General features: G+C 63.2%; 57 protein-coding genes (2 of these 57 running past the window's edge). 44 read left to right on the top strand and 13 right to left on the bottom strand.

Going from position 1 to position 55,962, the window contains the following annotated elements; all coding sequences use genetic code 11:
- On the top strand, positions 1-124 hold the final stretch of the coding sequence (locus AWB80_RS28980; protein ID WP_061178114.1) for an MFS transporter. Its footprint begins 1,226 nt before the window's first position; 124 of the gene's 1,350 nt are visible here — the last part of the coding sequence; the start codon falls outside the window, past its left edge; its stop codon occupies positions 122-124.
- 51 nt (positions 125-175) lie between these two features.
- On the opposite strand, the gene AWB80_RS28975 is transcribed toward AWB80_RS28980, so the two are convergent.
- Positions 176-928 carry a FadR/GntR family transcriptional regulator gene (locus AWB80_RS28975; protein WP_061178113.1) on the bottom strand — a complete coding sequence of 251 codons (753 nt, stop codon included), beginning with the start codon at positions 926-928 and terminating at the stop codon, positions 176-178.
- A 140-nt stretch (positions 929-1,068) separates the two neighbouring features.
- On the opposite strand from AWB80_RS28975, the gene AWB80_RS28970 reads away from it, so the two are divergent.
- The 6 genes from AWB80_RS28970 to poxB all read left to right on the top strand — a co-directional run bounded on the left by AWB80_RS28970 (position 1,069) and on the right by poxB (position 6,930).
- Entirely contained in the window at positions 1,069-1,914 is an 846-nt protein-coding gene (locus AWB80_RS28970) for an NAD-dependent epimerase/dehydratase family protein (protein WP_061178112.1), read from the top strand.
- A 103-nt stretch (positions 1,915-2,017) separates the two neighbouring features.
- On the top strand, positions 2,018-2,764 hold the full coding sequence (locus tag AWB80_RS28965) for an amino acid ABC transporter permease (protein WP_061178111.1): 747 nt from the start codon (positions 2,018-2,020) through the stop codon (positions 2,762-2,764).
- Entirely contained in the window at positions 2,761-3,414 is a 654-nt protein-coding gene (locus tag AWB80_RS28960; RefSeq protein WP_061178110.1) for an amino acid ABC transporter permease, read from the top strand. Before AWB80_RS28965 ends, AWB80_RS28960 begins: the two co-directional genes overlap by 4 nt.
- On the top strand, positions 3,398-4,126 hold the full coding sequence (locus tag AWB80_RS28955) for an amino acid ABC transporter ATP-binding protein (protein WP_061178109.1): 729 nt from the start codon (positions 3,398-3,400) through the stop codon (positions 4,124-4,126). Before AWB80_RS28960 ends, AWB80_RS28955 begins: the two co-directional genes overlap by 17 nt.
- Before the next feature lie 60 nt (positions 4,127-4,186).
- Positions 4,187-4,984: a transporter substrate-binding domain-containing protein gene (locus tag AWB80_RS28950; protein ID WP_061178108.1), complete on the top strand. Its 798-nt coding sequence runs from the start codon at positions 4,187-4,189 to the stop codon at positions 4,982-4,984.
- Between the two features lie 224 nt (positions 4,985-5,208).
- Positions 5,209-6,930: a ubiquinone-dependent pyruvate dehydrogenase gene (poxB, locus tag AWB80_RS28945; protein ID WP_061178107.1), complete on the top strand. Its 1,722-nt coding sequence runs from the start codon at positions 5,209-5,211 to the stop codon at positions 6,928-6,930.
- Between the two features lie 19 nt (positions 6,931-6,949).
- Here the strand turns inward: poxB and AWB80_RS28940 are convergent, their stop codons facing one another.
- Together AWB80_RS28940 and AWB80_RS28935 are read right to left on the bottom strand one after the other, a co-directional pair.
- Positions 6,950-7,465, bottom strand: coding sequence for an SRPBCC family protein (locus AWB80_RS28940; protein ID WP_061178106.1), 516 nt, complete (start codon positions 7,463-7,465; stop codon positions 6,950-6,952).
- A complete protein-coding gene (locus tag AWB80_RS28935) occupies positions 7,452-7,808 on the bottom strand; it encodes an ArsR/SmtB family transcription factor (protein ID WP_061178131.1) in 357 nt (118 codons plus the stop codon). The genes AWB80_RS28940 and AWB80_RS28935 overlap by 14 nt, the downstream gene beginning before the upstream one ends.
- Positions 7,809-7,915: 107 nt before the next feature.
- Between AWB80_RS28935 and AWB80_RS28930 the strand changes: the two genes are divergently transcribed.
- Complete coding sequence (locus AWB80_RS28930) at positions 7,916-8,764, top strand: alpha/beta fold hydrolase (protein WP_061178105.1); 849 nt, start codon at positions 7,916-7,918, stop codon at positions 8,762-8,764.
- Positions 8,765-8,770: 6 nt separating this feature from the next.
- Here the strand turns inward: AWB80_RS28930 and AWB80_RS28925 are convergent, their stop codons facing one another.
- On the bottom strand, positions 8,771-9,565 hold the full coding sequence (locus AWB80_RS28925; RefSeq protein WP_061178104.1) for a DUF899 domain-containing protein: 795 nt from the start codon (positions 9,563-9,565) through the stop codon (positions 8,771-8,773).
- A gap of 87 nt (positions 9,566-9,652) precedes the next feature.
- Positions 9,653-10,162: a DUF6622 family protein gene (locus AWB80_RS28920; protein WP_061178130.1), complete on the bottom strand. Its 510-nt coding sequence runs from the start codon at positions 10,160-10,162 to the stop codon at positions 9,653-9,655.
- Between the two features lie 258 nt (positions 10,163-10,420).
- Here AWB80_RS28920 and panS point away from each other — a divergent pair, with 258 nt between their 5' ends.
- Complete coding sequence (gene panS, locus AWB80_RS28915; RefSeq protein WP_061178129.1) at positions 10,421-11,380, top strand: ketopantoate/pantoate/pantothenate transporter PanS; 960 nt, start codon at positions 10,421-10,423, stop codon at positions 11,378-11,380.
- 41 nt (positions 11,381-11,421) lie between these two features.
- On the opposite strand, the gene AWB80_RS28910 is transcribed toward panS, so the two are convergent.
- Positions 11,422-11,997, bottom strand: a complete 576-nt coding sequence (locus AWB80_RS28910; RefSeq protein ID WP_061178103.1) for a thioredoxin family protein — start codon at positions 11,995-11,997, stop codon at positions 11,422-11,424.
- Between the two features lie 200 nt (positions 11,998-12,197).
- On the opposite strand from AWB80_RS28910, the gene AWB80_RS28905 reads away from it, so the two are divergent.
- The 12 genes from AWB80_RS28905 (at position 12,198) to AWB80_RS28850 (ending at position 26,703) form a co-directional block, all read left to right on the top strand.
- Positions 12,198-13,940, top strand: coding sequence for a cytochrome c biogenesis protein DipZ (locus AWB80_RS28905; RefSeq protein WP_061178102.1), 1,743 nt, complete (start codon positions 12,198-12,200; stop codon positions 13,938-13,940).
- A gap of 384 nt (positions 13,941-14,324) precedes the next feature.
- The gene (locus AWB80_RS28900; protein ID WP_061178101.1) at positions 14,325-15,611 is read left to right on the top strand and encodes a quaternary amine ABC transporter ATP-binding protein; all 1,287 of its coding nucleotides are present in this window, start codon (positions 14,325-14,327) and stop codon (positions 15,609-15,611) included.
- On the top strand, positions 15,608-16,498 hold the full coding sequence (locus tag AWB80_RS28895) for an ABC transporter permease (protein WP_061178100.1): 891 nt from the start codon (positions 15,608-15,610) through the stop codon (positions 16,496-16,498). The genes AWB80_RS28900 and AWB80_RS28895 overlap by 4 nt, the downstream gene beginning before the upstream one ends.
- Positions 16,499-16,554: 56 nt before the next feature.
- Positions 16,555-17,436, top strand: a complete 882-nt coding sequence (locus AWB80_RS28890) for a glycine betaine ABC transporter substrate-binding protein (protein WP_061178099.1) — start codon at positions 16,555-16,557, stop codon at positions 17,434-17,436.
- A 33-nt stretch (positions 17,437-17,469) separates the two neighbouring features.
- The gene (glyA, locus tag AWB80_RS28885; protein ID WP_061178098.1) at positions 17,470-18,765 is read left to right on the top strand and encodes a serine hydroxymethyltransferase; all 1,296 of its coding nucleotides are present in this window, start codon (positions 17,470-17,472) and stop codon (positions 18,763-18,765) included.
- Between the two features lie 48 nt (positions 18,766-18,813).
- Positions 18,814-19,701, top strand: a complete 888-nt coding sequence (locus AWB80_RS28880; protein WP_061178097.1) for a dihydrodipicolinate synthase family protein — start codon at positions 18,814-18,816, stop codon at positions 19,699-19,701.
- 7 nt (positions 19,702-19,708) lie between these two features.
- Positions 19,709-21,040: an NAD(P)/FAD-dependent oxidoreductase gene (locus AWB80_RS28875; protein ID WP_061178096.1), complete on the top strand. Its 1,332-nt coding sequence runs from the start codon at positions 19,709-19,711 to the stop codon at positions 21,038-21,040.
- A 17-nt stretch (positions 21,041-21,057) separates the two neighbouring features.
- The gene (locus tag AWB80_RS28870) at positions 21,058-22,551 is read left to right on the top strand and encodes an aldehyde dehydrogenase (RefSeq protein ID WP_061178095.1); all 1,494 of its coding nucleotides are present in this window, start codon (positions 21,058-21,060) and stop codon (positions 22,549-22,551) included.
- 17 nt (positions 22,552-22,568) lie between these two features.
- A complete protein-coding gene (locus tag AWB80_RS28865) occupies positions 22,569-23,339 on the top strand; it encodes a pyrroline-5-carboxylate reductase (RefSeq protein WP_061178094.1) in 771 nt (256 codons plus the stop codon).
- Between the two features lie 54 nt (positions 23,340-23,393).
- Positions 23,394-24,395: a LysR family transcriptional regulator gene (locus AWB80_RS28860; protein ID WP_061178128.1), complete on the top strand. Its 1,002-nt coding sequence runs from the start codon at positions 23,394-23,396 to the stop codon at positions 24,393-24,395.
- A 7-nt stretch (positions 24,396-24,402) separates the two neighbouring features.
- Positions 24,403-25,329 (top strand): LysR substrate-binding domain-containing protein, encoded by a 927-nt coding sequence (locus AWB80_RS28855; RefSeq protein WP_061178093.1) that lies wholly within the window; start codon positions 24,403-24,405, stop codon positions 25,327-25,329.
- A 117-nt stretch (positions 25,330-25,446) separates the two neighbouring features.
- Positions 25,447-26,703, top strand: coding sequence for an aromatic ring-hydroxylating oxygenase subunit alpha (locus AWB80_RS28850; RefSeq protein WP_061178092.1), 1,257 nt, complete (start codon positions 25,447-25,449; stop codon positions 26,701-26,703).
- 15 nt (positions 26,704-26,718) lie between these two features.
- Here the strand turns inward: AWB80_RS28850 and AWB80_RS28845 are convergent, their stop codons facing one another.
- Complete coding sequence (locus AWB80_RS28845; protein WP_061178091.1) at positions 26,719-27,420, bottom strand: GntR family transcriptional regulator; 702 nt, start codon at positions 27,418-27,420, stop codon at positions 26,719-26,721.
- Between the two features lie 166 nt (positions 27,421-27,586).
- Between AWB80_RS28845 and AWB80_RS28840 the strand changes: the two genes are divergently transcribed.
- The 5 genes from AWB80_RS28840 to AWB80_RS28820 all read left to right on the top strand — a co-directional run bounded on the left by AWB80_RS28840 (position 27,587) and on the right by AWB80_RS28820 (position 31,474).
- Positions 27,587-28,861, top strand: a complete 1,275-nt coding sequence (locus tag AWB80_RS28840; protein WP_061178090.1) for a glucarate dehydratase family protein — start codon at positions 27,587-27,589, stop codon at positions 28,859-28,861.
- Positions 28,862-28,902: 41 nt separating this feature from the next.
- Positions 28,903-30,219, top strand: a complete 1,317-nt coding sequence (locus AWB80_RS28835; RefSeq protein WP_061178089.1) for an MFS transporter — start codon at positions 28,903-28,905, stop codon at positions 30,217-30,219.
- Between the two features lie 52 nt (positions 30,220-30,271).
- Complete coding sequence (locus tag AWB80_RS28830; RefSeq protein ID WP_061178088.1) at positions 30,272-30,670, top strand: DUF3597 domain-containing protein; 399 nt, start codon at positions 30,272-30,274, stop codon at positions 30,668-30,670.
- Positions 30,671-30,803: 133 nt separating this feature from the next.
- The gene (locus tag AWB80_RS28825; protein WP_061178087.1) at positions 30,804-31,178 is read left to right on the top strand and encodes a phage holin family protein; all 375 of its coding nucleotides are present in this window, start codon (positions 30,804-30,806) and stop codon (positions 31,176-31,178) included.
- On the top strand, positions 31,175-31,474 hold the full coding sequence (locus AWB80_RS28820) for a hypothetical protein (protein WP_061178086.1): 300 nt from the start codon (positions 31,175-31,177) through the stop codon (positions 31,472-31,474). The genes AWB80_RS28825 and AWB80_RS28820 overlap by 4 nt, the downstream gene beginning before the upstream one ends.
- 217 nt (positions 31,475-31,691) lie before the next feature.
- Here the strand turns inward: AWB80_RS28820 and AWB80_RS28815 are convergent, their stop codons facing one another.
- The 3 genes from AWB80_RS28815 to AWB80_RS28805 form a co-directional block, all read right to left on the bottom strand.
- Positions 31,692-32,234, bottom strand: coding sequence for a hemerythrin domain-containing protein (locus AWB80_RS28815; protein ID WP_061178127.1), 543 nt, complete (start codon positions 32,232-32,234; stop codon positions 31,692-31,694).
- 63 nt (positions 32,235-32,297) lie between these two features.
- Positions 32,298-33,056 (bottom strand): alpha/beta hydrolase family protein, encoded by a 759-nt coding sequence (locus AWB80_RS28810; protein WP_061178084.1) that lies wholly within the window; start codon positions 33,054-33,056, stop codon positions 32,298-32,300.
- On the bottom strand, positions 33,057-34,172 hold the full coding sequence (locus AWB80_RS28805) for a DUF3182 family protein (RefSeq protein WP_061178126.1): 1,116 nt from the start codon (positions 34,170-34,172) through the stop codon (positions 33,057-33,059).
- A 220-nt stretch (positions 34,173-34,392) separates the two neighbouring features.
- On the opposite strand from AWB80_RS28805, the gene deoC reads away from it, so the two are divergent.
- The 8 genes from deoC (at position 34,393) to AWB80_RS28765 (ending at position 44,020) form a co-directional block, all read left to right on the top strand.
- Positions 34,393-35,397, top strand: coding sequence for a deoxyribose-phosphate aldolase (gene deoC, locus AWB80_RS28800; protein ID WP_061178125.1), 1,005 nt, complete (start codon positions 34,393-34,395; stop codon positions 35,395-35,397).
- Between the two features lie 26 nt (positions 35,398-35,423).
- The gene (locus AWB80_RS28795; RefSeq protein WP_061178083.1) at positions 35,424-37,814 is read left to right on the top strand and encodes an aldehyde dehydrogenase family protein; all 2,391 of its coding nucleotides are present in this window, start codon (positions 35,424-35,426) and stop codon (positions 37,812-37,814) included.
- A gap of 61 nt (positions 37,815-37,875) precedes the next feature.
- Complete coding sequence (locus tag AWB80_RS28790; RefSeq protein ID WP_061178082.1) at positions 37,876-38,358, top strand: RbsD/FucU family protein; 483 nt, start codon at positions 37,876-37,878, stop codon at positions 38,356-38,358.
- Positions 38,355-39,287 carry a ribokinase gene (gene rbsK, locus AWB80_RS28785; protein ID WP_061178081.1) on the top strand — a complete coding sequence of 311 codons (933 nt, stop codon included), beginning with the start codon at positions 38,355-38,357 and terminating at the stop codon, positions 39,285-39,287. Before AWB80_RS28790 ends, rbsK begins: the two co-directional genes overlap by 4 nt.
- Positions 39,284-40,327, top strand: coding sequence for an ABC transporter permease (locus tag AWB80_RS28780; RefSeq protein WP_061178080.1), 1,044 nt, complete (start codon positions 39,284-39,286; stop codon positions 40,325-40,327). The genes rbsK and AWB80_RS28780 overlap by 4 nt, the downstream gene beginning before the upstream one ends.
- A 47-nt stretch (positions 40,328-40,374) precedes the next feature.
- Complete coding sequence (locus AWB80_RS28775; RefSeq protein ID WP_061178079.1) at positions 40,375-41,379, top strand: substrate-binding domain-containing protein; 1,005 nt, start codon at positions 40,375-40,377, stop codon at positions 41,377-41,379.
- A 53-nt stretch (positions 41,380-41,432) separates the two neighbouring features.
- On the top strand, positions 41,433-42,962 hold the full coding sequence (locus AWB80_RS28770) for a sugar ABC transporter ATP-binding protein (RefSeq protein ID WP_061178078.1): 1,530 nt from the start codon (positions 41,433-41,435) through the stop codon (positions 42,960-42,962).
- Entirely contained in the window at positions 42,959-44,020 is a 1,062-nt protein-coding gene (locus tag AWB80_RS28765) for an ABC transporter permease (RefSeq protein WP_061178077.1), read from the top strand. The genes AWB80_RS28770 and AWB80_RS28765 overlap by 4 nt, the downstream gene beginning before the upstream one ends.
- 77 nt (positions 44,021-44,097) lie before the next feature.
- Here AWB80_RS28765 and AWB80_RS28760 read toward each other — a convergent pair whose 3' ends face one another.
- Entirely contained in the window at positions 44,098-44,820 is a 723-nt protein-coding gene (locus AWB80_RS28760) for a DeoR/GlpR family DNA-binding transcription regulator (protein ID WP_061178076.1), read from the bottom strand.
- A gap of 144 nt (positions 44,821-44,964) precedes the next feature.
- Entirely contained in the window at positions 44,965-45,645 is a 681-nt protein-coding gene (locus tag AWB80_RS28755; protein WP_061178075.1) for a dihydrofolate reductase family protein, read from the bottom strand.
- 101 nt (positions 45,646-45,746) lie between these two features.
- Here AWB80_RS28755 and AWB80_RS28750 point away from each other — a divergent pair, with 101 nt between their 5' ends.
- The 4 genes from AWB80_RS28750 (at position 45,747) to AWB80_RS28735 (ending at position 48,433) form a co-directional block, all read left to right on the top strand.
- Positions 45,747-45,995, top strand: coding sequence for a hypothetical protein (locus tag AWB80_RS28750; RefSeq protein ID WP_061178074.1), 249 nt, complete (start codon positions 45,747-45,749; stop codon positions 45,993-45,995).
- Positions 45,996-46,251: 256 nt separating this feature from the next.
- Entirely contained in the window at positions 46,252-46,539 is a 288-nt protein-coding gene (locus tag AWB80_RS28745) for a DUF3649 domain-containing protein (RefSeq protein ID WP_061178073.1), read from the top strand.
- Between the two features lie 53 nt (positions 46,540-46,592).
- Positions 46,593-48,170, top strand: coding sequence for a PepSY-associated TM helix domain-containing protein (locus AWB80_RS28740; protein WP_244206774.1), 1,578 nt, complete (start codon positions 46,593-46,595; stop codon positions 48,168-48,170).
- Positions 48,167-48,433, top strand: a complete 267-nt coding sequence (locus tag AWB80_RS28735) for a DUF3325 domain-containing protein (RefSeq protein WP_061178071.1) — start codon at positions 48,167-48,169, stop codon at positions 48,431-48,433. Before AWB80_RS28740 ends, AWB80_RS28735 begins: the two co-directional genes overlap by 4 nt.
- 3 nt (positions 48,434-48,436) lie before the next feature.
- Here AWB80_RS28735 and AWB80_RS28730 read toward each other — a convergent pair whose 3' ends face one another.
- Entirely contained in the window at positions 48,437-49,339 is a 903-nt protein-coding gene (locus AWB80_RS28730) for a DMT family transporter (RefSeq protein ID WP_061178124.1), read from the bottom strand.
- A 168-nt stretch (positions 49,340-49,507) separates the two neighbouring features.
- On the opposite strand from AWB80_RS28730, the gene AWB80_RS28725 reads away from it, so the two are divergent.
- The 6 genes in view from AWB80_RS28725 to AWB80_RS28700 are tightly spaced (at most 20 nt apart) and all read left to right on the top strand, a layout consistent with a single transcriptional unit that may run on beyond the window.
- A complete protein-coding gene (locus AWB80_RS28725; RefSeq protein ID WP_061178070.1) occupies positions 49,508-49,813 on the top strand; it encodes a non-heme iron oxygenase ferredoxin subunit in 306 nt (101 codons plus the stop codon).
- A gap of 13 nt (positions 49,814-49,826) precedes the next feature.
- The gene (locus tag AWB80_RS28720; protein WP_061178069.1) at positions 49,827-51,071 is read left to right on the top strand and encodes an NAD(P)/FAD-dependent oxidoreductase; all 1,245 of its coding nucleotides are present in this window, start codon (positions 49,827-49,829) and stop codon (positions 51,069-51,071) included.
- Positions 51,058-52,350: an aromatic ring-hydroxylating dioxygenase subunit alpha gene (locus tag AWB80_RS28715; protein ID WP_061178068.1), complete on the top strand. Its 1,293-nt coding sequence runs from the start codon at positions 51,058-51,060 to the stop codon at positions 52,348-52,350. The genes AWB80_RS28720 and AWB80_RS28715 overlap by 14 nt, the downstream gene beginning before the upstream one ends.
- Complete coding sequence (locus tag AWB80_RS28710) at positions 52,351-52,860, top strand: aromatic-ring-hydroxylating dioxygenase subunit beta (RefSeq protein ID WP_061178067.1); 510 nt, start codon at positions 52,351-52,353, stop codon at positions 52,858-52,860.
- Positions 52,861-52,880: 20 nt separating this feature from the next.
- Positions 52,881-55,286: a xanthine dehydrogenase family protein molybdopterin-binding subunit gene (locus AWB80_RS28705; RefSeq protein WP_061178066.1), complete on the top strand. Its 2,406-nt coding sequence runs from the start codon at positions 52,881-52,883 to the stop codon at positions 55,284-55,286.
- Positions 55,283-55,962: the 5' portion of an FAD binding domain-containing protein gene (locus AWB80_RS28700; protein ID WP_061178065.1), read on the top strand. The gene runs 157 nt beyond the window's last position; only the first 680 of its 837 coding nucleotides appear in the window; the start codon lies at positions 55,283-55,285; its stop codon lies beyond the right edge, outside the window. Before AWB80_RS28705 ends, AWB80_RS28700 begins: the two co-directional genes overlap by 4 nt.

Here is a 55,962-nt window from a genome sequence, read left to right as displayed (position 1 = left end):
CCTTGCGGGGGCAGGCATGGTCGGTGTAGCGGCGGTGCTGCTGCTGCATCACGATTCGTCGATGGAGACGATTGCGGGCACGCATGATGCCGATGGCGGCGAGGTGGAGATGGCGGCTCGTTGAAGCCTTCGTATCCGTGGCAGGGACTGTCGATAAACGGTTCTTGCCACGCATTCATTCGGAAGCAGCCTGCGCCCGCCGCAACCTCTCCCGGCTATTGATCAAATGCAAACGCATCGCGGTGCGTGCCGAATCGGCATCGCCGCGTTCGATCGCATCCGCGATCTGCTCGTGCTCGCGATTCACGCGCATCAGATACTCCGCGTATTGATCGCGTGGAATCGGCGTCGCGGTGATACGCGTGCGTGGAATCATGCGCGCGCCGAGATGCTCCATGATCTCGACGAAATATCGGTTACCCGTCGCGTGCGCGATCTCCATGTGAAAACGCAGATCGGGCGATACCGTATCCGTTGCATGGCCGACGCTCTGCGCGAAATCGGTCAGCGCCGAACGCATCGTCGAAAGACGGGCGGCGTCGCAACGCATGGCGGCGAGTCCCGCGCTTTCGGTTTCGAGGCTGATGCGCAATTCGAGAATCGCCAGCGCATCGATAGAGCCCGCGACATCGGCGGGATCGAGCTGCAAGAGCGGCGACGTTCCCGCCTCGCACACGAAGGTGCCGATGCCATGCCGCGTCTCCACGAGTCCCGCTGCCTGCAATCGCGATAGCGCCTCGCGCACCACGGTGCGGCTCACGCCGAAGCGCTGCACCATTTCCGCTTCGGTCGCGAGACGGCTGCCGGCCTTCAATTCCTCGGTATCGATTTGCGAGCGCAATGCATCCACCAGTTGCGCGGTAAGGCTGCGTCGCGCGCCAGCAAAAGCCGTGGATGCATCAGCGGGAAGATCGGGCGATAGCGTCACGGCGTTCTCGTTGGAAGGGGTTTTACACACATTGACAAATCGGTCGGTAAATGATGATATGCGTCATGCAGTGATATGACAACGTACAAGAAGATGCGTGCAGGGTAATCCCTAGCCGATCTCGCTGGAGACACAACTCGATGGAACAACAAAACGGCACGCTATCAACGTGCGACTTCGCGCAATTCGACCGCTTGCTGCTGACCGGCGCCGCGGGCGGAATCGGTCAGGCGATCCGGCATCGCGTCGCTGAATTCGCGCGGCGCGTGCGCATTTCCGACCTGCCTGGCGTACTGAGCGGCGACGCCGCCCCTCACGAAGAAGTCGTCGCGTGCGATCTGTCCGACCGGCAGGCCGTCGATGCGCTCGCGAAGGATTGCGACGCGATCATCCACCTCGGCGGCGTATCGGTGGAGCGACCGTTCGAGGAGATTCTCGAAGCGAACATCAAGGGCGTATTCAATCTCTACGAAGCGGCGCGCAGGCAAGGCGTGAAGCGCATCGTGTTCGCGAGTTCGAATCACGTCACGGGTTTCTATCGGCAGGACGAACGAATCGATGCCACCGCGCGCAAGCGTCCCGATGGCTACTACGGCCTGTCCAAATCGTTCGGCGAAGACATGGCGCAGATGTACTTCGACCGTTACGGCATCGAGACCGTGAGCATCCGCATCGGCTCGGTGTTTCCGGAGCCGAAGGACCGCCGCATGATGGCGAGCTGGATGAGCTACGACGATTTCCACGATCTGCTGCGCCGCAGCCTGTTCACGCCGGATGTCGGACACACTATCGTTTTCGGTATGTCCGCGAATGCGCACACATGGTGGGACAACCGCTGCGCCGCGCATCTCGGCTTCGTGCCGCACGACTCGTCCGAGCCGTTCCGCGCAAAGATCGAGGCGACGCCGCCGCCCGCGCCCACCGATCCGGTGGCCGTATTGCAAGGCGGCACGTTCACGACGACAGGCCCGTTCGACCCGGTTTAATGCATGCAACATGCAGTATCACGGCATTCATGGTATGTCGTCATACATCCAGTTTTGGTCACGTTGAAAGACGCGACCAGACCTCACAGGGACATTCGCCGTCATGTTTTCTCTTGATTTCTCGCCGCTATGGCCGTACTGGCCGACGTTCCTGCTAGGCGCATGGCTCACGCTCAAGATGACCTGCGTGGCCGTGTTCTTCGGGCTGATCCTCGGGATGCTGGTCGCGTTCGCCAAGCGCGCGAAGTTGCCGGTGCTCACGCGCATCTGCATCATCTACATCGAGGCGGTGCGTAACACGCCGTTCCTCGTGCAGATCTTTCTGTTGTACTTCGGTCTCGCGAGCATAGGCTTGCGCATGCCGACCTTCGCGGCCGCCGCGCTTGCGATGACGATCAACATCGGCGCCTACGCAGCCGAGATCATTCGCGCGGGGCTTGAATCCGTGCCGCGTGGACAGATCGAAGCCGCTGAGTGTCTCGGGTTGCCGAAGTGGCGCATCGGCTGGCATGTGATGCTGCAGCCTTCGATCGAAAAGGTGTATCCCGCATTGACGAGCCAGTTTCTGCTGATGATGCAGGCCTCGGCGATCGCCTCGCAGATTTCGGCGGAGGAGCTCACGGCGGTCGCCAACACCGTGCAGTCCGATACGTTTCGTTCGCTCGAAACCTACATCGTGGTCGCGGTGCTGTATCTCGTGCTGTCGCTGATCATCAAGCTCATTGCGTGGGCCGTGGGCGAGCATCTCTTCAAGCGCCGCCGCGCGATTCGTCTCGCCGCGAAGCGTGCGGGCAAGACGCCGCCCGATCCGCAGCGCATCGATACCGTCATTCCGGGAGGTGCGGCATGAGCGGCGGATTCACGTCGGCGCACCTGATCTATCTGGTGCAATCGATCGGCTGGACGCTGGTGCTTTCCGTGCTCGCGTTCGCGCTCGGCGGCATCGGCGGCTTTTGCGTGATGCTCGCGCGCATTTCGCCGCGCGTGTGGCTCTCGCGCGCCGCGCTTGTCTATATCGAGGCAATTCAGGGCATTCCGCTGCTGATCCTGCTTTTCATCGTGTACTTCGGATTGTCGGTGTACGGCTATCAGGTGCCCGCGCTCGTCGCGGCCGGTCTCGCGCTGATGGTGTATTCGAGCGCCTATCTCGGCGACATCTGGCGCGGCTGTATCGAAGCGATGCCGAAGCCGCAATGGGAAGCGTCGGAGTGCCTGTCGCTCACGCGCTGGCAGACCTTGCGCCTCGTGATCATCCCGCAGGCGATGCGTCTCGCATTGCCGCCGACGGTCGGCTTTCTCGTGCAGCTCATCAAGATGACGTCGCTCGCTTCGGTGATCGGTTTCGTCGAACTGACCCGCGCGGGGCAAATCATCAACAACTCGATCTTCCAGCCGTTCCTCATCTTCGGACTGGTCGGCGCTTTCTATTTCGTACTGTGCTATCCGCTTTCGCGCTGGAGCCAATCGATGGAGAACAAGCTCAATGTCAGCAATCGTTAAGGTCGGCGATATTCACAAAAGCTTCGGCTCGAATCACGTGCTCAAGGGCGTGTCCTTCGAGATCGAGAAGGGCGAAATGATCGCCGTGATCGGCGCGAGCGGTTCGGGCAAGAGCACGGCTTTACGATGCATCGATCGTCTGGAAACCATCGACCAGGGCGAGATCGAAGTGTGCGGCATTCGCGTCGACGATCCGAAGGTCGATCTGCATCTGTTGCGCCGCGAAGTGGGCATCGTGTTTCAAAGCTATAACCTCTTTCCGCATCTGACGGTGGAGGAGAACATCATGCTCGCGCTGCGTCACGTGAAGAAGATGTCGCGCGACGAAGCGCGACGCATCGCGATGAACGTGCTGGAGCAGGTCGGTCTCGGACAGAAAGCCGACGCCTATCCCGAACAGTTGTCGGGCGGACAGCAGCAGCGCGTGGCGATTGCGCGCTCACTGGCGATGTCGCCGAAGGTCATGCTGTTCGACGAAGTGACCTCGGCGCTCGACCCGCAACTGACGGGCGAAGTGCTGCGGGTGATGGAAGACCTCGCGGCCGACGGCATGACGATGCTGCTCGTCACACACGAGATGGCCTTCGCGAAGCGCGTGGCCGACCGCATCATCTACATGCATCAGGGCAAGGTATGGGAAGTGGGAGACGGCAGCATGCTCGACGCACCCCGCACACCCGAATTGCGCGCATTCCTCGATAACGGACTGTGATACCCCGGCATCGATTCAAAGCAACATCAACATCAACATCGATAACGACGGAGACTCGACTTGAAAGCGAAGACAATCATTGCACGCGCGGCACTCGCAACCCTGATGATGGCAGGCGCAATCCACAGCGCGATGGCCGATGAACTCGACGACATCAAGAAAGCAGGCGTCGTGCGCGTCGCGATCGCGATCGGCACGCCGCTCTTCAGCTATGCGGACCAGAACCTGAAGCCGGCGGGCTCGGACGTCGATACCGCCACCGCGCTCGCGAAGGATCTCGGCGTGAAGCTCGAACTCGTGCAGATCACCAATGCCGCGCGCATTCCGACGCTGCAGGCAAAGCGCGCGGACCTCGTGATTTCCTCGCTGTCGGTTACGCCCGAGCGCGCCAAAGTGGTGGATTTCTCGAACCCGTATGCGGTGATCTCGATCATCGTCGGCGGCGTGAAGTCGGCCAGCGTGAAGAGTTACGCGGACCTCGACGGCAAGACCATCGGCCTCACGCGCGCGACAGTGAACGACACGCTCACGACCCAACAGGCGAAGGGTGCGCAAATCCAGCGCTACGAGGACGACGCGACGCTCATCACGTCGATGGTCACGGGTCAGGTCGACATTTTTTCGAGCACGCCTTCGAACCTGAAGGAAATGCAGGACCGCGCGCCGCAACGCAACATCGAGATGAAGTTCGAGCAGAAGACCTTCGATCTCGGCATCGCGATGAACAAGGATCAGCCGCGCCTGAAGGAATGGGTGAACAACTGGGTCGGCACGAACATGAAAAGCGGCAATCTGAACACGATCTACAAGAAGTATCACGGGCGTGATTTGCCGGACAGCGTGCGCAAGGGCGCGTGATTTCGCCAGGAACAAGGTATTAAAAATGCCTCGCGCGCATGGCGCAACGCCATGCGCGGAACCGGCCGCTCAGCGGGGTTCAAGACAGCCCGCATTGCTCCGGCGTACACTTCCCCCTGCATTTTGAATCCTGCATGCATTGAGCCATCACGGGGGCGCGCCGCTGTGCTCTATCGCGCGCGATCCGTCATTCATTGGACTGCCTCTTCATCACAGGAAGCATCATGGCCAAGAGTACGAATGCCGACTATCTCGCGAAAACACTTGCCGCAGCGGGCGTGGAACGTATCTGGGGCGTCACGGGCGACAGCCTGAACGGGCTCGCATTCAGTCTCGAGCGCGTCGGCTCGATCCGCTGGATGCATACGCGCCACGAAGAAGCCGCCGCCTTCGCGGCCGGCGCGGACGCCGCCGCGACAGGCAAGCTCGCCGTGTGCGCGGGCAGTTGCGGGCCGGGCAATCTCCACCTGATCAACGGCCTCTACGATTGCCATCGCAATCACCAGCCGGTGCTCGCGATTGCCGCGCACATTCCATCGACGGAGATCGGGCTCGGCTACTTCCAGGAAACGCATCCGCAGGAATTGTTCAGGGAGTGCAGTCACTTCGTGGAACTGGTGACGAATGCATCGCAGTTCCCGCGCGTGCTGGAACGCGCGATGCGCGCGGCGATCGATCAGCGCGGCGTCGCGGTGATCGTGCTGCCGGGCGACATCGCATTGAGCGAGGGCCCGAGCGAGCCGCCGCGCTGGACGGCGAGCGCTCCGGGCGCGATCGTGCCGTCGGATGGCAATCTCGAAAGGCTCGCGGCGCTCCTGAACGGCTGCGAAGCGGTGACGATCATGTGCGGCAGCGGCGTGGCAGGCTCGCACGACGAAGTGGTAGCGCTCGCCGATACGCTCGGCGCGCCGGTCGTGCATGCGCTACGTGGCAAGCAGTTCATCGAATACGACAATCCGTTCGATGTCGGCATGACCGGTTTGATCGGCTTCAGTTCGGGCTATCACGCGATGATGTCCTGCGACACGCTGCTACTTCTCGGCTGCGATTTTCCGTATCGCCCGTTCTATCCGCCGCAGGCGAAGATCGTGCAGATCGACTGGCGCGGCTCGCAACTGGGCCGCCGCGCGCCGCTGGAGATGGGGCTCGTCGGCACCATCAAGGAGACGCTGACGGCGCTCCTGCCAAAGCTTCAACGCAAGGACGAACGCCGTTTCCTCGAGAACGCGCTCAAGCACTATGCCACCGCGCGCAAGGATCTCGACGACCTCGCGACGCCGTCCGCGCCGGGCCGTCCGATTCATCCGCAATACCTGACGAAGCTCGTCGATGAAATCGCGGCGGACGACGCGATCTTCACCGTGGACGTCGGCACGCCGACGCTCTGGGCCGCCCGCTATCTGACGATGAACGGCAAGCGCCAGTTGCACGGTTCGTTCAATCACGGTTCGATGGCCAATGCGATGCCGCAGGCGCTCGGCGCGCAGGCCGCGCAACCGCAACGGCAAGTGGTGTCGCTATCCGGCGACGGCGGGTTGTCGATGATGCTCGGCGATCTTCTCTCCCCCGTGCAGCTCGACTTGCCGATCAAGGTCGTCGTGTTCAACAACAGCCTGCTCGGCTTCGTGTCGATGGAGCTGAAGGCGGGCGGCTATCTCGACACCAATGTCGATCTGAGCAAGACCGACTTCTCGCAAATCGCGAAGGGCGCGGGCATCTGGTCGGTGCGCGTGGAAGAATCCGAGCAGCTTGAGAACGCGCTGCGCGAAGCGTTCGCGCACAAGGGGCCGGCGGTCGTGGATGTCGTCACGTCCAAGCACGAACTCGCGATGCCGCCGACCATCGAGCTGTCGCAAGCGAAGGGCTTCAGCCTCTACATGTTGCGCGCGATTCTGAGCGGGCGCGGCGATGAAATCGTCGAGCTTGCGCGCACGAACCTGCGCTGAGGCGAGGCAGCGCGGCCCTTCACGGGCCGCGCAGGAAGTCGGCGAGCTGATCGAGCGTGCCGCCATATCCTTGTTCGAGCGATGGCCGCAAGTCATCGAAATAGCGCTGTTCTTCCGCACTCGCGCCAAAAGGCGTGGCGCGCAGCGCGACCAGGGTTTTACCGTCCTGATCGCTGAACGTCACGAAATTCTCGATCTCCAGCGGACATACCTCGCTGAACGGCGCGCGCGCGATGCCGCAGTTTTCGTTCGCGAACGAGTTCAGCCACACGATGCGCTCACGCTCCACGATCTCGCGATAGTTGAAGCGGCCATACATTGCGGGTGCGCCGGCGAACTGCATCGCGTAATGAAAGAAGCCGCCGGGACGGAACTCGAAGCGACGTAGTTCCAGCGTGCAGCCTTTCGGACCCCACCAGCGCGAGATCTGATCCGCCTCGCTCCAGGCTTGCCAGACGCGTTCTCGCGGCGCATCGAATACGCGGTTCATCTCGAAGGCCACGCTGGCGGCGGCCGTGTCGTTACTTTGCGGCATGTTTTTTTCCTTTAGGCGTTATCTTTGCGGTGGTCTTCAGAAACGCGTCGAGCCGGTCGAAGCTCGCTTCCCACAGCGACCGATACGCGTCGACCCAATTCGCGACTTCGCTGAGCGCAGCAGGTTCGAGCCGACAGGGACGCGTCTGCGCGGCGCGCGAGCGCGAGATCAGGCCTGCGCGCTCCAACACCTTGAGATGCTTGGAGATGGACGGTTGTGTCATCTCGAACGGCTCGGCGAGTTCGTTCACGGTGGCTTCGCCGCTCGCGAGCCGCGCGACGATGGCACGTCGCGTGGGATCGGCGAGCGCCGCGAATACCTGATTCAAGTCGTCTTCACGCATGCGATTCGATGGCCGATCGGTTATATAGCTAATGAAGAATATAAGAGAGCGCGGCGCGATGGTCAAGTGCGGCGTATCCTCATCATTCGCCATTCAAGGGATACGCCATGAGTGAAACGAAACATGCATTGCCGCTCGATCACGATTTCGATTTCGAAGGTCAACCGGTGCGCTTCGGCGTGATCGGCGAAGGCGCGCCGCTCGTGCTGGTGCACGGAACGCCATTTTCATCGCAGGTATGGCGGCGCATCGCACCGGTCGTCGCGCGGTCGAGGCGCGTGCATTACTTCGATCTGCTGGGCTACGGAGAATCGGCCATGCGCGAGGGACAGGACGTGTCGCTCGGCGTGCAGAATCGCCTGCTCGCGGCGCTGATCGGCCACTGGAGCCGCGACTGGAACGGCGCGCCGCCCGACGTGCTCGCACATGACTTCGGCGGCGCGACATCGCTCAGGGCGGCGCTGCTGAACGGCTGCGCCTATCGTTCGCTGATGCTCGTCGATCCGGTCGCCGTCGCGCCCTGGGGTTCGCCGTTCGTGCGTCATGTGCGACAGCACGAAGCCGCGTTCGCGGGCGTGCCGCCATACATGCATCAGGCGATGCTCGATGCGTATCTGCAAGGCGCGGCGCATCGGCGCCTGGCGGAAGACACGCTGCGCATCTACACGCGGCCGTGGACGGGCGAGCAGGGGCAGGCGGCGTTCTATCGGCAGATCGCGCAGATGGATCAGCGTTATACAGATGAGGTGCAATCGCGCTACGGCGAACTGACGTGTCCCGTGTCGATTCTCTGGGGCGAGGATGACGAATGGATACCGGTCGAACGCGGCGTCGAACTGGCGTCGCTGATTCCGGGCGCGCGCTTCACGCGTGTGCCCGGATCGGGGCATCTGATGCAGGAGGACGCGCCCGAAGCGATCGTCGGCGAATGGCTGACGTTCATGCATCAGCGATGACCGGCCTCACAATTTCTTTTTCGCGCTTTCTTCCCGGAACGCCGCTTCGCCGGCGGTGGAGATCTCGACCCATTTCTTGTCGGGCGGCGCGTCGGCCACGTAGCTGTCGTGCCAGTTCCACCATTTGTACGTGGGCGTCTGCGGATAGCCTTCAGGCGAGTCTTCCCAAAGCTCCTGCCGGCCGAGCGGCGTGATGTCGAGATAGTTCCACGTATTGCCCATCTGCTCGTCGCCGCGATTGTTGAGGAAGTATGTGCGGAACACGCGGTCGCCGTCGCGGAAGAACACGTTCGTGCCGTGCCATTCGTCCACGCCGAAGTCGGTATCGAAGCTGTCCGTCAGCGTGAACCACGGAATGTCCCATCCCATGCGCGCCTTCAGACGGGCGAGGTCCTCCTGCGGCCCGCGCGATACGAACACGAGCGTCGTGTCGCGCGCGTTGAGGTGCGCGACATGCGCGACCTGATCGGCGACCATCGAGCAGCCACGGCATGCATGCTCGGGCCAGCCGAACACGCCGGGTTCGTAGAACGCGCGATAGACGATCAGTTGACGCCTGCCGTCGAAGAGGTCGAGCAAGCCGATCTTGCCGTCAGGGCCTTCGAATTGATAGTCCGTCTTCACGGCCATCCACGGCATGCGGCGGCGCTCGGCGGCGAGCGCGTCGCGTGCGCGGCTGTGAGCCTTTTCCTTCACGAGCAACGCATCGCGCGCCGCTTCCCATTCGTCTTTCGATACGACTGCCGGTGTACGCATTTCACTCTGCGCGCCCGTCGTTCCCTTTTCGTCTGATGCTGTCATGGCCTTCAACCTCCGCGTTGTTTGCCGTGAATCAGTCTGCACCTGAAAATGGACCGACGGGAGTAACAAGTGTGACGGCATTCCGGTTCACGCCCAGGACGCACGCAGCGTGTGCAGCGTCTTCCACCAGGTGAAGAAGCGTCCGGCGAACATGCCCGCGACGATGCCGGACACGGCCGCATCGATTGTCACGTACATTGCGAGCGCCGACAGATTCGTCACCGTCGCCAGCTCGAAGCCGAGCCAGAACTTCGCGATGAACGTGGCGGCGATCAGCACCAGCGGCAGGAACGAGCCCGGCAGCATCACGGTGCGCGCGATCGGATCGACGATGAAGCGTGTGCGGGTCGCCGTATAGACGCCGCCCGCGATGCCCGCGCCCATCCCGATGATCCATGCGGCAACCGCGTCCCAGCCTGCGAGCGGCGCCGAAACCAGGTGTGCAATGCCCATGCCCGCGAAAATCAGCGGGATGATCGCGAGTTTCGACAACGGCGTGGTGCTGGCCTGCGTCGCCTTGAATCCGCGATAGGCCAGAAACGCGAGCAGCAGCCAGACCCAGCTCGGCGTGCCTTGGATGATGGCGATCGGCGTCATGATCATCTCCTTCGAATCGGTTGTTTGACGCGCATGATGCCGCCGCAAAGTTAGCTGCGAATGAGTCGCGAAGCCGGGCAGAAGTTAAGCGATTCCAGAATACCAGCCGCGCGCCGGGTAAAATGCCGCGCCTGCCCGCCATTTGGCCGAACGCGTGCGTGACCCGCGCGCGCCGGCATCGCGGACCGGCATGCGCCCCACGAAGGCATGTTTTCGCTGAAACACACGACACGCTACGACTTTCGAGGATCGCCTTTCATGCTTGCCCGCATCACCCGCCTGTTCCCGCTCTGGGCCGTGCTGGTTTCCATCGCCGCCTACGCCGCGCCTTCATCCGTGACAGGCATCGCGCCGCACGTCACGACGCTTCTGACGATCATCATGCTGTCGATGGGCGTCACGCTTTCCATCGACGACTTCAGGCGTGTCTTCACGCGCCCCGCGCCCGTGGTCGCGGGCATCGTCCTGCATTACCTCGTGATGCCGCTCGCCGCATGGGTCATCGCGAAGGCGTTGCGCATGCCGCCCGATCTGACCGCCGGCATGGTGCTCGTCGGCAGCGTCGCGAGCGGCACGGCGTCGAACGTGATGATCTATCTCGCGCGCGGCGACGTCGCGTTGTCCGTGACGATCAGTGCGCTGTCGACGCTCGTCGGCGTGTTCGCGACGCCGCTGCTCACGCGTCTTTATGTCGATGCGTCGATCGTCGTCGACGTGCACGGCATGCTGATGAGCATCGTGCAGATCGTCGCGCTGCCGATCGTCATCGGCCTGGTCGTGAATCATCTGTTCGGCAAGCTCGTGCGCAAGATCGAATGGGCGCTGCCGCTCGTGTCGATGGTGTCGATCCTGCTGATCATCGCGGCAGTGGTCGGCGGCACGCAGAAGAGCATCGCATCGGTGGGCCTAGTCGTTGCGGTGGGCGTGGTGCTGCATAACGGCATCGGGCTGCTGGGCGGCTATTGGGGCGGCCGTCTGCTCGGCTTCGATGAAGCCGTCTGCCGCACGCTCGCGATCGAAGTCGGCATGCAGAACTCGGGGCTCGCGGCGACGCTCGGCAAGCTGTATTTCACGCCGATAGCAGCGTTGCCCGGCGCGCTGTTCTCGGTCTGGCACAACCTGTCGGGATCGATGCTCGCGGGCTATTGGGCGGGTCGCCCGGCGAAGGGCTCGACACGCGATACGGACGCGCAAGGCGTCATCGCGCGGCAGGGATAAATCGCAAAGCAAAGCGCGCCACTCGTGGCGCGCTTCTCAATTCAGCCCTGTTTCCCGCTCAATCCGAGCAGCCCGCGAATCACTTCTTCGGTCTGCGCATATTGCCCTTCGCCGAAGTGCGTGTAGACGATCTTGCCGTTCTGATCGATCAGATAGAGCGCGGGCCAATACTGGTTGTTGTACGCGTTCCACGTTGCGTATCGATTGTCCTGCGCGACCGGATATTCGATTCCATGTTTCGCGATCGCTTTCTTCAGATTGCCGGTATCGCGCTCGAACGTGTACTCGGGCGTATGCACGCCAACCACGACGAGCCCCTTGTCGCGATACCGCGCATACAGGTCCTTCACGTGCGGCAGCGTATGCACGCAGTTGATGCAATCGAAGGTCCAGAAATCCACCAGCACGACCTTGCCGCGCAACTGCTTGAGATCGAGCGGCGCGCTATTGAACCAGTTGTCGATGCCGGCGAAGTCGGGCGCCTGTGCGCCGCTCTGCTGCGTCGCTGTCACGCCGGCCGCGGCGCCCGTCGAAGAGAAGGCGGTAAGTGCGGCGACGGCGCCGAGCGCGGCGACCATTGCAGTGGCGACGGCCGCGATCTTGAGACGATCGAACATGACGGGTTCTCCTTTCGGTTTGACATTGGAGCGTATTGAAACGCGCTGATGTATCGCGCGCGTGTCCCGTTTGTATCGCCATGTATCTGGCCACGCGGGCGATACACGACGTTGCACGGCACATCGTTTCCGACATTTCCGCGATACATGAAGGCGCTGAAATACGTGACATCAACCGCTCTTCAAGGAAGACCGATCTCATGTCACTCATCGTCATTGCCTTTCTCGGCGGCGTGTTCACCGTGCTGAGTCCCTGCATCCTGCCGGTCGTGCCGTTCGTGTTCGCGCGCTCGGACCGGCCTTTCCTCACGGACCGTCTGCCGTTGCTCGCCGGACTCGCGGGCACGTTCGCGCTCCTGACGGGCATCGGCGTCGTGGGTCTCGCGGGGGCCGCGCAACTGAGCCAGTACGGCCGCTGGATCGCGCTCGCGACGCTCGCGGTGTTCGGCGCGGCGCTGCTGTTTCCAGCGGTGGCCGCGCGGCTCACGCGTCCGCTGTCGTCGCTCGCGGACCGCATCGTCGCGCGTTCAGAGACGCAGGGCGCAACGCGCCGCATCGCTTCGTCGACGCTGCTGGGCGCGGCGACGGGCCTTCTGTGGGCGCCGTGCGCGGGCCCGATCCTCGGCGTGATCCTCACGGGCGCGGCGCTGCATGGCGCGAGCTGGCACACGGCGGCGGCGCTTCTCGCCTATGCCACGGGCGCGGCGAGTTCGCTCGCGGTGGCGTCGAGCCTCGGCCGGCGCGCGCTCGACCGGCTCAAGCGTTCGCTCGGCGTGGGCGAGCATCTGCGCCGCGCGATGGGCGTGCTCGTGCTGATGACCGTGGCCGCCATCGCGACGGGTCTCGATACGCGTCTGCTCGCGCTCATTCCCGGCGCACCGACGAACGGCATCGAAAGCAGGCTCGTCGGCGTGCTGAAGGCGAAGCAGCCTCAGCAGCGAGTGCCCATCATGCGTGTCTCGTTGCCTGCCGCGCTGCCGGTGCAAGGCAGGCTGCCGTCGCTCGATGGCGCAACCACATGGCTCAACTCCGCGCCGCTGTCCACGGATGAATTGCGCGGCAAGGTCGTGGTGGTCAACTTCTGGACGTATTCGTGCATCAACTGCCTGCGCACCTTGCCGTATCTCAGGACATGGGCGCAGCGTTACCGCGATGACGGGCTCGTCGTGATCGGCGTGCATACGCCCGAGTTCGGCTTCGAGCGCGATACCGGCAACGTGAAGCGCGCGCTCGCGAATCTGCATATCGGCTATCCGGTCGCGATCGATAACGACTACGGCATCTGGCGCGCATTCGGCAACCAGTACTGGCCGGCGTTCTATATCGTCGATGCGCAAGGGCGCGTGCGTTTTCATCACTTCGGCGAAGGCGGATATCGCGAGGCGGAGGACGCGATTCGCCAGTTGCTCGCCGATAACGGCAAGACGAACGCCGCGCGCGATGCGCAAGCGGTGCAGGGCAGCGGCGCGCAGGCAGCGGCCGATGAGGTCAACATCGGCTCGGGCGAAACCTACGTGGGCTATCGGCAGGCGCAAGGGTTCGCGTCGCCGCAGCGCGTGATGCACGATGCCGTCGAAAGCTACACGTTGCCGACGCAACTCGCGCTCAACGACTGGGCGCTCACGGGGAAGTGGAACGTCGGCGGGGAAGCGGCTGTGTCGGCTGCATCGCAGGCGCGCATCGCGTATCGCTTTCACGCGCGCGATCTGCATCTGGTGCTCGCGCCTTCGGCCGACGGCAAGCCGGTGCGCTTTCGCGTGACGATCGACGGCGCCGCGCCGGGCGCATCGCACGGCGCCGATGTTGCAGCCGATGGCAGCGGCGTCGTGACGAGCGCGCGTCTGTATCAGCTCGTGCGACAGACGGATGCCGTGGTGGATCGCACCTTCGAGATCGAGTTTCTCGATCCGGGCGCGCAGGCATATAGCTTCACTTTCGGCTGATCCGCTTGCCGATTCGATGTATTCGACGCCGCGTTTTCATGCGCGGCGTCGGCGTGTTTACCACATAAAAAGTTATCCAACCGGCTCCATCTAGGGGCATTCCCTAGCGTCCTTTCCGTAAGCTCGCGTGACAAATGCCATTCGCGCGCCAGCCCCTCGCCCGCAAAGCCTTGCCAGTCATACCGCTCCCGCGATAACGCAGCGATGCGCCATTGTTAAGCATCGGCTGCACCGCGCGCTTGCATTACCAGAAGTATCGGAAAGTGCTCAGAAAATGTCGGTGGGTGATCGAAATTGGACATGTACGCTTCATTCAACGCTACGAACGCCGGGAAGTTCCGGCAGCGACAAATCCCTTTTCGAACTTGCCAGGTGAATGCCCCGATGATTCCCAACCTGACTCTCGCACCGAACGACGTCACGAATCCGGCTTCCTCGCAGTCTGGAACCGTATCGCCGTCGCGCTCGGTCGCGGTGTCCCAGACCGAGATTCTCACGGTCAGGAACCTTTCGAAGATCTTCGGCGCCAAGCCGGAGCGCGCACAGGAGCTTTTGAACCAGGGCCTCGGCCGCAACGAAATCTTCGCGCAGACCGGCAACATGGTCGCCGTCGACGATGTCAGCCTGGCCGTCAACGCCGGCGAGATCTTCGTCATCATGGGCCTGTCCGGCTCCGGCAAATCCACGCTCGTGCGTCTGCTCAACCGCCTGATCGAGCCGACCTCCGGTCAGGTGATCCTCGAAGGCCGCGACATCGCGCCGATGAGCATGCCCGAGTTGCGCGCCGTGCGCCGCGAAAAAATGGCGATGGTGTTCCAGTCGTTCGCGTTGCTGCCGAATCGCTCCGTCATCGACAACATTGCCTATGGCCTCGAAGTCGCGGGCAAGAAGAAGGCTGATCGATATGAAGTGGCGCGCGCCGCCTTGACGCGCGTCGGCCTCGCTTCGTACGAGAAGCTGTTGCCGAGCGAACTGTCGGGCGGCATGCAGCAGCGCGTGGGCCTGGCTCGCGCGCTGGCGGTCAATCCTTCGGTGCTGCTGATGGACGAAGCGTTCTCCGCGCTCGATCCGCTGATCCGCTTCGAGATGCAGAACGAATTGCTGCGGCTGCAGAAGGAAGAGCAGCGCACGATCGTTTTCATTTCGCACGATATCGAGGAAGCGGTGAAGATCGGCGGGCGCATCGGCATCATGAAGGACGGCCGCCTGATCCAGGTCGGCACGCCGTCCGAACTCATCCAGTCTCCGGCCGATGACTACGTGCGCGACTTTTTCCGCAATGTCGATGTCTCGCGCTTCCTCGAAGCATCGAGCCTGATGACGAAGGTCGAGCGCGGTCTCATCGCGTGCAATACGAGCGCGCCGTCCGAGCGCTATCTGAACAGCCTGATCGACAGCGGCGCCGAATGCGGCTACGTCTGCGATGAAGCGGGCCGCTATCAGGGCTGCGTGACGCCCGCATCGCTGCACAAGAGCGGCAGCCGGCCGATCAGCGATGCGCTGCTGCGCGACGTCGCGGCGGTTCCGCTCACGGCCGATCTGCATCAGCTCGCGGCCATCGCACTCGGTCAGGAACACGACGTCCCGGTCACGGATGAACAAGGCAGACTCGCGGGTGTGGTGTCTTGCCGCACGATTCTCAAGCAGGTCATGGAGCGGAGAGCAGCATGAATTCATCGATCTTTGGAAAGTTCGCGGAAGACGCGGTCAACTTTCTTTTCTCGCATTTTCGCGGCGGTTTCGACGCCTTCTCGGCCGCGCTCGGCGCGGTCATCAAGGTGCTCGAAGACGGCCTGGGCGCGGTGCCGTTCATCGCGATGCTCGTGCTTCTGATGGCGCTCGCGCTGTGGAGAAAGGGTGTGGTGTTCGCGGTGTTCGTCGGCGCGGCGCTCTGGGTGATCAACTACATGGGCCTGTGGGCGCAGACGGTTTCGACACTCGCGCTCGTCGTCGCGGCGACCTTCTTCAGTCTCGTGATCGGCGTGCCGCTCGGCATCTGGGGCGCGCGCAACCGGCGTGTGGAAGTGGTGCTGCGCTCGCTGCTCGACTTCATGCAGACCATGCCCGCCTTCGTGTATCTGATTCCGGCGGTCATTCTGTTCGGTCTGGGCCGCGTGCCCGCGGTGATCGCCACGATCGTGTTCGCGATGCCGCCGGTGGTGCGCCTGACGACGCTCGGCATCCGGCAAGTGCGTGAGGAATTGCTCGAAGCGGGCCGCTCGTTCGGCAGCACGGATGCGCAACTGCTCTGGAAGATTCAACTGCCCAATGCATTGCCTTCGATCATGGCAGGCGTGAACCAGACCATCATGATGGCGCTGTCGATGGTGGTGGTCGCTTCGATGATCGGCGCGGGCGGGCTCGGCGAATACGTGCTGAGCGGCATTCAGCGGCTCGATATCGGCATCGGTTTCGAAGGCGGACTCGGCGTGGTGCTGCTCGCGATCATCCTCGATCGCCTGACGGAGAGTTTCGGCGTGAAGTCGAAGAAGGCAAAGAAGAAGGTCGTGTCCACGCCGGTCAAGCCGGCCGCGCCGGGCAAGGCCGCGCAAACCTGATACAGAAACATCATCGCAAGCCACCCAATACTGAATCGTCAGATACGGAGTACGAAATGAAAAACAGCTTCATCAAATCATTGATAGTCAAGATAGTGACGCCGGCCATCGTGGCGTTCGGGGTCGGCGCGAGTCCGGCGATGTCCGCCGAGCCGCTCAAGATCGCGGTCACGAACTGGGCCGATGTGCTCGCGGTCGCCAATGTCGCGAAGTACGTGCTCGAAACCAAGCTTCAGCAGCCGGTGCAGTTCGTTCAGGCGGATATCGGCATCCAGTATCAGGGCGTGTCGCGCGGCGATCTGGACATCATGGTCGGCGGCTGGCTGCCGGTGACGCACGGTCAGTATGTCGCGCGCTACAAGGACACGCTCGACGACGTCGGCATCATCTACACGGGCGGCAAGAACGGCTGGGCGGTGCCAGCGTATGTGCCCGAGTCGCAGCTTTCGTCGATCGAAGACCTGAAGAAACCGGAAGTGCAGAAGCAGCTCAACGGCGTGATCCAGGGCATCGAGCCGGGCGGCGGTCTCATGCAGGCGTCGGAGAAGACCATCAAGGCCTACGACCTGTCGGGTTACAAGCTGCAGTCGTCGAGCGAGGCCGGCATGCTCGCGTCGGTTCAGCGCGCATACGGTTCGAAGCAGTGGATCGTCGCGACGGTGTGGAGCCCGCACTGGCTGTTCCAGAAGTGGCAGATGCGCTATCTGAAGGACCCGAAGGGCACGCTCGGCGGGGAAGAGCAGGTTCACGCGTTCGCATCGAAACAGTTCGCGAAGAAGTTCCCGCGCGCGGATGTCTTCTTCAAGCATCTCAAGCTGACGCTCGCGGATGTCGAAGCCATCGAGTTCGAAGGCAATTCGACCAACGACTACGCCACGGCCGCGAAGAAGTTCGTCGACGCGCATCCGGACAAGGTCAAGGCGTGGCTCGAACAGTAAGGCTGTAGTGCACGACACTTCGGAGTATTTCCCGTGAACGAGTATTCGCGCTTCTTTGGCGAAAGCCTGCAGAGCCACGATCCCGTGATCGCATCGGAGATCGCGTTGGAGTTGCGCCGTCAGCAAACGCAGATCGAACTGATTGCATCCGAAAATATCGTGTCGTCGGCGGTGATGGAAGCGCAGGGCACCGTGCTGACGAACAAGTACGCCGAAGGCTATCCGTCAAAGCGTTACTACGGCGGCTGCGAACATGTAGATCGCATCGAGGCGCTGGCGATCGACCGCGTAAAGGCGCTGTTCGACGCCGAGTTCGCCAACGTGCAGCCGCATTCGGGTGCGCAGGCGAACGGCGCGGTGATGCTCGCACTGCTCAGGCCCGGCGACACCGTGATGGGCATGTCGCTCGATGCGGGCGGCCATCTCACGCACGGTGCGCGTCCGGCGCTGTCGGGCAAATGGTTCAACGCGGTGCAGTACGGCGTGAACCCGGACACGCTGCGCATCGATTACGACGAAGTCCGGCGGCTCGCAGAGCAGCATCGCCCGAAGCTGATCATCGCGGGATATTCCGCGTATCCGCGTGCCCTCGATTTCGCAGCGTTCCGCGACATCGCGGACAGCGTCGGCGCGCTGTTGATGGTGGACATGGCGCATATCGCGGGCATCGTCGCGGCGGGGCGGCATCAGAATCCGGTGCCGTTCGCCGACGTCGTCACATCCACGACGCACAAGACGCTGCGCGGCCCGCGCGGCGGTTTCATCCTCACCAACAACGGCGAGATCGCCAGAAAGATCGATTCGGCGGTGTTTCCGGGTCTGCAAGGCGGTCCGCTGATGCATGTGATCGCCGGCAAGGCGGTCGCGTTCGGCGAAGCGCTGCGACCCGAGTTCAGCGCGTATATCGATCGCGTGCTGCGCAACGCACAGGCCTTGGGCAAGGTGCTGCAAGCCGGCGGCCTGAGCCTCGTGACGGGCGGCACGGACAACCATCTGCTGCTCGTCGATCTGCGCGGCAAGCGTCTCACCGGCATGCAGGCGGAGAAGGCGCTGGAACGCGCGGGCATCACATGCAACAAGAACGGCATTCCGTTCGATACCGAAAGCCCGATGGTGACCTCGGGCATCCGTCTCGGCACGCCCGCCGCGACCACGCGCGGCTTCGGTGCCGCGCAGTTCGAACAGGTCGGCGAAATGATTCTCGACGTACTGGCCGCGCTCGAACGCGAACCGAATGGCGATGCGCACGTGGAGCGCGCGGTGCGCGCCCGCGTGCGCGATCTGTGCAGCACCTTTCCGATCTATTCACATGCGGAAGCGCTCATCTGACGCGCGTCCCGCACGATCACACACGATCCATTCATTAGAGAGACTGACATGAGCTTCGAAGGCGTACATACTCCGCTCGTCACCCCGTTCAAGGCCGACGCCGAAATCGATCACGACCTGCTCGGCAAGCACGCCGCCAGTCTCGTCGGCCGCGTCTCGGGCCTGGGCGTGGGCGGCACCACCGGCGAATACTACGCGCTCAGTTTCGAAGAGCGCGTGAAGACGTTCGACACGGTGGCATCCGCGGTCGGCGGCAAGACGTATCTCACGGCAGGCATCAACGCGACCACGACGAAGGAAGTGCTGCTTCTGGGTAAGGAAGCGAAGCGCGCGGGTTATAACGCGTTGCTGGTCGCCGCGCCTTACTACGTGCAGCCGACGCAGGAAGAACTGCTCGACCATCTTTTGAAGGTCGATGACGCGCTCGACATGCCGGTCATGCTCTACAACTTCCCGGCGCGCACCGGCACGGCGATCGGCGATGAAGTCCTCGACAAGCTGCTCGAACGCCCCAACTTCGCGGCGATGAAAGAGAGCACGGGCGACATCGCGCATCTGCATCATCTCGCGACGCATCTGCCGGACCGCTTCTTGTTGAGCTGCGGCATGGACGATCAGGCGCTCGAATTCTTCGCATGGGGCGTGCGAAGCTGGGTCGCGGGCGCGTCGAACTTCCTGCCCGAAGCGCATACCGATCTGCTCGAAGCATGTGTGAAACGCGGCGACTTCGTCACGGGCCGCAAGCTGATGACGCAGCTCCTGCCGGTGCTCGAACTGTTGGAGCGCAGCGGCAAATTCATCCAGTACGTGCGTTACGGATGCGAACTCGCCGGCACGCGCGTGGGCAACGCGCGCGCGCCGCTCGGCACGCTCAACGACGACGAGCGCAGCGCTTTCGCCAAGATCGTTCAACCCCTGCTGCGCAACGCTCAGTAAAACCTGCATGGCCTCGAAACTGGACTTCATGCGGTTTCCCGCACCCGATGGCGTCAATGGCTGGTGGGAGAGCCTGCCGCCCGCCGCGCCCGCGAAGGGCGTGACGGATGAGCAGCGCTTCGACTTCGTGGTGGTCGGCGGCGGCATCACGGGCTTGTGCGCGGCGCGGCGGCTCGCAGAGCTTGCGCCCGATGCATCGATCGCGCTCGTCGAGGCCGATCGCATCGGGCGTTCGACGGCGGGCCGCAACTCGGGCTTTTTCGTGGATTTGCCGCATGACATCAGCAGCGAGAGTTATTCGCGCAGTGTCGAGGCCGACAAGGCCGACGTGCGGCTGCAACGGCATGGCATCGACTATGTGCGCAGCACCGTCAAGACATATGGCATCGATTGCGACTGGCGCGACGACGGGAAGTATCACGCGTCGGTGAACAAGAAGGGGCACGCGGCGCTGACGCACTTCGCGGACGGACTCGCGCGCATCGGCGAAGCCTGCGAATGGCTCGACGAAAACGCGATCGCGAAAGTGACGGGCACGCGCTTCTATCAGAGCGCGCTTTTCACGCCGGGATGCAGCACGGTCCAGCCGGCGGCGCTCATGCGCGGTCTCGCGGCCACGCAGCCGTCGAACGTGACGGTGTTCGAAATGAGCGCCGTGAAGGGCATGGAAACGCGCGGCCAGACCAAGCTCTTGAGCTTCGCGAACGGCACGATCGAAGCGCAGCGCGTCGTGCTGTGCACCAACGCGTATGCGGCGACCTTCGGCGGCCATCCGAACGGCCTGCTGCCGGTCTATACCTTCGCGTCGATGTCGCGCGTGATGAGCGATGAAGAAATCGCGCGGCTCGGCGGCACGAACTCATGGGCGCTGATTCCCGCCGACCCGATGGGCACCACCGTGCGCCGTCTCGCGACGAACCGTATCTGCGTGCGCAACCATTTCGCGTTCCGGCCGAACCTCTCGGTATCGGAAGGCGATCTCGCCAAAGCGAAGCACCTGCATCAGCGCTCGTTCGATCGCCGCTTCCCGATGTTGAAGGATGTCGAATTGCAATACACGTGGGGCGGCGCGCTGTGCCTGTCGGCGAACAATGGCGCGCTCTTCGGGCAACGCGACGACGGCGTGTACGAGGCGGTCGGCTGCAACGGGCTGGGCCTGAGCCGTGGCTCGGCGGCGGGCAAGCTGATCGCGGAACACGCGCTCGGGCAATCGAACGATCTGATCAATCAACTCCTGCAACAGCCGCATCCGCGCTCGCTGCCGATCCGGCCGATCGCGGACGTCGCGGTATCCGCGGCGATCTGGGTGAAGGAATTCTCGGCGGGCGCCGAACTTTGAATCTGTGAGGACATGACATGACGACGCATCAGGAATGGCAACGCATGGCGGACAACCTGTCGCTGGACGGCCGCGCATTCATCGCGGGGCAACGCTGCAACGCAGCTTCGAACGAGACGTTCGGCACGCGCAATCCGTCGACAGGCAAGGTGCTCGCGGAAATCGCGAAGTGCGACGCCAAGGACATCGATCGCGCGGTCGTCGCGGCGCGTGATGCGTTCGAATCGGGCGTGTGGTCGAAGGCCGCACCGTCGCAACGAAAGGCAGTCCTGCTGCGCCTCGCGCAACTCATCGACGACAACGCGGACGAACTCGCGCTGCTCGAAGCGCTCGAAGCAGGCAAGCCGATCAGCGAATGCATGGGGCTCGATATCCCCGAATCGGCGGCGTGCATCCGCTGGCACGCCGAGGTCACGGACAAGCGTTACGACGCGCTGTCGCCCTCGGGTTCGAGCGTCGTGAGCATGATCACGCGCGAGCCGATCGGCGTCGTCGGCGCGGTGCTGCCGTGGAATTTCCCGGCGCTGATGCTGGCGTGGAAGATCGGACCGGCGCTGTCGGTGGGCAATAGCGTCATCGTCAAGCCGGCGGAGCAGACGTCGCTGTCGACGTTGCGGATCGCCGATCTCGCGATTGAAGCGGGCGTGCCGCCCGGCGTGTTCAGCGTCGTGACCGGCTTCGGCGAAAGCGCGGGGCAGGCGCTCGGCACGCATGCGGATGTCGATCTCGTCGCGTTCACGGGCTCGACCGAAACCGGCAAGCGTTTCCTGCGCTATTCCGCCGATACCAACCTGAAGCGCGTCGTGCTCGAATGCGGCGGCAAGAATCCGCAGGTCGTGCTGCCCGACGTCGCCAATCTCGATGCCGTCGCCGAACAGGCCGTCGCCGCCGCGTTCTGGAACATGGGCGAGAACTGCAGCGCGGGCTCGCGCATCCTGGTGCATGCGAGCCACAAGGATGAACTGCTGAAGAAGATGCTGGCCGTGCTCGAAGGCTGGAAAACCGGCGATCCGCTCGACCCCGATGTCAAGCTCGGCTCGCTCATCGAGGAAGCGCACTACCGCAAGGTGCTCGGTCATATCGAGAAGGCGAAGGCGGAAGGCGCGCGGGTCGTCTGCGGCGGCAATGCGACGCTCACGGAAACGGGCGGCTGGTTCGTCGAGCCGACCATCTTCGACAATGTCACGCCGGAGATGAGCATCGCGCGCGACGAGGTCTTCGGCCCGGTCGTGTGCTTTATCGAATATGCTGACGTCGACGAGGCCGTGCGAATCGCCAACGATACGTGCTACGGACTCGCGGCATCGCTGTGGACCGATAACGTAAATCAGGCGCACAAGATCGCGGCGCGCATCCGCGCTGGCACCGTGACCGTGAACTGCTTCGGCGAGGGCGACCTTTCGACGCCTTTCGGCGGCTTCAAGCAGTCCGGCTTCGGCGGACGCGACAAGTCGGTCTACGCGCACGATCAATACTGCGAGCTGAAGACCACCTGGCTGAAGCTCGACTGAACACTGGACGAGGCACCATGCGTATAGGCTTCATCGGTACCGGCGCGATCACGGAGGCCGTCGTGACCGGCATGATCCGTTGCGACGTTGCTTTCGAGCACGTCGCGCTGTCGCCGCGCAATGCCAACACCGCCGCGCGGCTCGCGAAGCTGGACCCGCGCATCGAGGTTTGCGCAAGCAATCAGGACGTGCTCGATTCATCGGATGTCGTGTGTCTCGCGGTCTTGCCGCAGATCGCATCGGATGTATTGAGCGAACTCGCCTTCGATGCGCGGCATCACATCATCAGCTTCCTCGCGGGCAAGTCGCTCGATCAGGTGCGGGCATTCGTGCGCGGCCCGGAAAAGGTCGTGCGCGCAATCCCTTTGCCCGCGGTGGCGGCGGGCAAGGGCAGTACCGCGATCTGCCCGCGCGACGACATCGCGCGAGCGTTGTTCGCGCCGCTCGGCGAAGCGGTCGAAGTCGACGACGAACATCAGTTCAACGCCCTGTCCGCCGCAACCGCGACGATGGCGGCCTTCTTCGCGCTGCTGGAGGAGCAGGCGTCGTGGCTCGTGCGGCAAGGCATGCCGTACGCGTCGGCCCGTTCGTTTTTGTCGGGCTATCATGTGGGGCTCGCTCATGAAGCAGCCTCGGGCACGGAGCCATTTTCCGCGATGATCGGACAGGCGAGCACGCCCGGCGGTCTCAACGAACAGCTCAACCGCGAGCTGTCGGAGCGGGGCACGTACGCGCACTACGCGCAGGCGCTCGACTCGATCCTGCGCCGCGTGCAAGGGCGCGAGTGAACGCGCAAGATACGAAGAACAAGCGATAATCGCGAGCCCTGGAAGGTGATGCACATGCAGAAGAAACAGCAGTTCGCGGACAGGCTTCTCGCCCAGATGCCATCGTTGCGCGCGCTCCGGTGCTTCGTCACCGCCGCGCGCTACGAAAGCTTCACGCAGGCCGCTGAAGTGCTGTGCGTCACCCAGGCGGCGGTGAGCCGGCAGATCAAGGAGCTCGAAGACACGCTCGAAGTAGCGCTGTTCGAGCGCACCGGCCGGCACATCGCGCTGACCGACGCGGGCCGCATTCTCTACAACGCGTCGTATTTGTCGATCATGAACATCGCGGAGGCGGCGCAAGCGGTGCGGCGGGTCGATCGCCATGCGCTGACGCTCTGCATCTCCCATACGTTTTCGGCGCTCTGGCTGTCGTTCCGCTTGCCCGCGTTTCGCCAGCGCTTTCCGAACATCCGCCTGCACGTGATGGTCACCGAGCACTTCATGGAACTCGATGATCTCATGGAGCCCGATGTCATCATCACGAAGAACCCGCCGCGCGAGGCGGAATACGAAGTCGAGCCGCTCTTTCACGACATCGTGTATCCGGTGTGCAGCGTGCCGTTTCACGAGCGCTATTTTCATGGGCGTACGCTCAAGCCGCTCGATCTGCTCGCGCATCCCACGCTGAGCCTGTCGCTGCTCGGGCGCGCGCAGGTGTGCGAGCACGTCGACTGGCGCGTGTGGAAGAACTGGTATCAGCAAGGCGACGGTTCCGAACGGCTCGATCAGCACGACGATCTCGAGAGCAACGACTATCGGCTGCTGGTCGCGCAGGCCGAAGCGGGCGAGGGCACCTTGCTCGGCTGGCATCATCTGGTGCATCGTCAGGTGGAGCAGAAGAAGCTGGTCCGTCCCGTCGACGACGCGCTCGTGTTTCACGATCGACATCACTATGTGATTACGCATCGCAATGCGAAGTCGCGTCCGGAATATGTTCAGTTTCGTCAATGGCTCGACGAGGAAATCGCGACGATGATGCAGGGATGGCCCGCCTCCGAGGCGAAGGCGATGCAGTGAGCGCCGCATGAAACCGGCCATCGAGAAAACCAAGGGGTATCGGCGGCTGATTCCGTCGGTGACGGCGCTGGTCGAGTTCGAAGCCGTCGCGCGGCTCGGCAGCTTCACGCTCGCCGCGCATGAACTGGGCGTCACGCAGGCCGCGGTGAGCCGTCAGGTGCGCTTCCTGGAAGAGACGCTCGGCACGCGGCTCTTTCGCCGCCTGCATCGCGCGATCGAACTGACGGATGAAGGCGAAGCCTTGTACCGGGTCGTCGCGGAGTCGATGCAGAAGATCGCGAGCGTGTTCGATCGTCTCGCGCGCGGCCCGGTGCAGCAGGAACTCGTGCTCGCGGCAACCTCCGCGTTCTCGCATTTTCGTCTGCTGCCGCGCCTGGCTTCACTCAAGGCGGTGCAGCCCGATCTGCAATTGCGCCTGTCCACGCAGATGTTCACGGCAGACCTGCGGCACAAGGAAATCGACGTCGCGGTGCGCTTCGGCAACGGCATCTGGCCGGATGGCACCGCCACCTTGCTGTTCGACGAAGAAGTGTTTCCGGTCTGCTCGCCCACATGGTTGCAGGCGCAGCCCGCGCCGGCGTCGCTGGAAGAACTCGCGGGCGCCGTGCTCGTCGAATCGGATTCGACGACCGAAGGCTGGATGGGCTGGGAAGAGTGGTTCCACGCGGTCGGCTTCCGGCCGATGCGGCTGAATTTCGCGCTTCGTTGCAGCCTCTACACCGATGCGATCCAGGCCGCGCGCTACGGCCAGGGCGTCGCGCTCGGCTGGGGCCGGCTGGTGCACGATCTCGTCGAGAGCGGCGAGCTCGTCAGGCTGCCCGTCGCGGCGTTCAAACCGACGGAAAGCTACTTCGTCGTGGTGCCGCACGGCCGCACGATCACGCCCGCCATCGATGGTCTGATCAACTGGCTGCGCGAGGACGCGCACGCATAATCCAAAGTTATTCGAGACGGAAAATAAAGCGCGTTGACGCTATTTATCAGCGATCCAATACTCAGGATATCGCGGGACCACTCGGAGTCCCGATCCCCTGAACGTTGGAGAGCGACGATGTCCGAAGTGCAAATCAGAACCCAAGGCGAACTGATCCGCAGCCGCGAGCCCGGTCACGGCATGCCGGGCGAGCTGTTCGGGCGGCAGGACGTGTTCGAGAAAGATGTCGAGATCTTTTTCCAGAAGCACTGGATTCTGGTGGGCGTGACGGCGGACGTTCCCGAGCCGGGCGACGTGTCCACCGTCGACATCGGCCGCGCCTCGATCATCATGGTTCGCGACGACGATGAGAACATCCGCACCTATCGCAATGTCTGCCGCCATCGCGGCGCGCGTCTGAAGGAGCCGGGCAAGTCGACCGTCGGCATGCTGGTGTGTCCGTATCACCAGTGGACTTACGATCTCGACGGCAGCCTGCGGCACGCCGCGCACATGGGCCGCGATTTCGATCCGACCTGCCGCAGCCTGATTCCGGTGCATACGCGCATCGTCGGCACGCATGTTTTCGTGTGTCTCGCCGACGAGCCGCCCGCCGACATTTCAAAACTCGAAGCAACGATGGCCCCACGTTTCGCGCCTTACGATCTGCGCAATACGAAGATCGCGTTCGAATCGGAGATCATCGAGAACGGCAACTGGAAGCTCGTGATCGAGAACAATCGCGAGTGCTATCACTGTGCGGCGACGCATCCGGAACTGACCGCCTCGTTCTTGCCGGAGGATTTCGGTTTCTGTCCCGAGAATCTCACCGATGAAGCGCTTCGCGAAATCGCGGCGTACAAGGAACGCAACGCGGCGTGCCAGGCGAGCTGGGAGAGTGACGGCTTCACGAGCGCGACCGTCGAATGGCTGGGCGAGGATGCAGTCACGCAGTTCAGGACGCAGCAACTCGTCATCGCGGGACACGGAGAATCGCAGACCATCAGCACGAAGGCCGCGAGCCAGAAGCTGCTTGGCAACCTGCAGCGGCGCGATCTCGGCGACACGCATTTGTGGACGCACAACTCATGGACGCACGTGATGAGCGACCATGCGGTGGTGTCGTACATCATTCCGCTTGCGCCGGATAAAACGCTCGTGCGCTCGAAATGGCTCGTGCATGCGGATGCGGTCGAAGGCGTCGATTATCAGATTCAGGATCTGACCGAAGTGTGGGTCGCGACGAATGCGCAGGACAAGCATCTCGTCGAGATCACGCATGAAGGGACGCAGGATCCGGCCTACCGGCCGGGGGTGTTTTCGCCTTTTACCGAGAGTTATGTCGAGCAGTTCTCGCGGTGGTATGCGGCTCGGTTGGATGCTTACGGCGTCTGAACGGCAAGCGCACGCTCAGTGATCAGTCACAAAAGTCGGATGACGGGTGCGAATCTCATCCACCTGACTGAGCGTGCCCGAAAGATGCTTGCGCAACGCGGCATCGGCGGCATCGAGATCGCCCTTTTCGATCGCATCGACGATCTCCGTGTGATCCCGCACGACAGCCATCGTCTTGCCCTCGACCGGCAAGTGCAAGCGCCGCAACCGGTCGATGTGACCGCTCAGTCTCCGCACCAGATCCCAAAGCTGCGGCACACCCGCCGCCTCATACATCTGCCGGTGAAAAGCCTGATCGAGCGCTGAAAACTGCTCGACGTCCTGTGGCTCCAGCCATTCCATCTGCTCGGCGATCGTCGCGCGCAGCCGCGCAATCAGCGACGCCTTGTGTTCGCGCGCCAGCGTGCGCACGACTTCCAGCTCGATCGAGCGCCTCAGAAAATGCGCCTGCAATGCCGACGCCACGTTGATCTGGCTCACGACCGTCGCGTGCTGGGGAAAGATATCGACCAGACCTTCCTCGCCGAGCTTCATCAGCGCGTCGCGCACGGGCGTCTGGCTGAGGCCGTAGCGCGTCGCGAGTTCGGTGCGCGACAGCACCGTGCCGGGCGCCAGTTCCAGCGACAGAATCATGTCGCGCAGCCGTTCGAAGACTTGCGGCGCGGCGTGACGCGAGCGGTCGAGGCGATGAATCGAGGCGGAAGCGGCGTTTTTCATGGTATGCGCGAACAGAAGGCGACTGAAACATTAGTACTATAGCCGCGCTCCGGCCCGAAATGGAACGATGTCGAGATAGTCTGCGCGTCCGCGTATACCCGACTGACACACTAATACATTAGTGCTTTACTATTCGGCTACTCTCTCGCTACTTCCGGACGCCGACATGCCTCGTCAAATTTCCATCACGCAGGTCCGAATCACGCCGATCGCCTTTCGCGACGGTCCGTTGCTGAACGCCGCGGGCATCCACGAGCCGTGGGCGCTGCGCGCGATCGTGGAACTGGAAACGAGCGACGGCCGCGTCGGCATCTCCGAAACTTACGGCGATGAACCGATGCTGCGCGTGCTGGATCAGGCCAAGGATCTCGTGATCGGCCTGTCGCCGTTCGATCTGAACCAGATGGAAGAGCGCGTGCGCGCGACGATCAAGGCGACGCCCGGCGCGGTCGAATTCGAACTCGCGCCCGGCTCGCACGCCGCGAAGAACGCGCCGAAGGTCATCAGCACGCTCGAAGTGGCGATGCTCGATCTGCAAGGGCAGATCATCGGCGCGCCGGTCGTCGATCTGCTCGGCGGCAAGGTCCGCGACGCGGTGCCGTACAGCGCGTATCTGTTCTTCAAGTACGCGGAGCACATCGACAAGCCGTATGCGCCCGATGCGTGGGGCGAGGGCATCAGCCCGGAGCAGATCGTCGCGCAGGCACAGCGCATGATCGACCTGTACGGTTTTCAGAGCATCAAGCTGAAGGGCGGCGTGTTCGAGCCCGCGCATGAAATCGCCTGCATGCAGGCGCTCGCGAAGGCGTTCCCCGGCATGCCGCTGCGTCTCGATCCGAATGCGAACTGGACGCTGGAAACGAGCATCAAGGCCGCGCCCGCGCTCGACGAAATTCTCGAATACTACGAAGACCCGTGCCCCGGCCTCGAAGGCATGGCCGAACTGCAGAAGCACACGAAGCTGCCGCTCGCGACCAACATGGTCATCACCACGATGGACGACTTCCGGCGCGGCTGCAACATGGGCTCGATCAAGGTGCTGCTGTCCGATCACCACTACTGGGGCGGCCTGCGCGCGACGCAAACGCTCGCGCGGATGGCGAAGCTGTGGGGCTTCGGCATGTCGATGCATTCGAACTCGCATCTCGGCATCAGCCTGATGGCGATGACGCATGTCGCGGCCAGCGTGCCGAACCTCACGTATGCGTGCGACACGCACTATCCGTGGCAGGAAGAGGAAATCATCAAGGGCGGCCGCGTCGTGTTCGACAACGGCTCGGTGCGCGTACCGACGACGCCGGGCCTGGGCGTCGAGCTCGATCGCGAGAAGCTCGCCGAATTGCACGAGCAATACCTGACGTGCGGCGTGCGCAATCGCGACGATCTCACGCAGATGCGCAAGTATCAGCCGGACTTCACCGGCAAGAACCCGCGCTTCTGAGTCATAGAACAAGTACACGCGCATTCCCAGGAGACAACCTCATGAGTCATTCCAGCGCGCTGTCGAGCGCGGTTCACAAGATCAAGTGGCATGTGCTGCCGCTGTTCGTCGTGATGTTCATCGTCAATTACATCGACCGGGTGAATATCGGGTTCGTGCGTCAGCATCTGAGCGCGGATCTCGGCATCGGCGCCGCGGCCTACGGGCTCGGCGCGGGTCTCTTCTTCGTGAGCTATGCGGTGTTCGAAGTGCCGTCGAACATGCTGATGCAGCGCTTCGGCGCGCGCGCGTGGCTCACGCGCATCATGATCACCTGGGGGCTCGCCGCGACCGGCATGGCCTTCGTGCAGGGCGAAACCTCGTTCTATGCGATGCGTCTGCTGCTCGGCGCAGCCGAAGCGGGCTTCTTTCCCGGCGTCGTGTTCTATTTCACGCAATGGCTGCCGCGCGACCAGCGCGGCAAGGCGATGGCCATTTTCCTGAGCGGTTCCGCGCTCGCGTCGGTGTTCTCCGGTCCAATCTCGGGCGGCCTGATGCTGATCCAGGGCGCGGGCCTGCATGGCTGGCAGTGGATGTTCATCATCGAAGGCATGGCGTCGGTGGTGCTCGCGGGCTTCGTGTGGTTCTGGCTCGATTCGAAACCGCGCGACGCCAAATGGCTCACGCGTGAAGAGCAGGAAGCGGTCGTCGCCGAAATCGAGGACGAGCAGCGCCGCCGCGATGCGGCGCATGTGAAGACGCCGTCGGCGTGGAGTCTGCTGCGCGACCCGCAGATCTTGATCTTCTGCCTGATCTATTTCTCGGTCTCGCTGACGATCTACGGCGCGACGTTCTGGCTGCCGAGCATCATCCGCAAGATGGGGCATCTCAACGACTTCCAGGTCGGGCTGTTCAACTCGATTCCGTGGCTGATCTCCATCGTCGCGATGTATCTGTTCGCGGCGCTCGCGGCGCGCTTCAAGTTCCAGCAGGCGTGGGTCGCGTGCGTATTGCTGATCGCGGCGGCCGGCATGTATGCGGCGGGGCTGGGCAGTCCAGTGTTCTCGTTCATCGCGATCTGCTTTGCGGCGATCGGTTTCAAGGCGGCGTCGTCGCTGTTCTGGCCGATTCCGCAAGGCTATCTCGATGCGCGCATCGCAGCGCCCGTGCTCGCGCTGATCAATTCGATCGGCAATTTGGGCGGCTTCGTTGCACCGGCGACCTTCGGCTTTCTCGAACAGAAGACTGGTTCGATTCAGGGCGGATTGACGGGGCTTGCCGCCATGTCCGTGCTGGCAGCAGGCGTGGTGTTCCTCGCGCGCATAGCGCCGCGCACGGGACGTAATGTGACACCGTTGCGACCGGGCGTGCAGAAATAGAGGCGGCATGGCGCTTGCCTATAATGGGTGGCCCACTTCAAAAGGAGGCGCCATGAGTATCTTTTCCAATATCCTGAACAAAATCTTTCACCACGACAGTGCACCCGCCGCGCCAGCCGCAAACGCGGGCCAGCCGGCGGCGACGGCGGCTCCGGCAACTGCGCCTGAGCCTGCGCAACCCGCCGCACCGAAGCAGGAAGTGGATGTAGAAGCGGTGCTGACACAGCTTCAGGCCAATCACGGCGAACAGCTCAACTGGCGTACCTCGATCGTCGATCTGATGAAGCTGCTCGGCCTCGACAGCAGCCTGTCCGCGCGAAAGGAACTCGCTTCGGAGCTGCACTACAGCGGCAACACGGAAGATTCCGCCGCGATGAACATCTGGCTGCACAAGCAGGTGATGCAGAAGCTCGCGGAAAACGGCGGCAAGGTGCCGGACGAACTCAAGTAATCACGCTTCCTCAAGAGGAAAGAAAAACGCGCCGCAGACAATGCGAGCGCGTTTTTTTTGCGTCTCACGACGCTGGCATGCGCGCTGCTGTATCACGGTGCACACCGCACCGATCCCTCGCCGGAGAAGCACGATGACAATTCAGAAAACGATCTCCAACTGGCGCAGGATCGGTCATTTCTGCGCGGGGCGTTTCGTCGATTATGGCGAGCTGATACCCATCGAACTCGCAGAAACGAAAAAGCGCGTGCTGCACGAGATTGTCGCGCTGGTCGCGCTGACCATCGGTGCGCTATTTACACTGTCGTTCGTTTCCATCGCCGTGATCGTGACGGCTGTCGGCACACCGCATCTCGTGCTGACGGCATGGTGCGTCGCAGGCGCGTGGCTCGCCGTCGCGGTCATCGCTGTCATCGTGATGATGTCGCGCAAGCCGGCCGAGCCGTTCCAGTTACTGCGCGACCAGTTGCGGCGCGACGTCGAAGCAATCAGGGAGGTGGCGCAATGAAGCATGCCGAGGCTCAGGCAGCCGTGCTCGCACGCATGGCGGAATCGCGCACGGAACTGCTGGCCGCATATGTGGCGAATGAACCGATGCGCGTCGCGTATGTACCCCGTGCATTACCGAAGCCGCAGTCCGCGCCGTGGTTCCTGCGCACGCCGAACGCTGAACTGATCGCGCTGGCGTTGATTGGCGTCACCATTCTCGGGCTTCGGCGCACGGTCCAGACGGCGGTCGGCGCGGGATTGAGCGCGTCGACCCACCGTGCATTCGCCGATCTCTTCAACGCTTTGCGCGAATGAGTGAGCGCTCAACGCCCCGAGCGGCGCTTTTTCGGCTTGCTCGGCGTGAGAGCCGCCGACCAGAAAGTTGCTACCTGCCGCTTCGCTTGCGCAGTCGCGCGGCCTCGCGTCGAACCAATGACCGCGTTCGCTCCCGAAAGCCACATGCTCATAAACGGATTCTTCTTTACCCAAGGGTTTTTCATATTTCGGTTCCGGTACGCGTAGAAGGTTGAGGTCAATGCAGGCGCATCGTGTTATCGCCGGCATCTTTCGGGATCTTCGATTCCAGTTCCTCCTTGCGTCGCATCATCCTGGTGCCGAGTTCGTTCAGGTCGGCGCCGGACTTGCGCAGCTTCGGAAACAGTTCCGATTCTTCCTCCTCGATGTGATGGCGCACCATCTCGCTCATCACCTTGAAAGTCGCATCGAAACCCGCTTCGCCCGCTCTCAGTGTAGTGAACTTGTCGATCAGCACCTTCACGAGAAAATGCTCGACGTACGCTTCCTCGACGTCCGGACGGTCATCTGCGTCCAGCGCTTTTTGCGCAGCGGGGTAGAGGAGTTCTTCTTCGATCATTGCGTGGACGGTCAGTTCTTCGCAGGCGCGTCGAACCAGTGTAGTCTTCGCGTCGAGATCATCGTCTCCCGCTTTCTCGAACGCATCGAACAGCTTTTCGACCGCGCGATGATCGTCCATCAGAATTTCTATGGCGTCCTGATGTTGCGCGGCTTGCGTCGCCGCCGCGGTCTTTGTTTGTGTGAGGATTTGGCGAGGCATCATGTGCTCCGTTGTCAGGTGGGGGTTCCATCAAACAGCAAAGCGTGGACCCGGAGGGCGTTGCTAACTCTCGCCGTGGCTGCCCGCGCGCCTTCCGCTGATCATCTCCGCCAGCCAGTTGATGACGAGCCCCGTGTAAGCGCGCTGACTGCCTTCATCCGACAAGCCATGATCCGCGCCGTCGATCACGCGATACGTCAGCGAGTGCGCGCGCAGGAACGCCTGAAGATAGCTGGCGAGCACCGTATGCGGCACGATTTCGTCGTGCTGCGACTCGACCAGCAACACGTCGCCGCCGAACTCCGCCGCCGCGCGCAGCGCGCGGTTCTCGCTCGCGCTCACGATGCGTCTGCGATACGCGACGAGATCATGCTCCTTGTGCAGCGTGCGCTTCGGGATGTTCCAGCCATCGTCGAGATAAAGGGCCGGCACGCGCAGGCCGAGCCAGCGCACCTGACGCATCGACGTGACGATCGACGCGAGATAGCCGCCGTAACTGCTGCCGATCACCGCGATCGACGTCGAATCGACGAGCGGATGCGCGGCGAGCGTGTCATAGGCCGCGAGCACGTCGCCGAGATTCGTTTCGCGTGTCACGGTTTCGTGCGCTTCCCTGGTGCGCGCATGGCCGGTCAGATCGAACGTCAGGCATACGCAGCCGAGCGCCGCCGCTTGGCGCGCCCGCTCCATGTATTGCGCCTGATCGCCGCCCCAGCCGTGCACGAAGAGCACGCCCGGAATGGTCGTCTCGGGCGTGACCACGGTGCCGTCGAGATAACCGCGTTCGACGGGAATCTGAATCTGCTGCCGGTCTGCCGTCATTCAATCGCTCCTTTCGACCGTATAGAACTTCGTGATGGGCCCACTGTGCGGATCGACACCGCGATACGAGATGCACGCATCGGCGGGAACGTCCGCATCGTCGCCATAGATTTCGACGGTCGATGCGCGCACGACCGCAAGCGCCGGATCGTCCGCGAACGCCTGCAATGCGCCGAGTTCCGCGCCGCTCGCGCCGCCGAGCCGCCACGATTGCTCCAGCACGCCGCAAACGTGATCGCCCTGATCGTCCGTGCCGCAGGCGACGTCGTAATTGCGGCGCGACGCGAAGAAATCGGGAAACGTGTCGCGGATGGCGGCATCGAACGTGCGTGCCAGCCGGATCGACATGCGTGCGTCGTCTGGCATTTCGAGGCGCTCCAGCGCATCGAATCCGCCGCGCACGACGACGAGATCGGAACCGCCGTAGACGTCGTGTCCGTGATTGTTGCGCGTCAGGTGTTGCACGCCGTAGTAGCTCGCCTCGTGCGCGCGGATGCACAGCCATCCCACGCTGTACGTCGCGATATCGCGCAAGTCTCGCTCCAGCACGATGCCTTCCGTCCGAAGCGCATCGTCGCCGATGTCGTCGAGTTGCGCGTCCAGTTGGTTTGCATCGGCGATCACCGCCTGTCCGCTTCCGCCGATGCCCGATGGACGCTTGAGCCGCACCGCGCCGTCTCTCCACAGCAGCGCGGCGGCGGCGTGCGCATCGTCGCGCGCAAACACCGAATATCCCGGCAGCACCAGATGCCCGATGCGATCGCCGAGTTCGTCCGGCCATCCGGCAGGCTTTGCACGCGCGCCGGGCGGCAAACCATGCGCGACGACTTTCGTCGCGACGAACGGATAAGGCACGACGCCGCCGAACAGATCGTCTTCACGCGTCACGCCCATGCGTCGCGCGTCGTCGAGCAAAAGCGTGTCGTCGGGGATGAGATAGCGATGCGCATGGCGGCGCGCCTCGTCGATGTCACCGCCGAACGGCACACCGATGAGCGCTGCGAGTTGTCCGGCGAGCGCGCGTTGCGTTTCGATTTCGTGTTGCCCGCGCGCGGCTTTCTGGCCACCGCTATGGACGAGCACGACGAGATCGTGGTCTGCGGACGATGCGTTCATGGCGCGCTCCTCGCTGAGACGCTTGCGGTCCTGTTGCGTCAGGCTTACGACAAGCCTGCCGCAGGGTGAAGCGAGCAAGCTTCGTTCCGCTTATTTACGAAACGGGCCGCTGCAACTCCGAACTTTCCCTATGTTACGATCCTAACAAGACTGTTATAAACTGAGATCAATCTATCAAAAACTGTTGTGCGTCGCACAAGACGCCGGCATACCCGATCTCATGCTGGAAACTGCATCGAAGTCCATCGTCGCGTGGCCTGGCAAGACCCAGGCTCATAGCGCCCGCAATCCCGGCGTGCCGTTCGATCTCGCGTGGCTCGACGGGCTGCGCGTGAATCAGTCGGCTGTCGCGCGCCGCACATCGACGCTCGGCACCCGCCGCGCCGTCAAGAAAGACGCGCAGGCGGCGTGGCTGCTGAAGGCCATCACCTGCATCGACCTCACGACGCTGAGCGGCGACGATACTCACGGTCGTGTCGAACGCCTGTGCGCGAAGGCGCGCCGTCCATTGCGCGACGATCTGCTCGACGCGCTCGGCATGGCGCCCGCATCGATCACGACGGGCGCGGTGTGCGTCTACCACCGCTACGTGAAAACGGCGGTGAACGCGCTCGAAGGCAGCGGCATTCCGGTCGCGGCTGTATCGACGGGCTTTCCCGCCGGGCTCATTCCGCATGACCTGAAGCTGCGCGAGATCGAGGCGTCGGTGAAAGATGGCGCGTCCGAGATCGATATCGTCGTCACGCGCGAGCATGTGCTGACGGGTAACTGGCAGGCGCTATACGACGAGATGCGCGATTTCCGCGCGGCTTGCGGCGACGCACATGTGAAGGCGATTCTCGCCACCGGCGACATCCGCACGCTGTCGAACGTCGCGAAGGCGTCGATGATCTGCATGATGGCCGGCGCCGATTTCATCAAGACATCGACAGGCAAGGAAGGCGTCAACGCCACACTCGACGTGTCGCTCGTGATGGTGCGCATGATCCGCGAGTATCTCGCGCGCACCGGTGTCGCGATCGGTTTCAAGCCCGCGGGCGGCGTGTCCACCGCGAAGTCGGTGCTCGAATATCAGATCCTCATGAAGGAAGAACTCGGGCGCGAATGGCTCGAACCGGATCTGTTGCGCATCGGCGCATCGAGCCTCCTCGCGGATATCGAACGCCAGCTCGAACATCATGTGAGCGGACGCTATTCGTCGTTCAATCGCCATCCCGTCGCCTGACTCACCAGACCTCAATAGATAGCCTCATGAGCGTTGCCGAATACTTCTCCTCGATGGAATACGGACCCGCACCGGAAGACGATCGCGCCGCGCGCGCATGGCTCGATCAGCATGACGGGCGCTTCGGTCACTTCATCAACGGCGCATGGCGCGACAGCGACGACGCCGCCCGATTCGATTCGCGCGAACCCGCCACGGGCCGCGTGCTGGCGTCGATTGCGCAAGGCACTCAAGCCGATGTCGACGCCGCCGTGCAAGCCGCGCACGATGCGCTCGAAAGCTGGCAAGCCATCGGCGGTGCGGGGCGCGCACGGCATCTGTACGCCCTCTCGCGCATGGTTCAACGGCATGGCCGTCTGTTCGCCGTGCTCGAATCGCTCGACAACGGCAAGCCGATTCGCGAGTCGCGCGATATCGATATACCCCTTGTGGCAAGGCACTTTCTGCATCATGCGGGCTGGGCGCAATTGCAGGACAAGGAGTTTGCCGACTGGGCGCCGCTCGGCGTGATCGGCCAGATCGTGCCGTGGAATTTTCCGCTGCTGATGCTCGCCTGGAAGATCGCGCCGGCGCTCGCGCTCGGCAATACAGTCGTGTTGAAGCCCGCCGAGTTCACGCCGCTGACCGCGCTGCTGTTCGCGGAACTGGCGCATCGCGCGGGCCTGCCCAAGGGCGTGCTCAATGTCGTCACCGGCGATGGCAGCACGGGCGCGGCGCTCGTCGAGCACAAGCGCGTCGCAAAAATCGCGTTCACCGGATCGACCGAAGTGGGCCGCCAGATTCGCGCAAGCACGGCAGGCTCGGGCAAGTCGCTCACGCTCGAACTCGGCGGCAAGTCGCCGTTCATCGTGTTCGACGATGCCGATCTCGACAGCGCCGTGGAAGGCGTCGTCGATGCGATCTGGTTCAATCAGGGACAAGTGTGCTGCGCGGGTTCGCGTCTCTTGGTGCAGGAAGGTATCGAAGCGCGCTTCGTCGAGAAGCTGAAGCGCCGCATGGACACGTTGCGCGTCGGGACCTCGCTCGATAAAGGCATCGACATGAGCGCGGTCGTCGATGAAGTGCAGCTCGAACGCATTCGCGCGCTCGTCGAGCGGGGCGAAAGCGAAGGCTGTGAAATCTATCAGTCGCCGCGCGCCGCGTTGCCCGAAGGCGGCGCGTTCTTCCCGCCGACGCTCGTCACCAACGTTGCGCCCGCATCGACGCTCGCGCAAGAGGAAATCTTCGGGCCAGTGCTCGTGACGATGAGCTTCCGCACGCCGGAAGAAGCCGTCGCGTTAGCGAACAACACGCGCTACGGGCTCGCCGCGAGCGTGTGGAGCGAGAACATCAGCCGCGCGCTCGATGTCGCGCCGCGTCTGCAATGCGGCGTCGTATGGATCAACGCGACCAATCTCTTCGATGCGGCCGTCGGCTTCGGCGGCTATCGCGAGTCGGGCTTCGGTCGCGAAGGCGGACGCGAGGGCATCTACGAATATCTGAAGCCGCGCGCATGGGCCAAGCTCCCGGTTCGCGGCGAAACGAAGCCGTTGCAGGCGCAACCCGATTCGCTCGTCGATGCGGGCAAGGTCAGCGCGCTCGATCGCACGGCGAAGCTCTACATCGGCGGCAAGCAGGCGCGGCCCGACAGCGGTTATTCGCGGCTCGTCCATTCGCCCGCGGGCGAGATCGTCGGTGAAGTGGGCGAGGGCAATCGCAAGGACATTCGCAACGCGGTGGCCGCCGCGCGCGGCATGACGAAGTGGTCGTCGGCGAGCGCGCATAACCGCGCGCAAGTGCTGTACTACCTCGCGGAAAACCTGAGCGCGCGCGCCGATGAATTCGCCAGGCAACTCGTCACGCGCGCCGGTTCGAGCGAACGCGATGCGAAGCGTGAAGTCGATGCATCGATCGCGCGTTTCTTCACGTATGCCGCATGGGCCGACAAGTACGACGGCGCCGTGCATGCGCCGCCGCTGCATGGCGTCGCGCTGGCGATGCACGAGCCGCTCGGCGTGATCGGCATCGTGTGTCCGGACGAAGCGCCGCTGCTCGGCTTCGTGTCGCTGGTTGCGCCCGCGCTCGCGCTGGGCAATCGCGTGGTCGCGGTGCCGAGCGAGACATGTCCGCTGATGGCGACGGACTTCTATCAGGTTGTCGAGACATCGGACGTGCCGGGTGGCGCGCTGAACATCGTCACCGGCGATGCGCGAGCGCTGGCTCAGACGCTCGCGCAACACGACGACGTCGATGCGCTCTGGTGCTTCCACGGCGCGTCGCTATCGGCGATGACGGAGCGTGAGTCGGTCGGCAACCTGAAGCGCACGTTCGTCGATCAAGGCCGCGTGTTCGACTGGCACGATGCCGCGAGCGAAGGGCTGCCGTTCCTTCGCCAGGCGGTGCAGGTGAAGAACATCTGGGTGCCGTACGGCGACTGATGACCGATTTGATCGAGCGTAGATTCCGAAACGGGACACGCTCACGCATGGAGGAGACGCTGTGCTGAAGAACATCGATCCGCTCTTGAACGCCGATATCCTGTACGCGCTAGCCGCGATGGGGCACGGCGACGAAGTGGTGATCTGCGACGCTCATTTCCCCGCCGATTCCATCGCGCGGCAGACGGTGCTGGGCAAAGTGCTTCGCATCGACGGCGTGAGCGCGCCGCGTGCGGTGCGCGCGGTGCTGTCGGTGCTGCCGCTCGATACGTTCGTCGACGATCCCGCGGGCCGCATGGAAATAGTTGGCGATGCAACTGCCTTGCCCGCCGTGCAGCGCGAAGCGCAGCGCGAAGTGGACGATGCCGAAGGCCGCGGACTGCCGTTTGCGCCGGTCGAGCGCTTTGCGTTCTACGAGCGCGCGAAAAAGGCCTATTGCGTGATCGCCACGGGCGAAGCGCGCGGTTACGGCTGCTTCATCTTCAAGAAGGGCGTGATGCTCGCACCGGACGCTCCCGAGATTGCACACGGAGGCACGCGATGAAGAGCGTCGTCATTCTCGGCATCTACGTGACGGACCTTGCGTTTCGCGCGCAGCGTATGCCGCTGCTTGGCGAAACGGTCGCGGGTTCGGCCTTCAAGATGGGACCGGGCGGCAAGGGCTCGAATCAGGCCGTGGCCGCCGCGCGCGCGGGCGCGGACGTGATCTTCTGCACGCGCATCGGCGCGGACGCGTTCGGCGAGATCGCGCAGGCGACCTGGGCCGCCGAAGGCATCACCTCGCGCGCGACCGTGATGAACGATGTCGCGACGGGCGCCGCGCATATCTACGTCGATGAGAACACGGGCGGCAACGCGATCATCGTCGCGGCGGGCGCGGCGGGCACGCTCGCGCCTGAAGACGTCGATGCGATCGAGCACGACATCGCGCGCGCGGGCGTCTTCGTCACGCAACTGGAACAGCCGATTCCGGCCGCGCGTCGCGGTCTGGAACTCGCGCGCAAGCACGGCGTGACGACCGTCTTCAACCCCGCGCCCGCGCTGCCGCTCACCGACGATATCTATCCGCTGTGCGACTACATCACGCCGAACGAAACGGAAGCGACGGCGCTGACCGGCGTGGCGATCGCCAACATCGACGATGCGCGCCGCGCCGCCGACGTGCTGCTGAAGAAGGGCGCACGCGCCGTGATCGTCACGTTGGGCGAAGCGGGCGCGCTCCTGCATAACGCGCATGAATCGACGCTCGTGCCTGCGTTCGATTGCGGCCGCGTCGTCGAGACCGCCGGCGCGGGCGATGGCTTCACGGGCGGCTTCGCAGCCGCGCTCGCACGCGGCGAAAGCCCGCTCGATGCGGTGCGCTTCGGTTGCGCGCTCGCGAGCCTTTCGGTGACGCGCCCGGGCACCGCGCCGTCGATGCCGCGTCTCGCCGAAATCAACGCCGTGCTCGCGGAAAGGAGCGTCACGCAATGAAAGGATCGAAGTGGCTTGCTGATCGCCAGTTCAATTTCCTGATCGGCGTGAACGTGCTCGTCGTGATCGTCGCGACGTGGCTGTCGCACGGCCAGTTCCTCGATATCGACAACCTCCAGTCGATGGGCGGCCAGTTGCCCGAGCTCGGCCTGCTCGCGCTCGGCATCATGCTGTCGATGGTGTCGGGCAATGGCGGCATCGATCTGTCGGGCGTCGGACTGGCGAATCTCTCCGGCATGGTCGCGGCGATGCTGCTGCCGCACATGGTCTCCGCCGACGATTCGCCCGCGCTCTATACGGCGGTGTTCGTATGCTTCGTCGTATTGGTGGGCGCGATCGGCGGCTTGCTGAACGGCGTCGTGATCGCGAAGCTCAGGCTCACGCCGATTCTCTGCACGCTCGGCACGCAACTGCTCTTCACGGGCATCGCGGTGGTGCTGAGCAACGGCGCATCGGTGCGCGTGGAATATGTCGATCCGCTTTCCAACATCGGCAACGGCACCTTCCTGCAAGTGCCCATTTCGCTCTGGATCTTCATCGCCGCCGTGCTGCTGCTCGGCTGGGTGCTGAAGCGCACGCCGTTCGGCCTGCGTCTCTATCTGATGGGCACGAACCCGAAAGCCGCGTTCTATGCGGGCATTCCGCGCGCGCGCATGCTGATCCTTACCTACGGCATGTGCGGCGTGCTCGCGTCGCTCGCGGGTCTCATCAGCGCGACGCATACGTCGAGCGCGAAGTGGGACTACGGCAACTCGTATCTGCTGATCGCGATCCTGATCGCGGTGATGGGCGGCGTGAATCCGGCGGGCGGATATGGGCGCATCGTCTGCGTGTTTCTCGCCGCGACGGTGCTGCAGTTCCTGTCGAGCCTGTTCAATCTGCTCGGTGTATCGCAGTTCTTCGGCGATTGCGCGTGGGGTTTTCTGCTGCTCGCATCGCTCGCCTTCGCGGGCGGTGAGCGCGTGCGCGCGATATTCGGCATCGGTGGAGCCGCGCCCAAACGCAACGTGCCACCGCCGCCCGCATCGACTGGACGTTAGTGTGATTCGTTAAAGAGACCAATCGGACCATAAAAGGAGACAACGCAATGAAGCTCAGCAAACTCGGTACCGCACTGACGGCGATCGCACTCGCCGCAGGCGCGATCGCAGCCGCGCAGGCCGCGACCAACGAAACCATCGTGACGGTCGTGAAAGTGACCGGCATCAACTGGTTCAATCGCATGGACGAAGGCGTGAAGGAATTCGGCAAGGAGAACCCGAACGTCAACGCGTATCAGACGGGTCCGGGCCGCGCCGACGCCGCGCAGCAACTGAAGATCATCGAGGATCTGATTGCGAAGAAGGTCACGGCGATCGCCGTCGTGCCCTACGATCCGCCGACGCTCGAACCCGCGCTCAAGAAAGCAATGGATCGCGGCATCAAGGTCGTCACGCATGAAGCGGACAACGCCAAGAACACGATGGTCGACATCGAAGCCTTCGACAACACCGCGTACGGCGCGGGCCTCAACGAGCGCCTCTCGAAGTGCATGGGCCAACAGGGCAAATGGGCGGTGCTGGTCGGCTCGCTCGGCTCGCGCTCGCAGGTGCAATGGGCCGATGGCGGCATCGGCAACGCGAAGGCCAAGTATCCGAAGATGGATCTCGTCGAGCCTAAGCTCGAAACCAATAACGATGGCGAGCGCGCGTATCAAGTCGCGAAGGAAGTGCTGCGCAAGCATCCGGACCTGACGGGCTTCCAGGGTTCGTCGTCGCTGGATGTGATCGGCATCGGCCGCGCGGTCGAGGAAGCGGGCAAGGTCGGCAAGATCTGCGTGTATGGCACCGGTCTGCCGACGGAAGCGGGCAAGTTCCTCGAAAGCGGCGCGGTCAATGGCATCGCCTTCTGGGACCCGAAACTCGCTGGTCTCGCGATGAACAAGGTCGCGCAGATGCTCGTCGAGGGCAAGGAAGTGCAGAACGGCGCGGATCTCGGCATCGTGGGCTACAACAAGGTCACCGTGACGAAGGGTCCGGGCAAGGGCGTGATCGTGCGCGGCACCGGCTGGGTCGACGTCGACAAGACGAACTACAAGCAATACAACTTCTGATGTGACGCGCGCGGCGCGCTTTTTCGAAGGCGCGCCGCGCGCCCTGGACAGACATGACCACAACGACACCGCTTCTCGAAGTCGTCGATATTCACAAGCGCTTCACCGGCGTCTATGCGCTGCGCGGCGTGAGCCTCGCGTTCGAACGCGGGCAGATCTATCACCTGCTCGGCGAGAACGGCTGCGGCAAGAGCACGCTCATCAAGATCATCTCGGGCGCGCAGCCGCCCGATGAAGGCGAACTCGTGATCGAGGGCGCGCGCCACAAAAAGCTGTCGCCGCTCGAATCGCTTTCGGCGGGCATAGAAACGGTTTATCAGGATTTGTCGCTGCTGCCGAACATGAGCGTCGCGGAGAATGTCGCGCTGACGTCCGAGCTTGCCGAACATGCGGGCAAGCTTGCGCGCACGTTCGATCGCCGCGCGCTTGCGCAAACGGCCGCGCGCGCGCTCGAAGCCGTGGGCCTGCCCGGCGACGCGGAGTTCCAGAAGACGCTCATCGAACAACTGCCGCTTGCGACGCGTCAGCTTGTAGCGATCGCGCGCGCGATTGCCAGCGAGGCGAAGTTCGTCATCATGGACGAGCCGACGACCTCGCTCACGCAGAAGGAAGTCGATAACCTCATCGCCGTGCTCGCGCGTCTGCGCGCGGACGGTGTGGCTGTGCTGTTCGTGAGTCACAAGCTCGACGAGTGCTATGCGATCGGCGGCGAAGTGATCGTGCTGCGCGACGGCCAGAAGATGGCGCAAGGCCCGATCGAAAACTACACGAAGGCGCAGATCAGCGAGCTGATGACGGGCAAGCATCTTTCGACGGAGCGCTATCGGGCGGAGGGCGAAGCGGGTGCGTCGCAAGTCGTGCTCGACGTGCAGGGCGTCGGCCGTAAAGGCCAGTTCGCCGATGTATCGTTCAAGCTGCACAAGGGCGAGATTCTCGGCGTGACCGGTCTGCTCGATTCGGGCCGCAATGAACTCGCGCGTGCGCTTGCCGGCGTCGCGCCCGCCGATGCGGGCACGGTCACGCTCGACGGTTTGCGCGTGCGGCTGCAATCGCCTGCGGATGCGAAGGCGCAACGCATCGGCTATGTGCCGGAAGACCGTCTGAACGAAGGCCTTTTTCTCGACAAGCCGATTCGCGACAACGTCGTCACCGCGATGATCGCGAGCCTGCGCGACCGCTTCGGCCAGATCGACCGCAAGCGCGCGCAAGAGCTTGCCGAGCGCACCGTGAAGGACTTGCAGATCGCGACACCGGATGTCGACAAGCCCGTGCAATCGCTTTCGGGCGGCAATCAGCAACGCGTACTGATCGGCCGCTGGCTCGCGATCGATCCGCGCGTGCTGATCCTGCATGGGCCCACGGTCGGCGTCGACGTGGGATCGAAGGACATCATTTACCGCATCATGCAGCGGCTGTCGAAGGAGGGCATCGGCATCATCCTGATCAGCGACGATCTACCCGAACTGCTGCAGAACTGCGACCGTATTCTGATGATGAAGAAAGGCCGCGTCGCGAACGAATATCGCGCGGACCAGTTGACCGAAGCCGATCTTTATCACGCGCTACTTTCAGAGGCAGCATGAGCATGAGCGAATCCATCCGCCGCACGGGACGCGAACCGATGCCGCAATCCGCGGCCGAAGTGGCGCCGCGCGTGCGCAAGGGCAATCTGTACGCGCAACTGATGCGCAATCCCGAGTGGTTCACCGTCGGGCTGATCGTGGTGACGTGTCTGGTCGTGGGCGGCATCAACCCGCGCTTCTTCCAGTTCGCCACGCTGTTCGATCTGCTGCATTCGGCGACCACCGTTTCGCTGTTCGCGCTCGGCACGCTCGTCGTGCTGGCGTCGGGCGGCATCGACGTATCGTTCACGGCGATCGCCGCACTGACGATGTACTCGATCACCAAAGCGGTGTTCGCGTGGTGGCCCGAATGTCCGTTCGTGCTGATTCTGCTCGCGGGCGCGATCGGCGGCGTGATGCTCGGCGTGATCAACGGGATGCTCGTGCATCGACTGAAGGCGCCTTCGCTGATCGTGACCATCGGCACGCAGTATCTGTATCGCGGCTTGCTGCTGACGTTCGTCGGCACGCAGTTCTTCATGAACATTCCGCACAGCATGGATACGTTCGGGCGTTTGCCGCTGTTCTTCTATCACACGCCGGACGGCTTGCGCGCGGTGTTGCCGGTCTCCGTGCTCGCACTCGTGATCGCGGCGGTCGTGACGTGGTGGCTGCTCAATCGCACGATGATGGGCCGCGGCGTCTACGCGATGGGCGGTTCGCTCGCGATCGCCGAACGTCTCGGCTACAACCTGCGCGCGATTCATCTGTTCGTGTTCGGCTATACGGGTCTGCTGGCGGGCGTCGCCGGTATCCTGCATGTGTCGACTAACCGGCTTGCGAATCCGTTCGATCTCGTCGGCACGGAACTGGACGTGATCGCGGCGGTGATTCTCGGCGGCGCGCGCATCACGGGCGGCACGGGAACAGTGATCGGCACCTTGCTCGGCGTGGTGTTGGTGACGCTCATCAATAGCGTGCTGATTTTGATCGGCGTGCCGAGCACCTGGCAGAAGGTGATCATCGGCGCGTTCATTCTCGTCGCGGGGACGTTGTTTGCGTTGGGGCGCAGGCAGTAAAAGCGCTTTTCGAAAAACGGAACAAAAAAGGCTCGTTCAAATCCTGAACGAGCCTTTTCATTTTTAAACGGAACGATTCATGCGCGTTTTCGCGCTGCCTGACCTTGCTCGGTGATGATCGAATCGAACTCCGAAAGCTGGGAGAACCGCACCGCCTTGACCTTGCCGAATTTGCTGGCATCGACGACGAGATGCCGTTCCACCGCGCTCGCCATCGCGGCCTGCTTGATGGCGACTTCGTGAAAGTTCCAGCACGTCACGCCGCGCGCTTCATCCACGCCGCCCGCCGACATGAACGCCTTGTTGATTCCCATGCGCCGCAACGTCTCGACGCTCTCATCACTGGCGAACGATTCCGACGACGGCACGTAGACGCCGCCCAGAAGGATCATCCGCACGTTCGGCTTGCGCCGCAAAATCTCCGCGACATTGAGCGAATAGCACACGACCGTCAGGTGCATCTCCGTTGGAATCTGCCGCGCGAGCGTCGTGAGCGTCGTGCCGCAGTCGATGAAGATGGTTTCGCTGTCCACGAGCAGACGCGCGGCATGCGTCGACGCAACGGCCTTGGCTTGCGCGAAATGATCCTTTTCTTCCTCGATGGTGTAGCCGGCGTTGGGCACATCCGCGGCGCTGACGATATAGCCGCCGAGATAGGTGAACTGGCCGGGATGCGCGGCGATATCGCGGCGCACCGTCATCTCCGATACGCCGAGCAATGCGGCCGCGTCGCGCAGGCGCATCACGTTCTGTTTTTCGAGCGCGCCGGAAAGGGCGCGCAGGCGGTCGGTCTTGGCCATCGGGACGGCGCGACGAAGCGCGCGTTGAATGGCGGCGCGTCGCGCGAGGGGTGTTAGGTTTTGGTCTTCGGATGAGAGGATTATAACAATGCAAGCCGCATTTTTAGCGGCTTGCCACGCGTTGCACGGGTAAATCCCGAGAGTTCAGTTCTTACGCGTATAACGCAGCCAGACGACGTCATGTTCCAGTTTTTCGACCGATTCGAGCTTCACATACGCGGGCTTGCGCCATTCGTCCATCGCGATTTCGAACGATGACGTGTGCGCTTCGCGTCCATCGACGAGCGGGATCAGCAGCACGCTGACTTCATCCGCAAGCTGCGCGCTCACGAAGGCGCCCGATACATGCCCGCCTCCTTCGACGATCAGCGTTCCGATTTTTAACTCACGCCCGAGCGTATCGACGACGCGCTTGAGGTCGATATCGTCCTTGCCGCCGAACACGTAGGATGCATCGATCGATTGAAGATACGCGAGGTAATCGTCCTCCACGCTCTCGGCCAGCACTTCGACGATATGCGATTCGAGCGCCGTATTGCTCTTCCATGCGACGCGGCCCTTCGGATCGATGGAAATTGCGTACTGGCTCGCATCGCGTATGGCGAAGTGGTCTTCACGCGCAATCGGCCCTTTCGCGAGCCCGCGCGGATAGTCGCGGTCCTTGGCGTGCGAGATTTCCTGCATCGTGACGCGGCCGCAGACCCACGCATCGGCCTTGAAACGCGCGGCGGTGTCCTCGTAGGTGGGCGACGCGAACGCCAGATTCCAGTTATCGGTCAGGCTGCGGCCATCGACCGACGACATCATGTGACAGACAATATGCATAGTCTTCTCCAGGCAAGAAGGCGGCGATGCATCGACGATGCAAGCGCCGTGCCGCTGTAAAGCGCGAGGCATGACGCGCGCGATATGCGAAAATCACAGGCATGAAAAAGCTCGCACTCATCGTTCCGGTTTTCCTGATCGTGCTTAGCCCGCTCGCGCATGCCAGCGTCGAATCGGGTGCGCACCAATTCAAGGAAGACGTGAAATCGGCCGGCCGTCAGACCGGCCACGCCGCGCGCGATGCCGCCCACGCGATCGGCGACGGCGCCAAATCGGCGGGGCATGCTATCGCCGACACATCCAAGCGCGGCTATCACGCCACGAAAAAGTGGGTGACGGGCGACGAATAAGCGCCGTCACGCTGTTCAAAAAGTTTTCTCTCCCGATGCGTCGAAAGGCGCATCGCGTCTTGTTCGCGCGCTCGCGCAACTTTCGTCGCTTTTAAGCACCGCTTGACAAGCTCGACGAGTGTTATTGATAATTATTATCATTTACACCAGATCGACCGATCTTCCGGCGCGCCAGCATCGCGGACGCACGCCCGGCCGAACCTTCTCCTATTCGAACACCTTGGAAACACATGACGCAGCGATTCGCACTCGTTCAATGAGCGCGATCGTCAGGCACGGCCCACTCGTCTCGCGCATCGTGGCCGCGATTTTCGGCGGCTACGCGCTCGCCGCGCTCGGAAGCGTCGCCGCGCTCGCCTTGCCGATGAGCAAGCCGCAAGCCGTGTTGAGCGGCATGCTCGCGAGCTTCGTGATTTACGCGTGCGCGGTGATCTGGGTGTTCGCGGTTCGCAGTGCGCGGCGCGCGTGGGCAGGGCTCGTGATCGTCGCTGTGCCGCTGGTGCTCGCCGCATGGAGCGTAGCGCCGGGAGGGCTTCTGTCGTGAAGCACGCACGCGAGCGCAAGCCGAAGCCCAAGGGACGCGGCATTCGCCAGAGCATGTCGGACCTGCATACGTGGGCGGGATTGCTGGCCGGCTGGATTCTTTATGCGATGTTCCTGACAGGCACCGTCAGCTACTTCAAGGACGAAACCTCGCAATGGATGCGGCCGGAGCAGCCGCATCAGCGCGACATGGCCGATCCGGCGCTCGTCGCGCAGCGCGTCACGGCGACGCTCGGCAAGATCGCCGCAGGCAGTTCGCAATGGAGTTTCGAGTTGCCGGGCGAGCGCACGAGCGTCATCGATTCGTTCTGGCGCACGCCGGGCGCGGCGACGGGCAAGCGCACATTCGAACAGGCGAGTTTCGATCCCGTGACAGGCCAGCGCACGAGCGCGCGCAAAACGCTCGGCGGCGAATTTTTTTATCGCTTCCATTTCCAGTTTTATTACATGCCGGTGTTATGGGGCCGCTGGCTCGCCGGCCTCTGCGCGATGTTCATGCTCGTCGCGATCGTGAGCGGCGTCATTACGCACAAGAAGATCTTCGTCGACTTCTTCACGTTCCGATGGGGCAAGGGACAACGTTCATGGCTCGATGCGCATAACGCGCTATCGGTGTTCGGCCTGCCGTTTCACGCGATGATCACCTACACCGGCCTCGTCACTCTGATGGCGATGTACATGCCATGGGGCGCGCAGACCGCGTTCAGGACGCCCGTTGAACGACACGCGATGACATCGCAGTTGAGTGCGTTCATCCAGCCAGGCAAACCGGATGGAAAGACCGCACCGCTGGCCCCCGTCGACGCAATGGTGAGAGAGGCCGAGGCGCGCTGGGGCCGCGACAGGATCGGCCGCGTGACGATCACGAATCCCGGCGATATCACCGCGCGCGTGGCCGTTTCGCGGGGCGAGGCATCGCGCGTGTCGATGAGCCCGCAGTACATGCTCTTCGATGGCGTGACGGGCAAGCTCATCGAAGTGAAGGATCGGGTGGGCGGCGCGGCCGAGACGCGCGGCGTGCTTTACGCGCTGCATCTCGGGCGCTTCAGCGATCTGCAATTGCGCTGGCTGTATTTCATCGTCAGTCTCGCGGGCACGGCGATGGTCGGCACGGGGCTCGTCATGTGGACCGTCAAGCGCCGTCAGAAGCTGCCCGATCCCGCACTGCCGCACTTCGGCTTCAGGCTCGTCGAGCGTTTGAATATCGCGAGCATCGCGGGGTTATCGGTCGCGATGACGGGCTTTCTGTGGGGCAATCGCTTGCTGCCGTCCGGCATCGCCGCGCGCGACGAAGCGGAGATCAACGTGTTTTTCGCGGTATGGGGCGCGACGCTGCTGTATGCCTTCGTGCGTCCGGCGAGGCGCGCGTGGATCGAACTGTTGTGGCTCGCCACGGCCTTGCTCGCGCTGCTGCCCGTGCTGAATGCCATGACCACCGAAAGACCGTTGTGGCGCAGTATCGCGCAAGGCGACTGGGTTTTCGCGGGCTTCGATCTGATGATGTGGGCGTTCGCCGCGCTGCATGCGGCGCTGGCATTGCGTGTGACGCGCCAGCGTGCGCGCGTGAAGCCGGTGGGCAAGCAGGACGTTGCGCGAGCCGCGACGCCTCGGCGTGAAGAGGAAAGCGTATGACGCTCGTTTTCTGCGTGATCGCTTTCGCCTTCCTGGCCTTATCGATGGATCGCCATCAAACGACCCTGTTCGGCCGCGAGTTGCGCGCCGGACGCTCGCGTGGCTTTCGTATCGCCGGGTGGTGCGGTCTCGTGCTGGCTCTGCGCTTTGTCGTCGGCAATGAAGGATGGGCGCTCGGCCTCGTGAGCTACAGCGGCTGCACGAGTCTCGCGGCGGGGCTCGTATATGGCGGACTCATCACGTACGAGCGATTCGCGGATTGATGTTCAAGCAAGCGGTCCTTCAGGAATCTTGCGCTGCCACGCAACCGCGATCGCACTGCCGACGATCAACGCAATGCCCGCAAGCGAGAGCGGCGCGATCGTCTCACCCCACGCGATATACGCAAACAACGCCGCCCACACGATGCTCGTGTAGTTGAAGGGCGCGAGCGTGCCGGCGTCGGCGCGTCGGAAGGCGACCGTCATCAGGATTTGTCCGATGGTCGCCAATGCGCCGAGCAGCGCCATCAGCGCGAGCGCATCGAGTGTCGGCGTCTTCCAGCTGAACGCGAGCGTGCACGCCGTGACGAGCGTTCCCACCGCGGTAAAGAACAACACCGTGGTGCGCGAATCGTCCGTGGCGCGAATACGTTTGATCTGGATGATCGACAACGCGCCACATAACGCACTCGACAACAACAGCAACGGCCCGAGCCAGTTCGATTCGCCGCCCCCCGGCCGAACGACCAGCAGCACGCCCGCAAAGCCGATCATGGCCGCCACGGCCGAACGCGCACTGAGCCGCTCCTTCAGGATGAACGGCGCGAGCACGACGACGATCAGCGTCTCCGAATACGCGATCGCCACCGCCTCGCCCAGCGGAATATAGGGCAAACCCGCGAAGAAGAATCCGGACGCGCCGAGCAGCGTCAGCGCGCGCCATGTCTGTCCCTTGATATCGAGGCGCTTCACGCGCTCGATCAGCGAACGTTCGCCGACACAGCACGCCGCGATGGCCGGCGCAAGACCGAACAGCATGCGGAAGAACGTGAGTTCGTTGGCCGGATAGTGCATCGCGATGGCCTTCGCGAGCGTATCGACGATCGCGAAGCACAGCATCGAAGCAAGGATGAAGCCAATGCTGGCGAGCGGCAGATGGGACGTGCGCGTGACGGTGGTGGAAGGCATGACGCTGGACATCGTGACAAAGGCTGGAATCATCGCATGGCCGCGCGTGTTCGTCCGTCCGTCTACGGGTAAGCCATTATTTTTGTTCGGGTTGACTCGCCGAAAAGTCCTGCTAGTATTCGTTCATCAAGTTCATCAGCATACTGATAGATTTCGAAGGGGCGACAGATGGCACTCAGGTTCGCGGCGAAACTCGCCGATCTCGTGGAAGACGAGCCGCTCGGCGTGACGATCGGCGAGGAGCGGATCGCGCTCTATCTGCTCGATGGCGAAGTGCATGCCACGCATAACGTTTGCACGCATCAGTTCGCGCTTTTGAGCGATGGTTATATGGAAGACGGCTGCATCGAATGTCCGCTGCATCAGGGGCGCTTCGACATCCGCACGGGCGCGGCGCAGTGCGCGCCGGTCACGCAGGCGCTGCGCGTCTACGGCGTGCAAGTGGAAGGCGGCGACATTTACGTCGATCTGTGAGGCGCGCGAAATCATGACGCAGACGGTATTGATCATCGGCGCGGGACAGGCCGGCGCGCGAGCAGCCGAAGCACTGCGCACATACGGATTCGAAGGGCGCATCGTGCTCGCGGGCGACGAGCGTCACGCACCGTACGAAAGGCCGCCGCTGTCGAAGGACGTGCTGCTCGCACCTGACGATGACGATTGCTTCAAGGGCTGGGTGCATACGGCCGAACTCTATGACGAAGCTCGCATCGAGTGGCTCGACGATCGCGTGCTGCGCCTCGACACGCAACGGCATGCTGCGACGCTCGAACGCGGCGGCGAGCTGCGCTACGACCGTTGCCTGCTGACCACGGGCGGTCGAGCGCGCCGCCTGGCCGACGTGCCGGAGGGACCGCACACGTTCTATCTGCGCACGCTCGACGACGCGATGCGTCTGCGTTCGCGTCTTGCGACCGCGCGCTCGGCGGCTGTGATCGGCGGTGGCTTTCTCGGTCTGGAATTCGCGGCGAGCGCACGCACGCGCGGCCTCGATGTCAGCGTGTTCGAATCCGCAGCGAGCCTGTTGAGCCGCGCCTTGCCGCCGATGCTCTCGGAACGCCTGCGCGCGAAGCATGAGACGCACGGCGTGCGCTTCGTGTTCGACGCGAAGCACTTGCAAGTGCGAGAGCACGCAACAGGCGTGCAAGTGAATGGCGAGCACTTCGATTTGTGCGTGGTCGCGATCGGCCAGGAACCGAACGACGAACTCGCGAAGGTCGCGGGGATCGCAACGAACAACGGTATCAGCGTCGATCGTCATTGCCGCACATCCGCGCCCGATGTCTATGCGGCTGGCGATTGCGCGAACTTCCCATACGGCGCGAACGATCGCGCGACGCGCCTCGAATCGTGGCAGAACGCGCAGGAACAGGCGATCGTCGCGGCGCGCAACATCGCGGGCGACGCGGTGACATACGCGCCGACGCCGTGGTTCTGGACCGATCAATACGACTGGAACCTCCAGATGCTCGGCATGCCCGGCGGCGCCGTCGATCGATGGATCGAACGCGCGGGCGCGGACGGCAAGACGCTGCTGATGGGACTACGCGACGGTGTCATCGTCCATGCGCTCGCGATCAATCAGGGCGGCGAGCTGCGCGCGATCAGACGGCTCGTCGAAGACGCGCTGCCCGTCGACGCCGGCATGCTCGCCGACCCCACGATCAAGCTGCGCCAGCTCGAACGGCTGATTCGCTCAACACACTCGGGAGATCAAGGTGTACTCGTCTGAAACGATCATCGGCGTGCATACGCCTCAAAGCAAGAATCCGCCGATCGAAGGGCTCGTGTGGCCCGAAGAAGGGCTGCAGTGCATTCCCGACTGGGTCTATACGAGCGAGGCCGTCTACGCGCGCGAAGTCGAGCGGATCTTTCATGGCCGCACCTGGAACTTCGTCGCGCTCGAAGCGGAAGTGCCGAACGCCGGGGATTTCAAGCGCTCGTACGTAGGACCGACGCCGGTCGTCGTATCGCGCGCCGAAGATGGCTCGATCAACGTGTTCGAGAATCGCTGCGCGCATCGCGGCGCAGAGTTCTGCCGGCACAGCCGCGGCAACAACAAGGAATTCGTGTGCCCGTATCACCAATGGTCGTATGACCTGAAGGGCAATCTGCAGGGCGTGCCTTTCCGGCGCGGCGTGAACAAGCTGGGCGGCATGCCGAAGGACTTCCGCACCGACGCGCACGGCCTGAAGAAACTCGCGGTTGCGACGCGCAACGGCGTGGTGTTCGCATCCTTCGCGCATGACATGGAGCCGCTCGAAGACTATCTCACGCCCGAAATTCTCACGGACTTCGACGCCGTGTTCAACGGCCGCCGTCTACGCGTGCTCGGCTTCTACAAGAACGAGCTGCCGTGCAACTGGAAGATGTATCACGAGAATCTGAAGGACCCGTATCACGCGACGCTGCTGCATTCGTTTCTCGTCGTGTTCGGTCTGCTCGTCGCGGGCAATCGCTCGGCGATGGTCGCGGACAGCAAGTACGGTATTCACGGCACGATGGCCTCGGCGAAAAGCGATTCGCTCTACGCGACCATCGACGAAGACAAGAAGAAGGAGATGCGCTCCTTCCACGACGGCATGACCTTGCGCGATGAACGTTTTCTCGAGTTCATCAAGGAGTTCGATTCCGAATGGTCCGTCACGATGCAGACGATCTGGCCGAACCTCATCGTGCAGCGCGAGATGAACACGCTCGGCGTGCGCCATATCGTTCCGAACGGCCCGAACAGCATGATCATGCTCTGGACCATGTTCGGCTATGAAGACGATACCGACGAGATGCTGCGCCACCGTCTGCGCCAGGGCAATCTGATGGGACCATCGGGCTTTCTCGGCCTCGAAGACAACGAAGCGATGAAGTTCGTCCAGGAAGGCGTGCGCCGCTCGGTGAGCGATCGCAGCATCATCAAGCTGGACGGCGACAAGATCGGCACGGCTGACAACCTGATCTCCGAGGCTGCCATTCGCGCCATGTACAAACACTATCGTGAAGTCATGGAGTTCTAGATGTTGCCAGGATTCGAGAAGCAGAACATCGCGCACGACAAGGCGCTGATCGCGCGCGCCGCCGTGGAGGATTTCCATGCGGAGTATTGCGCGGCGCTGGATAGCGGCGACATCGAGCGCTGGCCGGAGTTTTTCACCGAGAACTGTCTTTACCGCGTGACCGAGTATGAGAACGCCGCGAACGGTTTTCCGGTCGGGCTGGTGTATGCGGAAGGGCGCGACATGCTGCGCGACCGCGCAGTGGCGATCTCGCGCACACAGATGTTCGCGCCGCGCCAGATGCTGCATTTCGTCTCGAACGTACGCATTCTGAACGCAACCGATGAAGAGATCATCGCGCAGAGCAACTACATGCTGCTGCAGACGCTCGTCGAAGGCGCGACGACCCTGCATCAGGCGGGCAGGCTTTTTGATCGCTTCGCGCGCAATGGTAACGTTCTTCTGCTGAAGGAAAGACAGGCGGTGTATGACACGGCGATGATCGCGAACGATCTCGCTTATCCCGTCTGAACATCGTTGGGAGAGAGCGCATGAGTCACACGGAACACATGGAAGCGCCGGCCGAAAGCGGGGGCGTCGGCGCGCGCGTCAGACGCCGCGAAGACGAGCGGCATCTGCACGGCAAGGGCAAGTTCGTCGCCGACTATACGTTTCCGGATTTGCAGGAAGTCGCGTTCCTGCGCAGCCCCGTCGCCCATGCGCGCATCGTGCGTATCGGCAAGCCGGAACAGTATGCGGAGCAGGTGATCCTGCGCGACGACATGCAGGGCGCGACCGATATCGTCGCGGATTCGAGCCTGCCCAGCTACAAGCCTTCGTCGCATCCGCCGCTCGCGTCCGGCAAGGTGCGCTTCGTCGGCGAGCCGGTCGCGATGTGCTTCGCGAAGACGCGTGCGCAGGCCGAGGATATCGCCGAGGAAATCGAGCTCGATCTCGACGAACTGCCGGCCTTCGCAAACGCATTCAACGCACGCGAACGCACCGATGTGCGCGTGCACGATCACTGGACCGACAATCTCTTTCTCGACCTCAAGGCCGATGTCGATTTCGACGCGCGTTCGAAGGACGCGCCTGTCGTCGTGAAGCAGAAGGTCGATCTCGCACGCCAATGCATGGTGCCGATGGAAGGCAAGGCCGTGCTCGCGTACTGGGATCATACGCATTCGCAGCTCGTCGTCATCACGTCGACGCAGGTGCCGCATATGATCCGCACGGTGCTGTCGCAGTGTCTCGGCATCGAGCATGGGCAGGTGCGCGTCATCTCGCCCGATGTCGGCGGCGCGTTCGGCTACAAGTGCGTGCTTCAGCAGGAAGAGTTGTGCATTGCGTGGCTCGCGCTCAAGTATCGCAAGCCGTTTCGGTTCATCGAGGATCGCCGCGAACATCTGATCGCCGGTGCGAACTCGCGTCAGCATCACTACGAACTCACCGCATATGCCGATGAAACGGGCCGGCTGCTCGCGCTCGATGCACAGCTTCTGATCGACGGCGGCGCGTATTCGGCATGGCCGTTCACGATCGGTCTGGAAACGGGACAGGCGCTCGGCAATCTGCCGGGGCCTTACGATTTCTCGGGCTATCGATGCCGCACGCAATGCGCCGCGACCAACAAGCCGGGCTTCCTGCCGTATCGCGGTGTCGCGCGCACGGGCGTGTGCTTCGCGATCGAACTGACGATGGACGCGATCGCGCGCGCCGTCGGCCGGGAAGCGTGGGAAGTGCGTCACGATAATCTCGTGCGCGGCGCGGACATGCCCTATACCAATGTCGTGAAGAAGCACTACGACAGCGGCGACTTCCAGGAAAGCCTGCGCCGTGCAGTGGCTCAACTCGATGTGCCGAAGTGGCGCGCGCGGCAGAAGTCAGGCGAGCAGGACGGACGTCTCGTCGGCATCGGCTTCGCGACCTTCACCGAGCAATCCGCTCACGGCACGGCGGTGTTCGCGTCGTGGGGCTTGCCGGTCGTGCCGGGCTACGACCTCGCGACCGTGCGTATCACCGCGGACGGCGGCCTCGAAGTGCGCGCGGGCATTCACTCGCACGGTCAAGGCATGGAAACCACGCTCGCGCAGATCGCCAACGAAGTGCTCGGCGTGCCGCTGCAGAAGATCAAGGTCGTGCATGGCGATACGGCGCTCACGCCGTATTCGACGGGCACGTATGCATCGCGCAGCATCGTGATGGCGGGCGGCGCGGTCGCCACGACGTGTCGCGAACTCTTGCCGCGTCTACTTCTCATCGGCGCGCATTTGCTCGGTGAAGAACAGGACGCCGCGCGTTTTGAGCACGGCGAGGTGATCGGCGCAACCGGGCGCGTGACGATTCAGGAGATCGCATCGGCGTGGTATCTGCGTCCCGAGCGTTTGCCCGCCGGCGTGAATCTCGCCGGTCTGGAAGCGACGCAAGGCTTCAAGCCGAAAGTCGATACCGGCGCGTTCAGCTACGCGACGCACGCGGCGGCGGTGGCCGTCGATACGAAAACCGGCGATGTCGAAATCCTCGATTACGTGATCGTCGAGGATTGCGGCCGCATGATCAATCCGATGGTCGTCGAAGGGCAGACGATCGGCGGCACGGCGCAAGGCATCGGCACCGCGTTCTACGAAGAAACGCTCTACGACGACAACGCGCAGCCACTCACGTCGACACTCGCTGACTACATGTTGCCGGGACCGACCGAGTTGCCGTCGCTCACGATCATTCACATGGAAACGCCTTCGCCTTATACGGAGTTCGGCGCGAAAGGCGTGGGCGAGGGCGGAGCGATCGCGCCGCCCGCCGCGCTCTTCAACGCGGTGAACGATGCGCTCACGCCGCTCGGTGCGAGCGTGTCGGAAACGCCCTTGACGCCGCGTCGTCTGCTTGCGGCGATCGAAGCGGCGAAGGTCGGCAAGGCGACAAGTGAGGAAGAACTCAGGCAGGAGGTGGCGGGATGAAAGCCGCTGCATTCGAGTATGTGAGAGCCGCGTCCTTGGCCGACGCGCTCAGGGAATTGAAGGACGCAAAGCCGATATCGGGCAGCCAGTCGATGGGCCCGATGCTGAATCTGCGTCTCGCACGGCCGGGCCGCATCGTCGATGTATCGCGCATCGCGGATCTTCGCGCGGTGTCCGAAGCGGGCGACGTCGTGCGCGTCGGCGCGGCGGTGACGCACGCCGAAATCGAGGACGGCAAGCACGCGCTCCTGCGTCATCCGTTCATGCAGCATGTGGCGAGTGGCATTGCGTATCGCGCGATCCGCAATCGCGGCACGATCGGCGGCAGTCTCGCGCATGCCGATCCCGCCGCCGACTGGCCGCTTGCGCTGTCTGCGCTGGATGCGCGTCTGGAATTGTCGAAGGCGGGCGCAACACGGCAAGTGCGTGCGGGCGAATTCATGCTGGGCGCATTCACGACGCTGCTGGAAGACGGCGAGATCATCACCGCGGTGCTGTTGCCGAAGCTTGGCCCGACGCTGCGCTGGGGCTACTACAAACTCTGCCGCAAGACCGGCGAATTCCCGCACGCGAGCGCGGCTGCCGCTTTCGATGCGCGCACCGGACTCGCCCGCGTGGTGCTCGGCGCGCTCGACGGCCCGCCGACCGCGCTCGACGAACTCGCGCGGCGCATCGC

Source organism: Caballeronia pedi (genome assembly GCF_001544915.2).
Taxonomy (GTDB): Bacteria; Pseudomonadota; Gammaproteobacteria; order Burkholderiales; family Burkholderiaceae; genus Caballeronia; species Caballeronia pedi.
The sequence above is the reverse complement of the archived record's forward strand: the minus strand, read 5'-3'. Positions and strand labels throughout refer to the sequence as shown.

Bases quoted from the DNA above. Each gene is read 5' to 3' on its own strand.
- AWB80_RS28970 (WP_061178112.1), top strand. From the start codon at position 1,069: ATGGAACAACAAAACGGCACGCTATCAACGTGCGACTTCGCGCAATTC.
- AWB80_RS28965 (WP_061178111.1), top strand. From the start codon at position 2,018: ATGTTTTCTCTTGATTTCTCGCCGCTATGGCCGTACTGGCCGACGTTC.
- AWB80_RS28960 (WP_061178110.1), top strand. From the start codon at position 2,761: ATGAGCGGCGGATTCACGTCGGCGCACCTGATCTATCTGGTGCAATCG.
- AWB80_RS28955 (WP_061178109.1), top strand. From the start codon at position 3,398: ATGTCAGCAATCGTTAAGGTCGGCGATATTCACAAAAGCTTCGGCTCG.
- poxB (WP_061178107.1), top strand. From the start codon at position 5,209: ATGGCCAAGAGTACGAATGCCGACTATCTCGCGAAAACACTTGCCGCA.
- AWB80_RS28940 (WP_061178106.1), bottom strand. From the start codon at position 7,465: ATGCCGCAAAGTAACGACACGGCCGCCGCCAGCGTGGCCTTCGAGATG.
- AWB80_RS28935 (WP_061178131.1), bottom strand. From the start codon at position 7,808: ATGCGTGAAGACGACTTGAATCAGGTATTCGCGGCGCTCGCCGATCCC.
- AWB80_RS28930 (WP_061178105.1), top strand. From the start codon at position 7,916: ATGAGTGAAACGAAACATGCATTGCCGCTCGATCACGATTTCGATTTC.
- AWB80_RS28925 (WP_061178104.1), bottom strand. From the start codon at position 9,565: ATGACAGCATCAGACGAAAAGGGAACGACGGGCGCGCAGAGTGAAATG.
- AWB80_RS28920 (WP_061178130.1), bottom strand. From the start codon at position 10,162: ATGACGCCGATCGCCATCATCCAAGGCACGCCGAGCTGGGTCTGGCTG.
- panS (WP_061178129.1), top strand. From the start codon at position 10,421: ATGCTTGCCCGCATCACCCGCCTGTTCCCGCTCTGGGCCGTGCTGGTT.
- AWB80_RS28910 (WP_061178103.1), bottom strand. From the start codon at position 11,997: ATGTTCGATCGTCTCAAGATCGCGGCCGTCGCCACTGCAATGGTCGCC.
- AWB80_RS28905 (WP_061178102.1), top strand. From the start codon at position 12,198: ATGTCACTCATCGTCATTGCCTTTCTCGGCGGCGTGTTCACCGTGCTG.
- AWB80_RS28900 (WP_061178101.1), top strand. From the start codon at position 14,325: ATGATTCCCAACCTGACTCTCGCACCGAACGACGTCACGAATCCGGCT.
- AWB80_RS28895 (WP_061178100.1), top strand. From the start codon at position 15,608: ATGAATTCATCGATCTTTGGAAAGTTCGCGGAAGACGCGGTCAACTTT.
- AWB80_RS28890 (WP_061178099.1), top strand. From the start codon at position 16,555: ATGAAAAACAGCTTCATCAAATCATTGATAGTCAAGATAGTGACGCCG.
- AWB80_RS28880 (WP_061178097.1), top strand. From the start codon at position 18,814: ATGAGCTTCGAAGGCGTACATACTCCGCTCGTCACCCCGTTCAAGGCC.
- AWB80_RS28875 (WP_061178096.1), top strand. From the start codon at position 19,709: ATGGCCTCGAAACTGGACTTCATGCGGTTTCCCGCACCCGATGGCGTC.
- AWB80_RS28870 (WP_061178095.1), top strand. From the start codon at position 21,058: ATGACGACGCATCAGGAATGGCAACGCATGGCGGACAACCTGTCGCTG.
- AWB80_RS28865 (WP_061178094.1), top strand. From the start codon at position 22,569: ATGCGTATAGGCTTCATCGGTACCGGCGCGATCACGGAGGCCGTCGTG.
- AWB80_RS28860 (WP_061178128.1), top strand. From the start codon at position 23,394: ATGCAGAAGAAACAGCAGTTCGCGGACAGGCTTCTCGCCCAGATGCCA.
- AWB80_RS28855 (WP_061178093.1), top strand. From the start codon at position 24,403: ATGAAACCGGCCATCGAGAAAACCAAGGGGTATCGGCGGCTGATTCCG.
- AWB80_RS28850 (WP_061178092.1), top strand. From the start codon at position 25,447: ATGTCCGAAGTGCAAATCAGAACCCAAGGCGAACTGATCCGCAGCCGC.
- AWB80_RS28845 (WP_061178091.1), bottom strand. From the start codon at position 27,420: ATGAAAAACGCCGCTTCCGCCTCGATTCATCGCCTCGACCGCTCGCGT.
- AWB80_RS28840 (WP_061178090.1), top strand. From the start codon at position 27,587: ATGCCTCGTCAAATTTCCATCACGCAGGTCCGAATCACGCCGATCGCC.
- AWB80_RS28835 (WP_061178089.1), top strand. From the start codon at position 28,903: ATGAGTCATTCCAGCGCGCTGTCGAGCGCGGTTCACAAGATCAAGTGG.
- AWB80_RS28830 (WP_061178088.1), top strand. From the start codon at position 30,272: ATGAGTATCTTTTCCAATATCCTGAACAAAATCTTTCACCACGACAGT.
- AWB80_RS28825 (WP_061178087.1), top strand. From the start codon at position 30,804: ATGACAATTCAGAAAACGATCTCCAACTGGCGCAGGATCGGTCATTTC.
- AWB80_RS28820 (WP_061178086.1), top strand. From the start codon at position 31,175: ATGAAGCATGCCGAGGCTCAGGCAGCCGTGCTCGCACGCATGGCGGAA.
- AWB80_RS28815 (WP_061178127.1), bottom strand. From the start codon at position 32,234: ATGCCTCGCCAAATCCTCACACAAACAAAGACCGCGGCGGCGACGCAA.
- AWB80_RS28810 (WP_061178084.1), bottom strand. From the start codon at position 33,056: ATGACGGCAGACCGGCAGCAGATTCAGATTCCCGTCGAACGCGGTTAT.
- AWB80_RS28805 (WP_061178126.1), bottom strand. From the start codon at position 34,172: ATGAACGCATCGTCCGCAGACCACGATCTCGTCGTGCTCGTCCATAGC.
- deoC (WP_061178125.1), top strand. From the start codon at position 34,393: ATGCTGGAAACTGCATCGAAGTCCATCGTCGCGTGGCCTGGCAAGACC.
- AWB80_RS28795 (WP_061178083.1), top strand. From the start codon at position 35,424: ATGAGCGTTGCCGAATACTTCTCCTCGATGGAATACGGACCCGCACCG.
- rbsK (WP_061178081.1), top strand. From the start codon at position 38,355: ATGAAGAGCGTCGTCATTCTCGGCATCTACGTGACGGACCTTGCGTTT.
- AWB80_RS28780 (WP_061178080.1), top strand. From the start codon at position 39,284: ATGAAAGGATCGAAGTGGCTTGCTGATCGCCAGTTCAATTTCCTGATC.
- AWB80_RS28775 (WP_061178079.1), top strand. From the start codon at position 40,375: ATGAAGCTCAGCAAACTCGGTACCGCACTGACGGCGATCGCACTCGCC.
- AWB80_RS28770 (WP_061178078.1), top strand. From the start codon at position 41,433: ATGACCACAACGACACCGCTTCTCGAAGTCGTCGATATTCACAAGCGC.
- AWB80_RS28765 (WP_061178077.1), top strand. From the start codon at position 42,959: ATGAGCATGAGCGAATCCATCCGCCGCACGGGACGCGAACCGATGCCG.
- AWB80_RS28760 (WP_061178076.1), bottom strand. From the start codon at position 44,820: ATGGCCAAGACCGACCGCCTGCGCGCCCTTTCCGGCGCGCTCGAAAAA.
- AWB80_RS28755 (WP_061178075.1), bottom strand. From the start codon at position 45,645: ATGCATATTGTCTGTCACATGATGTCGTCGGTCGATGGCCGCAGCCTG.
- AWB80_RS28750 (WP_061178074.1), top strand. From the start codon at position 45,747: ATGAAAAAGCTCGCACTCATCGTTCCGGTTTTCCTGATCGTGCTTAGC.
- AWB80_RS28745 (WP_061178073.1), top strand. From the start codon at position 46,252: ATGAGCGCGATCGTCAGGCACGGCCCACTCGTCTCGCGCATCGTGGCC.
- AWB80_RS28740 (WP_244206774.1), top strand. From the start codon at position 46,593: ATGTCGGACCTGCATACGTGGGCGGGATTGCTGGCCGGCTGGATTCTT.
- AWB80_RS28735 (WP_061178071.1), top strand. From the start codon at position 48,167: ATGACGCTCGTTTTCTGCGTGATCGCTTTCGCCTTCCTGGCCTTATCG.
- AWB80_RS28730 (WP_061178124.1), bottom strand. From the start codon at position 49,339: ATGCCTTCCACCACCGTCACGCGCACGTCCCATCTGCCGCTCGCCAGC.
- AWB80_RS28725 (WP_061178070.1), top strand. From the start codon at position 49,508: ATGGCACTCAGGTTCGCGGCGAAACTCGCCGATCTCGTGGAAGACGAG.
- AWB80_RS28720 (WP_061178069.1), top strand. From the start codon at position 49,827: ATGACGCAGACGGTATTGATCATCGGCGCGGGACAGGCCGGCGCGCGA.
- AWB80_RS28710 (WP_061178067.1), top strand. From the start codon at position 52,351: ATGTTGCCAGGATTCGAGAAGCAGAACATCGCGCACGACAAGGCGCTG.
- AWB80_RS28705 (WP_061178066.1), top strand. From the start codon at position 52,881: ATGAGTCACACGGAACACATGGAAGCGCCGGCCGAAAGCGGGGGCGTC.